The sequence below is a fragment of the Pseudomonas wayambapalatensis genome, from assembly GCF_049942315.1.
Lineage (GTDB): Bacteria > Pseudomonadota > Gammaproteobacteria > Pseudomonadales > Pseudomonadaceae > Aquipseudomonas > Aquipseudomonas wayambapalatensis.
In genome coordinates, this window is record NZ_JBNFMU010000191.1 from 1 (window position 1) to 55,698 (window position 55,698).

52 protein-coding genes, 2 tRNA genes and 1 pseudogene are annotated in these 55,698 nt (G+C 63.7%); 11 read left to right on the plus strand and 44 right to left on the minus strand.

Features of this window, described 5'->3' with window-relative positions; translation table 11 throughout:
• Positions 1-54: 54 nt before the first annotated feature.
• The 7 genes from dnaB to rnr form a co-directional block, all read right to left on the minus strand.
• A complete protein-coding gene (gene dnaB / locus ACPZMI_RS15095) occupies positions 55-1,452 on the minus strand; it encodes a replicative DNA helicase (protein ID WP_054894540.1) in 1,398 nt (465 codons plus the stop codon).
• Between the two features lie 112 nt (positions 1,453-1,564).
• Positions 1,565-2,011, minus strand: a complete 447-nt coding sequence (gene rplI / locus ACPZMI_RS15100) for a 50S ribosomal protein L9 (protein ID WP_003249568.1) — start codon at positions 2,009-2,011, stop codon at positions 1,565-1,567.
• A gap of 20 nt (positions 2,012-2,031) precedes the next feature.
• Positions 2,032-2,922 (minus strand): YybS family protein, encoded by an 891-nt coding sequence (locus ACPZMI_RS15105; RefSeq protein WP_186665938.1) that lies wholly within the window; start codon positions 2,920-2,922, stop codon positions 2,032-2,034.
• 33 nt (positions 2,923-2,955) lie between these two features.
• The gene (gene rpsR, locus ACPZMI_RS15110; protein ID WP_003249563.1) at positions 2,956-3,186 is read right to left on the minus strand and encodes a 30S ribosomal protein S18; all 231 of its coding nucleotides are present in this window, start codon (positions 3,184-3,186) and stop codon (positions 2,956-2,958) included.
• A 28-nt stretch (positions 3,187-3,214) separates the two neighbouring features.
• Positions 3,215-3,640 carry a 30S ribosomal protein S6 gene (rpsF, locus tag ACPZMI_RS15115; protein ID WP_029612766.1) on the minus strand — a complete coding sequence of 142 codons (426 nt, stop codon included), beginning with the start codon at positions 3,638-3,640 and terminating at the stop codon, positions 3,215-3,217.
• 316 nt (positions 3,641-3,956) lie between these two features.
• Positions 3,957-4,703, minus strand: a complete 747-nt coding sequence (gene rlmB, locus ACPZMI_RS15120) for a 23S rRNA (guanosine(2251)-2'-O)-methyltransferase RlmB (protein WP_186665937.1) — start codon at positions 4,701-4,703, stop codon at positions 3,957-3,959.
• Positions 4,700-7,300, minus strand: a complete 2,601-nt coding sequence (gene rnr / locus ACPZMI_RS15125; protein WP_288374147.1) for a ribonuclease R — start codon at positions 7,298-7,300, stop codon at positions 4,700-4,702. The genes rlmB and rnr overlap by 4 nt, the downstream gene beginning before the upstream one ends.
• A gap of 273 nt (positions 7,301-7,573) precedes the next feature.
• Between rnr and ACPZMI_RS15130 the strand changes: the two genes are divergently transcribed.
• From ACPZMI_RS15130 to ACPZMI_RS15145, 4 genes are all read left to right on the plus strand, one after another.
• A tRNA-Leu gene (locus ACPZMI_RS15130) sits at positions 7,574-7,660 on the plus strand.
• 81 nt (positions 7,661-7,741) lie between these two features.
• A tRNA-Leu gene (locus ACPZMI_RS15135) sits at positions 7,742-7,828 on the plus strand.
• A gap of 170 nt (positions 7,829-7,998) precedes the next feature.
• Positions 7,999-9,012 (plus strand): extracellular solute-binding protein, encoded by a 1,014-nt coding sequence (locus ACPZMI_RS15140; RefSeq protein ID WP_186665935.1) that lies wholly within the window; start codon positions 7,999-8,001, stop codon positions 9,010-9,012.
• Positions 9,012-10,577, plus strand: a complete 1,566-nt coding sequence (locus tag ACPZMI_RS15145) for an ABC transporter permease (RefSeq protein ID WP_186665934.1) — start codon at positions 9,012-9,014, stop codon at positions 10,575-10,577. Before ACPZMI_RS15140 ends, ACPZMI_RS15145 begins: the two co-directional genes overlap by 1 nt.
• Before the next feature lie 38 nt (positions 10,578-10,615).
• Here ACPZMI_RS15145 and ACPZMI_RS15150 read toward each other — a convergent pair whose 3' ends face one another.
• The 22 genes and pseudogenes from ACPZMI_RS15150 to ACPZMI_RS15255 all read right to left on the minus strand — a co-directional run bounded on the left by ACPZMI_RS15150 (position 10,616) and on the right by ACPZMI_RS15255 (position 32,251).
• Positions 10,616-11,047, minus strand: coding sequence for a hypothetical protein (locus ACPZMI_RS15150; RefSeq protein ID WP_186665932.1), 432 nt, complete (start codon positions 11,045-11,047; stop codon positions 10,616-10,618).
• Entirely contained in the window at positions 11,044-11,826 is a 783-nt protein-coding gene (locus tag ACPZMI_RS15155) for an SDR family NAD(P)-dependent oxidoreductase (RefSeq protein ID WP_426352569.1), read from the minus strand. The genes ACPZMI_RS15150 and ACPZMI_RS15155 overlap by 4 nt, the downstream gene beginning before the upstream one ends.
• Positions 11,795-12,568, minus strand: coding sequence for an SDR family NAD(P)-dependent oxidoreductase (locus ACPZMI_RS15160; RefSeq protein WP_186665930.1), 774 nt, complete (start codon positions 12,566-12,568; stop codon positions 11,795-11,797). The genes ACPZMI_RS15155 and ACPZMI_RS15160 overlap by 32 nt, the downstream gene beginning before the upstream one ends.
• A gap of 11 nt (positions 12,569-12,579) precedes the next feature.
• Complete coding sequence (locus ACPZMI_RS15165; protein ID WP_186665929.1) at positions 12,580-13,719, minus strand: NADH:flavin oxidoreductase; 1,140 nt, start codon at positions 13,717-13,719, stop codon at positions 12,580-12,582.
• A gap of 5 nt (positions 13,720-13,724) precedes the next feature.
• Positions 13,725-14,939 (minus strand): AfsA-related hotdog domain-containing protein, encoded by a 1,215-nt coding sequence (locus ACPZMI_RS15170; RefSeq protein WP_426352570.1) that lies wholly within the window; start codon positions 14,937-14,939, stop codon positions 13,725-13,727.
• A 9-nt stretch (positions 14,940-14,948) separates the two neighbouring features.
• On the minus strand, positions 14,949-15,470 hold the full coding sequence (locus ACPZMI_RS15175; protein WP_186666122.1) for a DUF2867 domain-containing protein: 522 nt from the start codon (positions 15,468-15,470) through the stop codon (positions 14,949-14,951).
• 16 nt (positions 15,471-15,486) lie between these two features.
• Complete coding sequence (locus tag ACPZMI_RS15180) at positions 15,487-16,083, minus strand: NAD(P)H-dependent oxidoreductase (protein ID WP_054893190.1); 597 nt, start codon at positions 16,081-16,083, stop codon at positions 15,487-15,489.
• A 47-nt stretch (positions 16,084-16,130) separates the two neighbouring features.
• A complete protein-coding gene (locus tag ACPZMI_RS15185) occupies positions 16,131-16,751 on the minus strand; it encodes an acyl-homoserine-lactone synthase (RefSeq protein WP_186709702.1) in 621 nt (206 codons plus the stop codon).
• Between the two features lie 112 nt (positions 16,752-16,863).
• Complete coding sequence (locus tag ACPZMI_RS15190; RefSeq protein WP_186665926.1) at positions 16,864-17,574, minus strand: autoinducer binding domain-containing protein; 711 nt, start codon at positions 17,572-17,574, stop codon at positions 16,864-16,866.
• Positions 17,575-17,830: 256 nt separating this feature from the next.
• Positions 17,831-18,715 (minus strand): methyl-accepting chemotaxis protein, encoded by an 885-nt coding sequence (locus tag ACPZMI_RS15195; RefSeq protein WP_411384506.1) that lies wholly within the window; start codon positions 18,713-18,715, stop codon positions 17,831-17,833.
• 21 nt (positions 18,716-18,736) lie between these two features.
• A pseudogene (locus tag ACPZMI_RS15200) lies at positions 18,737-19,429 on the minus strand (methyl-accepting chemotaxis protein); the annotation flags it as partial.
• A gap of 552 nt (positions 19,430-19,981) precedes the next feature.
• Positions 19,982-21,274: an adenylosuccinate synthase gene (locus ACPZMI_RS15205; RefSeq protein WP_028688256.1), complete on the minus strand. Its 1,293-nt coding sequence runs from the start codon at positions 21,272-21,274 to the stop codon at positions 19,982-19,984.
• A gap of 55 nt (positions 21,275-21,329) precedes the next feature.
• Complete coding sequence (locus tag ACPZMI_RS15210) at positions 21,330-22,517, minus strand: ATP phosphoribosyltransferase regulatory subunit (RefSeq protein WP_426352571.1); 1,188 nt, start codon at positions 22,515-22,517, stop codon at positions 21,330-21,332.
• Between the two features lie 280 nt (positions 22,518-22,797).
• Entirely contained in the window at positions 22,798-23,667 is an 870-nt protein-coding gene (gene hflC / locus ACPZMI_RS15215) for a protease modulator HflC (protein WP_054893186.1), read from the minus strand.
• Positions 23,667-24,848 (minus strand): FtsH protease activity modulator HflK, encoded by a 1,182-nt coding sequence (gene hflK, locus ACPZMI_RS15220; RefSeq protein WP_063546405.1) that lies wholly within the window; start codon positions 24,846-24,848, stop codon positions 23,667-23,669. The genes hflC and hflK overlap by 1 nt, the downstream gene beginning before the upstream one ends.
• A gap of 96 nt (positions 24,849-24,944) precedes the next feature.
• Positions 24,945-26,246 carry a ribosome rescue GTPase HflX gene (gene hflX / locus ACPZMI_RS15225; RefSeq protein WP_151926062.1) on the minus strand — a complete coding sequence of 434 codons (1,302 nt, stop codon included), beginning with the start codon at positions 26,244-26,246 and terminating at the stop codon, positions 24,945-24,947.
• A 12-nt stretch (positions 26,247-26,258) separates the two neighbouring features.
• Entirely contained in the window at positions 26,259-26,519 is a 261-nt protein-coding gene (gene hfq, locus ACPZMI_RS15230) for an RNA chaperone Hfq (RefSeq protein WP_023533024.1), read from the minus strand.
• Between the two features lie 93 nt (positions 26,520-26,612).
• Positions 26,613-27,584, minus strand: coding sequence for a tRNA (adenosine(37)-N6)-dimethylallyltransferase MiaA (miaA, locus tag ACPZMI_RS15235; protein ID WP_186665923.1), 972 nt, complete (start codon positions 27,582-27,584; stop codon positions 26,613-26,615).
• Between the two features lies 1 nt (position 27,585).
• Positions 27,586-29,487 (minus strand): DNA mismatch repair endonuclease MutL, encoded by a 1,902-nt coding sequence (gene mutL, locus ACPZMI_RS15240; RefSeq protein ID WP_186709706.1) that lies wholly within the window; start codon positions 29,485-29,487, stop codon positions 27,586-27,588.
• Positions 29,484-30,929 (minus strand): N-acetylmuramoyl-L-alanine amidase, encoded by a 1,446-nt coding sequence (locus ACPZMI_RS15245; protein WP_288374136.1) that lies wholly within the window; start codon positions 30,927-30,929, stop codon positions 29,484-29,486. The genes mutL and ACPZMI_RS15245 overlap by 4 nt, the downstream gene beginning before the upstream one ends.
• Before the next feature lie 3 nt (positions 30,930-30,932).
• Complete coding sequence (gene tsaE / locus ACPZMI_RS15250; RefSeq protein ID WP_186665919.1) at positions 30,933-31,403, minus strand: tRNA (adenosine(37)-N6)-threonylcarbamoyltransferase complex ATPase subunit type 1 TsaE; 471 nt, start codon at positions 31,401-31,403, stop codon at positions 30,933-30,935.
• Entirely contained in the window at positions 31,391-32,251 is an 861-nt protein-coding gene (locus ACPZMI_RS15255; protein ID WP_186709715.1) for an NAD(P)H-hydrate dehydratase, read from the minus strand. Before ACPZMI_RS15255 ends, tsaE begins: the two co-directional genes overlap by 13 nt.
• Positions 32,252-32,316: 65 nt before the next feature.
• Between ACPZMI_RS15255 and queG the strand changes: the two genes are divergently transcribed.
• Positions 32,317-33,384: a tRNA epoxyqueuosine(34) reductase QueG gene (gene queG / locus ACPZMI_RS15260; protein ID WP_426352572.1), complete on the plus strand. Its 1,068-nt coding sequence runs from the start codon at positions 32,317-32,319 to the stop codon at positions 33,382-33,384.
• Between the two features lie 127 nt (positions 33,385-33,511).
• Here queG and ACPZMI_RS15265 read toward each other — a convergent pair whose 3' ends face one another.
• Together ACPZMI_RS15265 and orn are read right to left on the minus strand one after the other, a co-directional pair.
• Positions 33,512-34,123 (minus strand): trimeric intracellular cation channel family protein, encoded by a 612-nt coding sequence (locus ACPZMI_RS15265; RefSeq protein WP_054893179.1) that lies wholly within the window; start codon positions 34,121-34,123, stop codon positions 33,512-33,514.
• A gap of 85 nt (positions 34,124-34,208) precedes the next feature.
• A complete protein-coding gene (orn, locus tag ACPZMI_RS15270; protein ID WP_054893178.1) occupies positions 34,209-34,751 on the minus strand; it encodes an oligoribonuclease in 543 nt (180 codons plus the stop codon).
• 92 nt (positions 34,752-34,843) lie between these two features.
• Here orn and rsgA point away from each other — a divergent pair, with 92 nt between their 5' ends.
• Positions 34,844-35,875, plus strand: coding sequence for a small ribosomal subunit biogenesis GTPase RsgA (rsgA, locus tag ACPZMI_RS15275; protein WP_186665913.1), 1,032 nt, complete (start codon positions 34,844-34,846; stop codon positions 35,873-35,875).
• Positions 35,876-35,917: 42 nt separating this feature from the next.
• Here rsgA and motB read toward each other — a convergent pair whose 3' ends face one another.
• Both motB and motA read right to left on the minus strand, forming a co-directional pair.
• Positions 35,918-36,943, minus strand: coding sequence for a flagellar motor protein MotB (motB, locus tag ACPZMI_RS15280; protein WP_186665912.1), 1,026 nt, complete (start codon positions 36,941-36,943; stop codon positions 35,918-35,920).
• 3 nt (positions 36,944-36,946) lie between these two features.
• Positions 36,947-37,798 (minus strand): flagellar motor stator protein MotA, encoded by an 852-nt coding sequence (gene motA / locus ACPZMI_RS15285; protein WP_151926055.1) that lies wholly within the window; start codon positions 37,796-37,798, stop codon positions 36,947-36,949.
• Positions 37,799-37,928: 130 nt separating this feature from the next.
• On the opposite strand from motA, the gene ACPZMI_RS15290 reads away from it, so the two are divergent.
• From ACPZMI_RS15290 to asd, 3 genes are read left to right on the plus strand one after another with little or no spacing between them, the layout of a single operon-like run.
• Positions 37,929-39,464, plus strand: a complete 1,536-nt coding sequence (locus ACPZMI_RS15290; RefSeq protein ID WP_186709716.1) for an HDOD domain-containing protein — start codon at positions 37,929-37,931, stop codon at positions 39,462-39,464.
• Positions 39,465-39,509: 45 nt separating this feature from the next.
• Positions 39,510-40,319 (plus strand): rhodanese-like domain-containing protein, encoded by an 810-nt coding sequence (locus tag ACPZMI_RS15295; protein ID WP_186709718.1) that lies wholly within the window; start codon positions 39,510-39,512, stop codon positions 40,317-40,319.
• A 9-nt stretch (positions 40,320-40,328) separates the two neighbouring features.
• The gene (asd, locus tag ACPZMI_RS15300) at positions 40,329-41,192 is read left to right on the plus strand and encodes an archaetidylserine decarboxylase (RefSeq protein WP_186709720.1); all 864 of its coding nucleotides are present in this window, start codon (positions 40,329-40,331) and stop codon (positions 41,190-41,192) included.
• Positions 41,193-41,237: 45 nt separating this feature from the next.
• Here the strand turns inward: asd and serB are convergent, their stop codons facing one another.
• Complete coding sequence (serB, locus tag ACPZMI_RS15305) at positions 41,238-42,452, minus strand: phosphoserine phosphatase SerB (RefSeq protein WP_186711413.1); 1,215 nt, start codon at positions 42,450-42,452, stop codon at positions 41,238-41,240.
• A gap of 135 nt (positions 42,453-42,587) precedes the next feature.
• Here serB and ACPZMI_RS15310 point away from each other — a divergent pair, with 135 nt between their 5' ends.
• The gene (locus tag ACPZMI_RS15310) at positions 42,588-44,060 is read left to right on the plus strand and encodes a histidine kinase (protein WP_186711414.1); all 1,473 of its coding nucleotides are present in this window, start codon (positions 42,588-42,590) and stop codon (positions 44,058-44,060) included.
• A gap of 111 nt (positions 44,061-44,171) precedes the next feature.
• Here ACPZMI_RS15310 and ACPZMI_RS15315 read toward each other — a convergent pair whose 3' ends face one another.
• From ACPZMI_RS15315 to ACPZMI_RS15355, 9 genes are all read right to left on the minus strand, one after another.
• Positions 44,172-44,882 carry a PqiC family protein gene (locus ACPZMI_RS15315; RefSeq protein WP_186665908.1) on the minus strand — a complete coding sequence of 237 codons (711 nt, stop codon included), beginning with the start codon at positions 44,880-44,882 and terminating at the stop codon, positions 44,172-44,174.
• Positions 44,883-45,055: 173 nt separating this feature from the next.
• Complete coding sequence (parC, locus tag ACPZMI_RS15320) at positions 45,056-47,311, minus strand: DNA topoisomerase IV subunit A (RefSeq protein ID WP_186711415.1); 2,256 nt, start codon at positions 47,309-47,311, stop codon at positions 45,056-45,058.
• A gap of 10 nt (positions 47,312-47,321) precedes the next feature.
• The gene (locus ACPZMI_RS15325; protein WP_426352573.1) at positions 47,322-47,840 is read right to left on the minus strand and encodes a retropepsin-like aspartic protease family protein; all 519 of its coding nucleotides are present in this window, start codon (positions 47,838-47,840) and stop codon (positions 47,322-47,324) included.
• Positions 47,837-48,820, minus strand: a complete 984-nt coding sequence (locus ACPZMI_RS15330) for an esterase-like activity of phytase family protein (RefSeq protein ID WP_483407402.1) — start codon at positions 48,818-48,820, stop codon at positions 47,837-47,839. Before ACPZMI_RS15330 ends, ACPZMI_RS15325 begins: the two co-directional genes overlap by 4 nt.
• Positions 48,820-50,724 (minus strand): DNA topoisomerase IV subunit B, encoded by a 1,905-nt coding sequence (parE, locus tag ACPZMI_RS15335; RefSeq protein ID WP_054893165.1) that lies wholly within the window; start codon positions 50,722-50,724, stop codon positions 48,820-48,822. The genes ACPZMI_RS15330 and parE overlap by 1 nt, the downstream gene beginning before the upstream one ends.
• 36 nt (positions 50,725-50,760) lie before the next feature.
• Positions 50,761-51,369: a YqiA/YcfP family alpha/beta fold hydrolase gene (locus tag ACPZMI_RS15340; RefSeq protein WP_426352574.1), complete on the minus strand. Its 609-nt coding sequence runs from the start codon at positions 51,367-51,369 to the stop codon at positions 50,761-50,763.
• 154 nt (positions 51,370-51,523) lie between these two features.
• Complete coding sequence (gene cpdA / locus ACPZMI_RS15345; RefSeq protein WP_426352575.1) at positions 51,524-52,333, minus strand: 3',5'-cyclic-AMP phosphodiesterase; 810 nt, start codon at positions 52,331-52,333, stop codon at positions 51,524-51,526.
• Positions 52,334-52,417: 84 nt separating this feature from the next.
• Entirely contained in the window at positions 52,418-52,870 is a 453-nt protein-coding gene (locus ACPZMI_RS15350; protein WP_186665899.1) for a DUF1249 domain-containing protein, read from the minus strand.
• On the minus strand, positions 52,861-53,478 hold the full coding sequence (locus ACPZMI_RS15355; protein ID WP_186665897.1) for an NUDIX domain-containing protein: 618 nt from the start codon (positions 53,476-53,478) through the stop codon (positions 52,861-52,863). Before ACPZMI_RS15355 ends, ACPZMI_RS15350 begins: the two co-directional genes overlap by 10 nt.
• A 172-nt stretch (positions 53,479-53,650) precedes the next feature.
• On the opposite strand from ACPZMI_RS15355, the gene ACPZMI_RS15360 reads away from it, so the two are divergent.
• Entirely contained in the window at positions 53,651-54,397 is a 747-nt protein-coding gene (locus tag ACPZMI_RS15360) for an RsiV family protein (RefSeq protein ID WP_426352576.1), read from the plus strand.
• Here the strand turns inward: ACPZMI_RS15360 and cytX are convergent.
• A complete protein-coding gene (gene cytX / locus ACPZMI_RS15365; RefSeq protein ID WP_186665895.1) occupies positions 54,366-55,649 on the minus strand; it encodes a putative hydroxymethylpyrimidine transporter CytX in 1,284 nt (427 codons plus the stop codon). The two genes, ACPZMI_RS15360 and cytX, sit on opposite strands and share 32 nt — an antisense overlap.
• Between the last annotated feature and the right edge of the window lie 49 nt (positions 55,650-55,698).

The window sequence follows — 55,698 nt, forward strand, 5'->3', positions numbered from 1 at the left end:
TCGCATTCGCGGGTAAACCCGCTCCCACAGGGGGGCCGATTCAGTTCCGGGTGGTTATTCGTCGTCGTCGAAGTTGTACATGCCCGGCGCGAGGTTCTCGAAGCGGGTGTACTTGCCGATGAAGGCCAGGCGTACAAAACCGATCGGGCCGTTACGCTGCTTGCCGATGATGATTTCCGCCACGCCCTTGTGCTCGGTCTCTGGGTGATACACCTCGTCACGGTAGACGAACATAATCACGTCGGCGTCCTGCTCGATTGCACCGGATTCACGCAAGTCGGAGTTCACCGGGCGTTTGTTCGGACGCTGCTCCAGGGAGCGGTTGAGCTGGGACAGGGCGATGACCGGGCAGTTGAATTCCTTGGCCAGGGCCTTGAGCGAGCGCGAGATCTCGGAAATTTCGTTGGTCCGGTTGTCACCAGCCGAGCCCGGGATCTGCATCAGCTGCAGGTAGTCGACCATGATCAGCGCGATCTCGCCGTGCTCGCGCGCCAGGCGGCGGGTACGAGCACGCATCTCCGAGGGGCTGATCCCGGCGGTGTCGTCGATGAACAGCTTGCGGTCATTGAGCAGATTGACCGCCGAGGTCAGGCGCGGCCAGTCGTCGTCGTCGAGCTGGCCGGAACGGACCTTGGTCTGGTCGATGCGCCCCAGCGACGAGAGCATACGCATGATCAGTGATTCGCCAGGCATCTCGAGGGAGAACACCAGCACGGCCTTGTCGCTGCGCAGTACCGCGTTCTCGACCAGGTTCATGGCGAAGGTGGTCTTGCCCATCGACGGACGGCCGGCAACGATGACCAGGTCGGCGGGCTGCAGGCCGCTGGTCTTCTCGTCCAGGTCGGTGAAGCCGGTGGACACACCGGTGATGTCGCTGTCGGAGTTGAACAAGGTGTCGATGCGGTCGATGGCCATGGTCAACAGCTCGTTGACCCCCACCGGGCCACCGGTCTTGGGCCGCGCCTCGGCGATCTGAAAGATCTGCCGCTCGGCGTCGTCGAGAATCTCTTCGGCGTTGCGCCCTTGCGGGTTGAAGGCGTTGTCGGCGATGTCGGTACTGATGCTGATCAATTGGCGCAGCGTCGCCCGCTCGCGGATGATCGCGGCGTAGGCCTTGATGTTGGCCACCGACGGGGTGTTCTTGGCCAGCTCGGCCAGGTACGCCAGGCCACCGACCTGGGTCGATAGGCCTTCCTTGTCCAGTTGCTCGTGCAGGGTGACAACGTCGAACGGCTGGTTGGCATCGGCCAGCTTGTGCACGGCACGGAAGATCAGGCGGTGGTCATGCCGGTAGAAATCGCCATCGGACACCTGGTCCAGCACTCGCTCCCAGGCGTTGTTATCCAGCATCAAGCCACCGAGCACAGCCTGTTCGGCCTCGATGGAATGCGGCGGCACCTTCAGGGCAGCGGTTTGCAGGTCGAGCTGTTCGGGATTGGTAATCTCGTTCATGGCCACGCAAGAATTCTGGGGGGTTCAAAAAGACAAAGGGCACGGCCTGAAAAACAGGACCGTGCCCGATGTTAACCGGCTGGCCCGCGAGGGGCCAGTCAGTCAGCGCAGCTTAGGCAGCTACGACGACCACACGTACGGTGGCTTCAACGTCGCTGTGCAGGTGCACGGCTACGTCGTATTCGCCAACCTGACGGATGGTGCCGTTCGGCAGACGAACTTCAGCCTTGGCCACTTCAACGCCGGAGGCGGTCAGGGCATCAGCGATGTCGTGGGTGCCGATCGAACCGAACAGCTTGCCTTCGTCGCCAGCGGTGGCAGTGATGGTCACTTCCAGCTCGGCCAGTTGGGCAGCGCGGCTTTCAGCCGAAGCTTTCTTGTCGGCAGCGGCTTTTTCCAGCTCTGCGCGACGCTCTTCGAATGCAGCCAGGTTAGCGGCGTTGGCAACGGTGGCCTTGCCGAATGGCAGCAGGAAGTTACGGCCGTAACCAGCCTTAACTTTTACTTTGTCGCCCAGGTTGCCCAGGTTGGCGACTTTTTCCAGCAGGATCAGTTCCATTTGGTAAAACCTCTTAACTTTTAACCTTCACCGTTCGCGGAATCATTCCCCTTGGGGGAGTGGCGACCGCGAAAATCAATCAGGCTGTCGACAATGGCCAAGACCACGAGCAACGGATAGGTCAGCTGCATGAACAGCACCAGCGTGACGTACAACCCCACCAGCCAGAACCTGGCCAGGCGTTTCTGGGCCACCAGCCCATGCAGCAGGGCGATGCCCGCGAACATGAGCGGCACACTGCACAGCGGCGTAAGCAAGGCGACGGCGGAACCGAAGTTCGGTCCGAACACCATGCACGCCAGCAGCACCAGTGCCGGCACCAGGGGAATCCGCACCGCTTGAAACTCGCGGCCGAAACCTCCCGGGTTGTACAACGCGGCCTGCCAGTACCGGCCCAACATCAGGGCCAGAACGCTGACGACCTGCAGCAAAGCTGCAATCAGGCCGTTGAGCACCGGTACGATGAGTGCCCCCAGGTGTGCCTGCTCCTCTACCGTCAACTGCTGGTAGAGACCGTCGAGCATCTGCGGCAGGGCTTTTTCAAGCGCTCGCGCCAGAGCTTCGATCGGTTCGCGGAACACTGAACCGAGGATGACACCGTACAACAGGCCCAAGGCGATGCTGGACAACAGCACCCGGTTCCAGGAATGCCCGGCGCGCAACAGCGCAGCCAGCCCCAGCGTCCCCAGCAGCACCATCAAGGTGCGCGGCTCGCCGAAGACCCACCAGGCCAGCGCGGGCAAGATGCCCCACACGATGACCGAGGATGCGTCCTTGAAACCACGCCGCAGGAACACCAGGCTCCCGGCGGCGGCACTCAACCAGAACAACAGCGGCAATGCCGCACAACCAGCCACCACGACAGTGGCCTGCACACGACCGCGCATGATGAAATCAGCCAACGCTCGCATGCCTATCCCTTACTGCTTGTCGACGACCCGGTCTCAGCGGCCGTGGCTGTCGGTGTAGGGCAGCAGGGCCAGGAAGCGGGCGCGCTTGATAGCGGTAGCCAGCTGACGCTGATAACGAGCTTTGGTACCAGTGATACGGCTTGGAACGATCTTGCCGGTTTCGGATACGTAAGCTTTCAGGGTGTTGAGATCTTTGAAGTCGATCTCTTTCACGTCTTCAGCAGTGAAGCGGCAGAATTTACGACGACGGAAGAAACGTGCCATTTAATAGGCTCCTCTAAAGGTCCGTGGATTACTCGTCAGCGTTATCGCTGGAGTCGCTGTCATTGCTGTCGTCGCCATCGGCGGAGTCAGCATGCTCAGGACGCTCGCGACGCTCACGGCGCTCGCTGCGGTTCTCTTCAGCCTTCAGCATCTCGGACTGGCCGGTAACGGCTTCGTCGCGACGGATGACCAGGTTACGGATCACGGCATCGTTGTAGCGGAAGTTGTCTTCCAGCTCGGCCAGGGCCTTGCCGGTGCACTCAACGTTCAGCATCACGTAGTGAGCCTTGTGAACATTGTTGATTGCGTAGGCCAGTTGACGACGGCCCCAGTCTTCCAGGCGGTGGATCTTGCCACCATCTTCTTCGATCAGCTTGGTGTAACGCTCGACCATGCCGCCGACTTGCTCGCTCTGGTCCGGGTGAACCAGGAAGATGATTTCGTAATGACGCATGAATGCTCCTTACGGGTTAGTAGTCTGCCAGCGAATCTGGTCAGACAAGGAGTGAATGACACTGTATGTCTTGCTTGAGGGAAGGCGCATGCGCACCTGCCAGCACGGCAAGGGGCGCAATTGTAGAGAAGGCGGGTTGGACAAGCAAGGTGATTGGCGATTATTTGAACAGTCGGAAACATATTGGCGGGGTATGTGAGAGCGGCGGTGACTCTTTCGCGGGCAAGCCCGCTCCTACAGACCTGCACAGGCCCCGTGGGAGCGGCGGTTCGGCGGTCCGACTTGCCCGCGAAAGGAACGCCGCCGCTTCAGGCTCTCAACGCTTGGCCTGACGCTGCCTCACCGCCTCGAACAGACACACCCCGGTCGCCACCGAGACGTTCAGGCTGCTGACACTGCCGGCCATCGGCAGCTTCACCAGGAAGTCGCAATGCTCGCGGGTCAGGCGGCGCATGCCCTTGCCTTCGGCGCCCATGATCATCACCAGGGGCCCGGTGAGGTCCTGCTGATAGATCTCCTGCTCCGCTTCGCCAGCAGTGCCGACCACCCAAAGGCCACGCTGCTGGAGTTTCTCCAGGGTACGCGCCAGGTTCGTCACGGCCACCAGCGGGATCACCTCGGCAGCGCCACAGGCGACCTTGCGCACCACGCCGGTGAGCGTGGCCGACTTGTCCTTGGGAATCACCACGGCCGTCGCGCCCGCAGCATCGGCGGTGCGCAGGCAGGCGCCGAGGTTGTGCGGGTCGGTGACACCGTCGAGCACCAGGATCAGCGGCGGCGTCTCGGTGCGCTCGAGCAACTCCTCGAGCATCGCCTCGCCCCACACTTGGCTGGGGCTCACCTCGGCGACCACACCCTGGTGCACGCCCTCGACCCAGGCGTCCAGCTCACGGCGCTCGGCCTGGCCGACCGCAACGCGGTTTTCTGCAGCCAGCGCCAGCAGCGTCTGAAGACGTGGCTCGCTACGCCCTTCCGACAACCAGATCTGCTTGACCCGCTTGGGATGGTGCTGCAACAACGCCTGCACGGCATGCACGCCGTAGATTTTTTCCAGCTGACTCATGACTTGCCGCTCTTGCCCTTACGTGGCGCGCCGGATTTCGACGGGCCTTTGCGATGCTTGGTCTTGCCGGACGCCTTGGTGCCCTTCTCGGCCTTGGCACTGGTGTGCTGCCGCGCATCCCCCATCAGCGCCTTCTTCATTTCGCGGCTCTTGCGCACCTCGGCATTACGCTGCACGGCATCTTTCGGGAAGTAGGCCTCGGAAGCTTCGCTCTTGCGGCTGCGCGGCTTGGGCGAAATCTTCGCCTCGGTAGCCGGTGCAGGCTCGGACTTGACCGAACCTTTGGTGCCCGCAGGCTTGCCGGTGTCAGCCGATTCGCTACGCGGCTTGCGGCCGCCCGGCGCCTTGATCGCGGCCTCGGAAAGCTCGAAGTCGATCTTGCGCTGCTCGAGGTCGACGCGCATCACCTTGACTTCGATGGTGTCGCCCAGGCGGAAGCTGCGGCCAGTACGCTCACCGGCCAGGCGGTGGTGCACAGGATCGAAGTGGTAGTAATCGCCCGGCAGCGCACTGACGTGCACCAGGCCTTCGACATAGATGTCGGTCAACTCGATGAACAGGCCGAAACCGGTCACTGCGGTGATCACGCCTGGGAAAGTCTCACCCACGCGGTCGCGCATGTATTCGCACTTGAGCCAGTTGACCACGTCGCGGGTGGCTTCATCGGCGCGGCGCTCGGTCATCGAGCACTGCTCGCCCATCTGCTCGAGGCTGTTCTCGTCGTACGGGTAGATCCGCGCCTTGGGAATGCTCATCGCACCGGCGCGCTTGACGTGCGGGGTATCGATCTTCGAGCGGATCACGCTGCGGATGGCGCGGTGCACCAGCAGGTCAGGGTAACGGCGGATCGGCGAGGTGAAGTGGGTGTAAGCCTCGTAGTTCAGGCCGAAGTGGCCGTTGTTCTCGGTGCTGTACACCGCCTGGCTCAGCGAGCGCAGCATGACGGTCTGGATCAGGTGGAAGTCCGGGCGCCCGGCGATGCTCGCCAGCAGGGCCTGGTAGTCCTTCGGCGATGGATCCTTGCCCTTGTGCAGCGACAGCCCCAGCTCACCGAGGAAGGCGCGCAGTTTTTCCAGGCGCTCCGGTGGCGGACCATCGTGCACGCGGTACAGCGACGGCACGTTGTGCTTCTGCAGGAACTCGGCGGTGGCGACGTTGGCCGCCAGCATGCATTCCTCGATCAGCTTGTGGGCGTCGTTGCGCACGGTCGGACGAATTTCGTCGATCTTGCGGTCTTCGCCGAAGATGATCCGGGTTTCCTGGGTTTCAAAGTCGATTGCACCACGGGTATGGCGGGCATCGACCAGCACCTTGTACAGCGCGTAGAGGTGCTTGAGGTCCGGCAGGACTGCGCTGTACTCCTCACGCAGCGCCTTGCCTTCGCGAGTGCGGGAGTGCTCGAGCATGCTGCTGACCTTGTTGTAGGTCAGACGCGCATGGGAGTGGATCACGCCTTCATAGAACTGGTAGTCGACCATCTGGCCGGCCTTGTTGATGGTCATCTCGCAGACCATGGCCAGGCGATCGACATGCGGATTCAGCGAGCAAAGGCCGTTGGAGAGTTCCTCGGGCAGCATCGGAATCACACGCTCGGGGAAGTACACCGAGTTGCCGCGCTGCTGGGCCTCGACGTCCAGGGCCGAGCCCAGGCGCACGTAGCTGGAAACGTCGGCGATCGCCACGTACAGGCGCCAGCCACCGGAGAACAGGCGCAGCTTGCCCAAAGGCTCGCAATAGACGGCATCGTCGAAGTCGCGGGCGTCCTCGCCGTCGATGGTGACGAACGGCAGGTGACGCAGGTCGATGCGTTTTTCCTTGTCCTTCTCTTCGACTTCGGAGCGGAACTTGCGCGCTTCCTTGATCACGTCCTTGGGCCAGACGTGCGGAATGTCGTAGCTGCGCAGGGCGACATCGATCTCCATGCCCGGCGCCATGTAGTTGCCGATCACCTCGACCACGTCACCTTGCGGCTGGAACCGCGGGGTCGGCCAGTGAGTGATCTTGATCTCGACGAACTGGCCGATCTTGGCGCCGCCGTTGCGCCCCGCAGTCACCAGCACTTCCTGCTGGATCTTCGGGTTGTCGGGGGTCACATAGCCGATGCCGCCTTCTTCGAAGTAGCGGCCAACCACGCTTTCATGGGCGCGGGAGATGATCTCGACCAGCACGCCTTCGCGGCGACCACGGCGATCGACACCGGACACGCGGGCAAGGCCACGGTCGCCGTCGAACACCAGGCGCATCTGCGCAGGGCTGAGGAACAGGTCTTCGCTGCCGTCGTCGGGGATCAGGAAGCCGAAGCCATCGCGGTGGCCGGAGACACGGCCGCAGATCAGGTCGAGCTTGTCTACCGGGGCATAGGTGCCGCGCCGGGTATAGATAAGCTGACCATCACGCTCCATTGCGCGCAGACGGCGGCGCAGGGCCTCGATCTGGTCTTCTTCGTACAGACCGAACTCTGCCGCCAGCTCCTCGCGCGCGGCGGGTTCGCCACGGTCGGCAAGGCGCTGCAGGATCAGCTCACGGCTGGGGATGGGATTCTCGTATTTTTCCGCTTCGCGAGCGGCCTCGGGATCGAGGGATTGCCAATCGGCCATCAGAAGGGGTTCACCTTGGGGTATATAGATAGGGATTCTGGCATACGCGTATTGAAACCGGAAATCTTTGCCTTGGACAGCCCCTGCCGGGCGCCCCGGCAGCGGCAATAGGTCACTGGAATCAACAACTTGAATTTTTTGAAATTTTTTTCGATCCGGGGCTTTACAGCCCTCAGGGGCATCCGTATAGTGCGCACCACAACGACGGACAGCCGACGTTGTAGTTGAGATGAAACCTGATGTAAAGCATCATGTGACCTCGACAAAATGTGTGCCCAGGTGGCGGAATTGGTAGACGCGCTGGTTTCAGGTATCAGTGACTTAACGGTCGTGGAAGTTCGAGTCTTCTCCTGGGCACCAAATATTTCGAATGATAGATAGCAGGTTTTTCTGTCATTCAGCAACACGATTCAAGTTTCATGCTGTAGATGTAAAAGCTTTGCCCAGGTGGCGGAATTGGTAGACGCGCTGGTTTCAGGTATCAGTGACTTAACGGTCGTGGAAGTTCGAGTCTTCTCCTGGGCACCATATAAAAACCCACTAGCTTGCTAGTGGGTTTTTTCTTGCCTGCGTTTTTTGCCCTCCCGCCGCGCCAGCATCCGCCTCCTCCCGACTATTTGCCCTCATACGGCCACATGAGAAACGATTTCGTTTACCATTGTTTCGAAATATGTAGCCGTAAGCGAGGAAGTACCCGCATGACGATCCGCCCGAAACCGCTGATGCGCACCTTGGCCGCCGCTGTCCTGGGCCTGGTGATTGGCGCGCCGGCCGCCCTGGCAGACGAACCGGTCAGCCTGACCCTGTACAACGGCCAGCACAAGGAAATCGGCGAAGCCATCGCCAAGGCCTACGAGGCCAAGACCGGTATCCACATCAATATCCGCAAGGGCAGCAGCAACCAGCTGGCCAGCCAGATCATCGAGGAAGGCACACGCTCGCCTGCCGACGTCATCTACACCGAAGAATCCCCACCCCTGAACAACCTGGGCGAACTGGGCCTGCTGGCGAAAATCGACGACGCCACCCTGGACATGCTGCCCAAGGAATACGTGGGCGCCAACGGCACCTGGATGGGCGTGACCGCGCGCACCCGCGTGGTGGTCTACAACCCGAAGAAGATCGACGAGAAAGACCTACCCACCACCGTGATGGACTTTGCCGATCCTGAGTGGGACGGCCGCGTCGGTTACGTACCGACCAGCGGCGCCTTCCAGGAACAGGCCGTGGCCATCCTCAAGATGCACGGCCGCGAGGCCACCGAAGAATGGCTCACCGGCCTGAAGGCGTTCGGCAAGACCTACACCAACAACATGGTCGCCCTGAAAGCGGTGGAAAAAGGCGAAGTCGCTGCCGTGCTGGTGAACAACTATTACTGGTACGCCCTGGAGCGCGAGCGCGGCAAGCTCGACTCCAAGCTGTACTACCTGGCCGATGGCGATGCCGGCAACCTGGTCACCATTTCCGGCGCCGCAGCGGTCAAGGCCAGCAAGCATCCCAAGGAAGCCCAAGCGCTGCTCAACTGGATGGCCAGCGAAGAAGGCCAGCGCGTGATCACCCAGACCACCGCCGAATATCCACTGCACAAAGGCATGGTGTCTGACCGCGGTCTGAAGCCGTTCGAAGAGCTGCGCCCACCGAAGATCAGCCCGGCAGACCTCGGCAATGCCGAAGAAGCCATCGAGCTCGAACGCGAGGTCGGTCTGCTCTGATGACTGCCGCCGCGCCCGACCCGGCCCTGGTACGCTTCGTGCCACGCCGCAAGCGCCCCTCCGTGTGGGTGGTGCTGCCTGTGCTGTTCCTGGTGGCGATGAGCCTGTTGCCATTGCTGTATGTCGCCATCAAAGCCTGGGAAGCCGGCTGGCATGAAGCCCTGCGCCTGCTCTGGCGCCCCTTCGTCTGGGGGTTGCTGCGCAACACCTTGCTGCTGATGGTCGGTGTCACCCTGGTGTGCATGGTGGTCGGCCTGGCGCTGGCCTGGCTGCTCGAACGCAGCGACCTGCGCGGGCGCCGCCTGTGGGGCGTGGTGTTGTGCCTGCCGTTTGCCGTACCGTCGTTCGTCAGCAGCTTCACCTGGGTGTCGCTGAGCTCGGACTTCGAAGGGCTCGGCGGGGCGATCCTGGTGATGGCGCTGTCAAAGTATCCACTGGTGTTCCTGCCGGTGGCGGCAACCTTGCGCAATCTGGACACCTCGCTGGAGGAGTCGGCCCGCACCCTCGGCTGCAGCCGCTGGGACGTGTTCCTCAAGGTCACCCTGCCGTTGCTGTGGCCAGCCATGCTCGGCGGTGCGTTGCTGATCGCCCTGCACATGCTGGTGGAGTTCGGCGCACTGTCGATCCTCGGCCTGCAGACCTTCACCACGGCGATCTACCAGCAGTTCGAACTGGAGTTCAGCAACGCTAACGCGGCAATGCTCTCGGCTGTGCTGCTGGCACTGTGCCTGGTGATGCTTTGGCTGGAACTGCGCGTTCGCGGCAAGGCCCGCCACGTGCGCATCGGCCAGGGCGTGGCGCGTCGTGCACAGCCATTGCGACTCAAAGGCTGGAGCCTGCCGGCACAACTGTTCTGCCTTGGACTGGCGGTGTTGGGCAGCGGGATTCCGCTGGCCATGCTCGGCTACTGGCTGAGTGTCGGCTCATCGGCAGCCTTCCCGGTCGCGGCAATCGGCAAGGCCTTGCTCACCTCCCTGTCGGTATCGCTTGGCGGTGCTGGCTTCTGCGTAGTGCTGGCATTGCCGATCAGCTTCCTGGTGGTGCGCTACAAAGGCCGTCTGGCGATCTGGGCCGAACGCCTGCCCTACCTGCTGCATGCTCTGCCGGGCCTGGTGATCGCATTGACCCTGGTGTTCTTCGCCCTGCACTACGTGCCAGCGCTCTACCAGACCACTGCACTGCTGATCCTGGCCTACGCCCTGCTCTTCCTGCCCCTGGCCCAGGCGCCAGTGCGCACAGCGCTGAACAAGGCCTCGCCGACACTCGAGGAAGCCGCCCGCACCCTGGGCGCCAGCAGCTTCGCGGCGTTCTGCCGGGTCACCCTGCCGATCATCTTCCCGGCACTGGCGGCGGCCTTCGCCCTGGTGTTCCTGGATGCCATGAAGGAGCTGACCGCGACCCTGCTGCTCAGCCCCACGGGCATGACCACCCTGGCCACGGAAGTCTGGGCGCACACGGCCAACGTCGAGTTCGCAGCGGCAGCGCCCTATGCGGCGTTGCTGATCCTGGTATCGGGATTGCCGGTATACCTGCTGACCACGCGGATGTACCTGAACAAGGCGTAGCATCGAGGCCCGGGCGCAGGCGGCCCGGGCACAGCCATTCAATAGCCCAGCGCGCGTTTTTCCGCTGCGGCACTAACGGCATGGTTCGGTCTGCGCAGCTGCAATACCGCGAAAATCGACAGAACCACCGCCAGCCCCCAAAGGATCGGCGTCGCTCCCTGGCTCAGAGCCACCATCTGCAGACCGACGACCAACAGACGCAGCAACGCATCGAGTCGACCATTGGCCACCGAAGGTTCGCGCAGGCGCGCCACACCCCAGATGACATAAGCCAGGGCACCTAGATTGATGAAGAACATCGAGGTGGGGTCGAGCACGCTGAAGGACGTACCCAGGCCAAGCCAGGCATCGAGCCCTGCAAAAAGCTGGAATGCCCAGGCACTCAGCAATGGAACGGCAAATGGCAGGGTGGCGACGATGTCATAGATCGCGCCGATCCGGACGATGTTGGCGTAACGGGATTGATTCATTGGCAAACCTCCATGTGCATGCGTTCGAGAAGCTCTCTGACTTCGTAGAATTGTCCTGATTGCAGCGCGATTGCGTGACGTCGGCCAAGCAGGTCGACGATTTGCGCGGCGCGTTGTTGTGCGCTGACGATGTACCCCGGCTGCGTCGAGCGCTCTCGCAAGGCCACCAGTTCGGGAAAGCGCTCGTCGGCCTGCAGGATGGTTTGCGCCACGGTGGTGGCGACATTGCATAACCCCAGCACCGCAAAGAACACCTGCGGATTCTCCAACTGGTAGACCTTGGCCAGGGCGTTGAGGGCGGCTTTGGAGACGCTGTAGGAAAGCATGCCTGCGCGCTGACGGATGCCTGAAACCGAGGCCGAGAACACCACCTGGCTAACCTTGGCCTGTCGGCACAACAGCAGGTCAAGCACCCATTTCACCGCCACCAGGTTGAGCTCCAGCACCGAGCGGAAGGATTCCACTGGCGTATTGCTCGCAAGCTCCGGCGCGCTACCGAATGTTCCGGCGTTAAGGTAGGCCGTTTCGAATGTCGTCTCACCGATGAAGGCCTGCAGAACAGGCTGGACAGCCTCGCCCGCACAAAGATCCAGCGCCCGGAAATGCATGCGCGGATGCTCCAGCAGCGCCGTTGGTATCCGTCGCGAAATCCCCCAGACCTCATCGCCCCGCTCAAGGTGCAACCTGGCCAGTGCCAGCCCGATGCCCGAACTGACGCCCGTAATGAATATGTGAGCCATCAGCGCCTCACTCGAACTTGCCGATGTGATAACCGCCATCGACGCTCAACACGCTGCCAGTCATGTAGCTGGCGCCGTCGCCAAGCAGGAACAGCACTGCAGCAGCCACCTCGCTTGCCTCGCCGAAGCGCTTCATGACAGTGGCGTTGATCTTGCGCTCGGTGCCCGCAGGATTGGCCGCCAGCCGTTCCGGAGAATTCATCCCGCCAAGAATCGGCCCTGGCGCTACCGCATTGACACGCACCGCGTGGCGTCCATCGCGGTCGCAGGCATTCTCCATCGCCACCACTTGGGTCAGGGCGTTGAGCCCTGCCTTGCTCGCCACATAAGCAGCCTGGTTGGGCATGGCCATCACCCCCGCGCAGGAGGACAGATTGACGATCGAGCCACCTGGCTTCCTGGCGATCAACCGCAACTCATGTTGCAGGCAATACAACGGGCCGTTCAGATTGATACGCACGACCCGCTCCCAGTCCTGTACCTGAAGGTCGGCGACCTGTGCATACGGTGCTGTGATACCCGCGGCATTGACGGCATGGTCGAGTCCGCCGAAACGCGCCTCGATCTCGGCGAAGGCATCGCGCACCGCGCCAGGCTCAGCGACATCGCACGGGATGAAACTGGCCTGCGCGCCCAGTTGCTCAAGCGCCGAACGCCCCTTCTCCAGGCTGCGCCCAAGCACGACGACGCGCGCCCCCTCCTCGCTCAGCCGCCGGGCAATGCTCAGGCCGATACCACTGCTGCCACCGGTGACAACGATGGTCTTTCCCTGGAACTGCATCTGGACTCTCCTTAGTCATATCGAATAGAGGCTGGCCGCTTGTACCGCTCATTGACGCAGCAGTACACGCGATCCAGCTGGGGATTGCTCTTGTCACGGAAACAGTTGCCCTCGAATCGACAGGCCTGAACGCTTCCCGGCTTGCCCTGCAACGACTTGTTCACCAGATCGTTGTCAGCGAACAGGGCACGACTCATGCCCACCAGGTCAGTGACGCCCAGCTCGAGCAAGGCCTCGGCCTGGGCCAGCGAGCCTGTGAAGCCGGCAAAGCCGACCGGGAGCGACGTCAGTTCACGGATGTGCTTCACGCCATGCACCAGCATGGCGTGAACACGCGGATCGGCACGCAGCATGTAGTGGAACGTTTCCTTGATTGCCGCCGAACACATCAAGGCCGCCACACCTGCACGCTCCAGCGCAGGGACCACCTGCTCGAGCAGTGCCGGTTGCTGCCCCTTGTCACCCAGGCAATCATCGATACCCAGACGCACGGAGATGTCGATTCCGCCCTGGGTTGCCTCCACGATCGCGTCCATGACCTCCAGCAGCAGACGGGCCCGGCGCAACGGCGAGCCGCCGTAGCGATCCGTTCGTCGGTTGCTGTAGGGCGAGAGGAAGCTGCTCAACAGGTAGCCATTGGAGGCCTGCAATTGCACCATGCGCGCACCGGCTTGCTGCGCCAGACGTGCGGCATTGGCGAACTGGGCACAGACGCTGCGGGCGTCCTCGTGAGTCATGACCCTCGTACCGCGACGGCTTCGACTACCCACCGCCCGGCTGGGCGTCAGCAGAACACCGCCACTGCGCGCCAGATCGCCTTGGCTGCCGTAGTGCTGCAATTGCACGACCACAGGGCAGGCATTTTCCCGCCCGTAGTCGATCAGCGGCGCCAAGTGCTCGACGTGACGCTGCTCGTACAGGCACAACCCTCCCTCGTGCAGCCGCGTGGATGCATCGACTGCTGAGTTGGCCAACACCACCATGGCGCAGCCTCCGTCGATGATGCCCTTGTAGAAGGTCAGCATCTGCGGCGTCAGGCAACCTTCACGACCCAGATCGATACCCATGGGTGCGAAGTACACACGGTTCTTCAGGTTCAGGTGTCGTCCGAGGGTGATCGACTGGCGTGTCAACGGGTATCCCGAGGCCACGCCAGTTACCCGCTCTGCCGATCATTGCAAGGCGTGCCCTGGGCATCATTGCTCGCCTGGGCAGCCACCGACAGCTCCTGCAAGGGCTCGTGGAAGCAATGGCACTTGATGACTTCCTTGAGCGTCGACAGGGTGGCGCGATCGAGCTTGGCGAATACGGCCAGTTGCACCGAGGGCTGTTGCGAAGGTCGGCATTCTGCGATCGGGAAGCTCAGGAAACCCATGTCCCGTACATAGATGGACAGTTGCACCACCTCAGGTGCCTGCGCGTTTTCCTCCATGCGAAACCTCACCGCCCGCAATGAAACATGCTCGAGCAACCCTTCGACTGCCGTGCCTTGCGCCGTGTGCAACAAGACCTGCGGCAACACCCGGTCGGAGGGGGCGAACCAGTGGTTCTCCGGAAAGTTGACCGTGCGCATGCGCTTGAACAGCGGCATCTTGATCGCACTGCCACGCAGGCGCAGCGTGGTGACCAGATTACCGTTCTGGAAGAACATCGCGGTCTTGTCCACCGTCCGGGGCTGGGCGCGCTTCTCGCCAGCGCTGTGCTGGACCACAACCTCCACCGCATAGGTGGACTCGGTGTAGTTATTGAAGGAGACGGACAAGTCTTCGATCGAGATCGAGATTTCACCGCGCCGGTAACCCGAATGGCTGTAGAAATAGTGGTACATCGCCTGACGAGCCACTTCGATCAGCATCAGGCCAGGCACGTGCTCATGGGGCTTGTTGTAGAAAAAGTAGTTGTTGGTGTCGTTCATCAGGCCGTACGACGACAGGTTGGCACGTGTCCAGCCCGGCAGCGCGTGCAGCGTGTCGGCCAATTGAGTGACCAACGCCGGATCTGCTACCGGCAACCCGAAACGCCTCTGCAGGTAGCACTCGACCTGGCGAGGCAGCCAGGCGGCGGACAGTCGATAGCCGCCCTCGTGCAACGCATAGTAGCCCTGGGCATTCATTTCGAAACTGTCGAGGGAATCGAAGTCTTCCTGCCCGAGTGTGGCGGGGACGCTGGCAAGCACCCGGCCACCTTGATCGTCGTCGCGATACAGGGCGCCCAACGCAGCACAACCGCGCTCATCGAGATGTTCGAGCAGGAAGTCGGTCTCTTCGAGGGTCAGACGAGCCGGCAGAAGATCCTGAAATCCGGAGAGCAGTACGTCGTCCACAGTGCCCTTGTGCAAGACCTGTGGGGTCAGGGGTAACTGACGTTCCATGTTGATTACCTAATAGGGTTCGACGGGGAAGGCGAGCACAGCGTTCTTCAGCATGCGCTTGACGATGGGGCCGTGCGCAGGGCCGACCGGGATCATGTAGAGCCTTCCAAAGGCGTTGTATCGCTGGACGGAGGTCGTCACGCTCAAGCGCTGCACCCCCTCGCCCGCAGGTGTGAGATCGAGGCAGACCATGACCGCCAGATGCGTATCGCGGGAGGTGAGGACCAGCCGATGCGCATCGATCGCCTCCACCGTGAAGAAGTCGAGGCGCTCGCCCACCGCAGGTTCCCGCTCGGCCGTTCGGGGTGTAAAACCATGGATGTCGGCCACCCGAAACCGGCGGGAAACGAAGTCACGAAGGCGAAAAGCCGCAGACAGCCACGCCGGGATATGCGCAGTCATCGCGCAGTAAGCCTGCAGGGCCGTGATGCGCCCACCGACGCGCACCGCAGCGCAGTGCAGGAAATCCAGCTGCGCAAGCTCGGCGACCAGACGAACATCCTTGGGGGCGCAAATCAGGGCCGCTGGCATCATCTGCACGCCCCAGTCATTGCTGCAGCAGGGCGATGGCAGCCAATTCGGCCTTGAGCAGGAGCTTCTCGTAGGCCTCGTCGGGCGACTCCTGGCGGCTGGTGATCAAGCCCGCGATTTCACGCGCCGACTCGTCCAGCGGCTCATCGGCGATGAACACCGACTCGAACAACGGAATCGGCGGCAGGTAATGACCTTTCACGTAGGCGACAGTCTGCTGCAGCGGTCGCAGAAGCTCATCCAGCGTGAACCGGTTGAACCCGCCCGCGCGGTAGCCGGACGCTGGCGCCCCGACGGTGGTGACGATCAGAAACTCCTTGTCCTGCAGCTTGTCGCCACCGCGTGCATAGGCAAAACCGGGCGTGAAGACATCGTCGATCCAGCGCTTCATCAATGCCGGGCACGAGTACCAGTACAGCGGGAACAGCAGCACGATACGCTCATGGGCGCACAGCAGCTTCTGCTCGGCGGCAATGTCGAAGCCATTGCTGCCCAATGCCGCCGACAGGGGGTGCAGTGTGACATTGCTGCCTTGCAGGGCTTCGACGATGGCGGCATTGGCCCGCGAGCTGCTCAAGTCAGGATGACCGATTACGACCAGAATGTTATCCATGGAGAAGTCCTTTCAAGTGATGGTGTCCAGGCCGCAGCCAGGGGCTTCTATGCGGCGCGGTGGATTGAACGATAGTCCGCGGCATCTGTAACCTCCCCAATTGTGCAGGCCTGGGTCGGGACGTCGATCCAGCAGGCGAACAGCCAATGATCGCCCACGCGCATCGGTGCCGCGGCTCGACGGGCGCGATAGCCTGCACGGCGCAGCAACCGCTCGATGCCCAGTGGTGACACGGTGATCAACTGCCGCACGCCCCGAGCGGCCGCGCAGCGCAACACGGCATCCAGCAACTGTGTGGCAACGACGGAGGAAAATTGGCCGCCAGAGCTCGTCCCGGCCAGGCCAAAGTCCATGGCGGAGAAGCGCGACAGCTCCCAGATACGCGAATCACATGGCAGTGTCTGATCGCCCATCAACTGCGGGAACACCTCTGCAAGCAGGTAGCGTTGGCTGGTTGGCAGCAAGCGCGCGGTGCCTATGACCTGCTCCTGATCGTTGCAGGCAAGCACATAGAGCGTCTCGTCATGGTCAAACTGATCACGCTCGCGACCTGGATCACAAGCCAGCTCCCAACCCAGGGTGTCAACGAATACCCGATAACGATAACGGTCCATCTGCTGCAAGCGCGTCTGCCCTAGCTCCTGCTGTGTTCCAACGACGATCTCCATCTCGCGTCCTCCGGCCAATGTGGAAAGGACGCGTATTCGACTCGAAGTAGGGTGATAGCAAAACTGCACTATTTGGCAGGGTACTTCTGCACATAAGCGCAGGGCGTTCGCGCTAGGCCAGCAACCCCAGAAGCGCCGCCCGCGCTACCGCTGCCGTACGATTCGCAGCGCCCAGTTTGGCGCCGGCATTGCGGGTGTGGAATTTCACCGTTTCAATCGACAAGGTGAGGATGTCGGCAACCTCGTTGAGCGTCTTGCCATCGGCAGCCCAACGCAGCACTTCGCGCTCCCGTTCGGAAAGCGGGGACTGCGGCTGCGGTTGCCAGGAATCCGACAGCAGCCGCGAGAAGCCTTGGTGGGCGACATTCGCCAGCCAGCGCATCCGCGTCTCATGGGCACGCAGCTCACCTTCGCCGATGCCTTCACCGGAGCGCGCCAGGGTCAGCATCCCCCCGCCCTTGCTCCCCTCCAGACACGATTGCGCCCACCCGTGGCGAAGACCGGCCTGCCGCGCCTCATCCCACAATTGCGGAGCGTCGGCAAATATTTCGTCGCCCCAGACCACTGGCTGCATCGAGCGCTGACAGTGGCGGACCGTCGGATCAAGAAGCAGGTACCCATTGGCATGGTAATGATCACACCATGGCCGGCTGTAGTTGCTGAGCATGAAGATCCGTGGCTTGGTGACTGGCAGCGGCGTGCGCAGGCCATAGGCACAGTAATCGAAGCCCAGATGGCGTGCGGCTGCCTTGACCTCTTCCAACAACGTTTGCGTATCGCGCGCGTCATAAACCGCCGACAGCATGTCGCCCATCCATTGCATTAATTATTCTCTCCATGAGTGTGAAGCCGCCCCAGCCGCACCCAGAAAGGTGCGAGCCTAGCGAAGCTACAACAACCGGGCATTGAGCGATATCAATTTGCCACAACGTTGACGAATGCTGTCGCGCGATATTTATCGCGCGGCCAGCCCGTCGGTTCGGCACCGTACCGCTGACGCTACAAGCACAGCATTACGAGAATGCTGCCGCCGCTGCGCAACTCAACGATATCTCGTGCCTGTCTGGATCGACACCTGCTCAAGCCCTGAACTGCCCCAGGCTCGCCCTTAACTGCGCAGCCAGATCATCCAGCACCTTGCTGCTGGCAGTGGTCTGCATCACCACTTCGGCCGAGCGCTCTGCCTGCGCGTGGATATTCTCGACCCGCCCCCGCACCGCCTGGGCGCCGCTGGCTTGCTGTTCGGCGGCGCGAGTCGCCAGGCCGATTGCGGCATGCACCTGCTCCACCGCCGCCTGCACCGACTGCTGGCGACGTTCGTTATCGCGCAGCACCAACAGCCCTTCGCTGGCCTGACGCCCGGCTTGGCCGATGGTGGCCACAGCCTCTTTCGCCCCCTGCTGCAAGGCAACGATATGCGCCTGGATATCGCCGGTGGAGCTCTGCGTCTTGCTCGCCAGGGCCCGCACTTCATCGGCCACCACTGCAAAACCACGCCCTGTCTCGCCGGCCCGCGCTGCCTCGATCGCCGCATTGAGTGCCAGCAGGTTGGTCTGCTCGGCGATACCATGAATCACGGTCAGCACTACTTCGATCTGCTCGCTCTGCTTGGCAAGGCGCTCGATGACCTGCGAGCCGCTTTCCACTTCTCCCGCCAGCTTCTCGATCAGCTTGGCCAGTTGGGTCGAGGCACGGCTGTTCTCGTCGGTAGCCTGGCGGATATCCACGACCTGCTGCAGCGCCGCCTGCATGGCGTGGCTCTCGGCCTGGGCCTCGTCGGCCATGCTCGACAGGTCGCGCAGACTCGCCGCCACCTCGTCGCGCTGCAACGCTGCCGCTGCATCGGCCCCCGCATTACGCTCGGCCATGGTGCCGATCTCCACCCCGGTACGCTGGGCCACTTCACCGGCTTCGCGGACGATCGGCTGAAGCTTGTCGACGAAGCGGTTGACTGCCGACGCCATGTCGCCGATCTCGTCACGGCTGTCGAGCGCCACCCGCTTGGTCAGGTCGCCCTCCCCGGCCGCCAGGTCGTCGAGGGCAGCGATCAACAGGCGCAGCTTGCTGACCACCCGCCGCCCCAGCACCACGGCAACCACCAACAGCACGCCAAGCCCGACCAGCACCAGGCCGACCCCGATGCGCCAACGCAGCTCGCCGGCCGCGTCGCGAACCGTCTGCGCGGTATTGGCCTGCATGGCAGTGGCGCTGTTCTGCGCCGTCTCAAGACGAGCCTGCAGGGTCTTGCCGCTATCCGCTGCGGCAGCGCCGAGGCTCTCGCCGACCAGTTGTTCGCTACTGGCGATCAGGGCGGCAAAGCGCTGGTCGAGCGCCTTGAGCTCTTGATCGACGGCGGCGGTGGAGACCCCCATGAGTACCTTGCCGATCTGGGCGCCATTGGGGCTGATCGAAGCCTCGACGAAGTACACCGATGGATCCCGGCGCGCAGCGTCGAGCACCTTGTCCAGCGCCCGCTCGCCCTGGCCCTTTTCCATCAGTGCCTGATTGATCGGGTTCTGCCGGTTGAGGTAACGGGTAAGGTGCTCGCCCTCGGCGTTGTCGTAGATCACGAACAGCACGTTGGGATTGCGCTGCGCGCGACGAGCGAAGTCAGATAGCGTGGGGACGTCATTGTCCCAGATCGCCCTCGGTGCCACCGAGGCCAGCAACTCGGCCATGTCGTTGGCCGACTCCTTGAGGCTTTGCTCCAGCGTGGTGCGTAGCTGTTGCTGTTCGCTCTGTAATCGCGTGGAAAGCCCCGCGCTCAGGCGTTGCCGGGTACTGGCCGAGAGGCTGTCGAGACCGGAGCGCACATCTTGCCCCGCCTGCTCCAGCTCACCTGCCAGCTTGCGACTGTCAGCGCCCAGGCGTTCGCCCAAATCCGCCTCCAGTGCAGTGACGGTGCTGCGGGTCAGCACGACGGCGACCACGACTTGCACCAGAAGAGCGATACCAAGTGCAACAAAAACAGGCCGCAGGAGGCGGCTTCGTAACAGAGAGAGGATGGCAGACACGTTTGAACCCCCGTGTTTCTGGCGCCATTACTTTGATGGCATCTACAGAATCTTCTTACAGCAAGGGTCATGCCTGAAGCAGGAGGGAAATACGCCAAGGTCTAGCAGCCCGATGAACCGTGGTAGCGGGCTTACCCGCGAAAGACCACTGCGGCGAGGAACAAAAACGCCGCAACCCCTTGCAGGGCTGCGGCGCTGGATCAGCCAGAAGGCAGATCAGGCGAACGGATGACGCAGCACGATGGTCTCGTTGCGGTCCGGGCCGGTGGAGATGATGTCGATCGGAGCGCCGACCAGCTCCTCGATGCGCTTGATGTAGTTGCGCGCGGCCTGCGGCAGCTCTTCCAGGGTTTTCACGCCCAGGGTCGATTCGCTCCAGCCTGGCATCTCTTCGTACACCGGCTCCAGGCCGATGTAGCTGTCGGCATCGGAAGGCGCGTCGATCACCGCACCGTTCTCGTTCTTGTAGCCTACGCAGATGTTGATGGTTTCCAGACCGTCCAGCACGTCCAGCTTGGTCAGGCAGATGCCCGAGATGCTGTTGACGTCGATGGCACGACGCAGGATCACGGCATCGAACCAGCCGCAACGACGGGCACGACCGGTGGTGGAGCCGAACTCATGGCCACGCTTGGCCAGGGTAGCACCGGTTTCGTCGAACAGTTCGGTCGGGAACGGACCGGAACCCACGCGGGTGGTGTAGGCCTTGGTGATACCGAGGATGTAGTCCAGGTACATCGGGCCAACGCCGGAACCGGTGGAGATGCCGCCGGCAGTGGTGTTCGAGCTGGTGACGTACGGGTAGGTGCCGTGGTCGATGTCCAGCAGCGAGCCCTGGGCGCCTTCGAACATGATGTCCTTGCCGGCACGGCGCAGGTTGTGCAGTTCGGCGGTGACGTCGAGCATCATAGGCTTGAGCTGCTCGGCATAGGCCATGCACTCGTCGAGGGTCTGCTGGAAGTCGATGGCCGGCTCTTTGTAGTAATTGACCAGCTGGAAGTTGTGGTAGTCCAGCAGCTCACCGAGCTTGGCGGCGAAACGCTCGCGGTGGAACAGGTCACCCACGCGCAGGCCGCGACGGGCGACCTTGTCTTCGTAGGCTGGGCCGATACCACGGCCGGTGGTGCCGATCTTGGCTTCGCCACGGGCCTTTTCACGGGCCTGGTCCAGCGCCACGTGGTACGACAGGATCAGCGGAGCAGCCGGGCTGATGCGCAGACGCTCGCGAACTGGTACGCCCTTCTCTTCCAGCTTGGTGATTTCGCGCATCAGGGCGTCCGGCGCGACGACGACGCCGTTGCCGATCAGGCACTGTACGCCTTCACGCAGGATACCCGACGGGATCAGGTGCAGAACGGTCTTCTCACCGTTGATCACCAGGGTGTGGCCCGCGTTGTGGCCGCCCTGGTAACGCACGACGGCGGCAGCATGTTCGGTCAGCAGATCGACGATCTTGCCTTTGCCCTCATCACCCCATTGGGTGCCCAGGACGACGACATTCTTACCCATAACACTTGTCCTCATTCACGCAACTTGGTTGCCGGCCCATTGCCGGCGAAGAATCTCAATGGGTCAGCGGCAGAACCTGCCAGCGCCCGTCTTGCTGAATCAATTGCCGATCACAATCCGCCTCGAGAGCAGCACTCAGCGGCTGGCCAGGCAGTGCCTGGACCACGCGCTGGCCCTCGTTGCGCAACTGGCAGACCTGCTGCCAGAGGGCCGCGTCGCCACTGTCCGGCATCCAGATGCCGCCAGAAGGCAATACGACCTCCGCTCGCCCCAGTGTGACCAGGGTCTTCAAATCCGTTGAGAAACCGGTGGCCGGACGTGCCCGGCCAAAGTCGGCGCCGATGTCATCGTAGCGCCCGCCCTGGGCGATCGACTGGCCGACCCCGGGTACGAACACCGCGAACACCACGCCGGTGTGATAGTTGTAGCCGCGCAGCTCGCCCAGGTCGAAGTACAGCGGCAGGTCCGGATAACGCGCTGCCAGGCGATCGGCGATCGCCAGCAAGTCGTCCAGGGCCGCCAGCACGCTGGCCGGGGCTCGGCCCAGACGCACACGGGCGTCGGCCAGCACTTCGCGACCACCGCACAGTTCGACCAGGGCACGCAGCATGTTGCCCAGGTCTTTCGGCAGGTCGGCGGTCAGCTCGTGAACTTCATCGACAGCCTTGCGCTGCAGCGCATCGAACAACTGCTGCTCGACCGCGCCCGACAGGCCGGCGGCATGGGCCAGGCCACGGTAGATACCGACGTGCCCCAGGTCCATGTGCACATCGGCAACGTCAGTCAGTTGCAAGGTGGTCAGCATCAGGCTGATCACTTCGACGTCGCTGGTCGGACTGGCGTCGCCATACAGCTCGGCGCCCAACTGGATCGGGCTGCGCGAGGTCGACAGCGCACGCGGCTCGGCGTGCAGCACACTGCCGGCATAGCACAGGCGGCTCGGGCCTTCGCGGCGCAGGGTGTGGGCGTCGATGCGTGCCACCTGCGGCGTGAAGTCGGCACGGAAACCCATCAGGCGACCGGACTGCGGGTCGACCACCTTGAAGGTACGCTGATCCAGGTCCTGGCCGGCGCCGGTGAGCAGCGACTCCAGGTACTCGATATGTGGGGTGACGACCAGTTCATAACCCCAACTCTGGAACAGGTCCAACACCTGGCGACGCGCAATCTCGATGCGCGCCGCTTCAGGTGGCAGTACTTCCTCGATGCCATCTGGCAGAAGCCAGCGGTCTACCGTTGCCATTACGCCATTTCCCCTCTGGTCCGGGCGGCTGCCCAACAGGTTAGCCGTCTGTGAAGCAGGCATTGGCGCACAACAGCAGGCAGCACCGATCCCAGCGCCGCCGCCGTGCCAACACCCTCGAAAAACCGCGCGTCCTGTCCAAGTCGTCAAAAAGCCTGGGGCCAATCAACCTTGCAGACGCAAAAAAGCCGGGAATTTCCCGGCTGACTCATCATACACCCCTTTTGATTCGGGATGCACCCCACCGGGCGTTTTAGCTGCCCGGTGGGGGTCTTTCCTGTTACGGCTTGCTCTTGTCCAGGAAGCGGAAGAACTCGTTCTTCGGATCCAGGACCAGCACGTCGCTCTTGCTGGCGAAGCTCTCGCGATAAGCCTGCAGGCTGCGGTAGAACACGTAGAAGTCAGCGTCCTGGCCGTAGGCCTTGGCATAGATGGCAGCCGATTGGGCATCGCCATCACCACGGGTTTCTTCAGCTTCACGGTAGGCTTCAGCCAGCAGCACACGGCGCTGACGGTCGGCATCTGCACGAATACCTTCAGCCAGCTCGTTACCCTTGGCACGGTGCTCGCGCGCTTCACGCTCACGCTCGGTGCTCATACGGTCGAACACGCTGCGGTTGACTTCCTTCGGCAGGTCGATGGCCTTGACGCGAACGTCGATGACCTCGATCCCCAGCTCCTTGTTGGCCATGCGGTTCAGCGAAGCGGTGATGTCGGCCATCAGCGCGTCACGTTCACCGGAAACCACCTCATGCAGGGTGCGCTTACCGAACTGGTCACGCAGGCCGCTTTCCAGACGACGCGACAGGCGCTCGTCGGCGATCTGTTTCATGCCCGAGGTCGCGGTGTAGAAACGCTCGGCGTCCTTCACGCGCCATTTGGCGTAGGCATCGACCATCACAGCTTTCTTCTCCAGCGTGAGGAAACGCTGGGTCGGGGCGTCGAGGGTCATCAGACGGGCGTCGAACTTGCGCACCTGGTTGACGTACGGAACCTTCACATGCAGGCCCGGCTGGACATCCGCCTGGACCACACGGCCGAACTGCAGCAATACCGCCCGCTCGGTCTGCGACACGATGTAGAAGCAGTTCCAGGCGACGATCGCCAGCACCACGGCGGCAATCAGGGCGAACAGCGATTTATTGCTCATCAGCGGCTCTCCCTAGTGCGCAGCGGCTGTTGTTGCTGTTGCAGGTCCTGTACAGCGCGGGTGGCAGCGTCGTTGACCGACGGCGACACGCTGCTGGACGGCGCTGCAGTGTTGCGGCTGCCTTCGACCATCTTGTCCAGTGGCAGGTAGAGCAGGTTGTTCTGCCCGTCCTTGGTGGCCACCATGACCTTGCTGGTGTTGCTGTACACCTCCTGCATGGTCTCCAGGTACAGACGCTGACGAGTGACGTCCGGCGCCTTGCGGTACTCGGCGACCAGCTTGGTGAAGCGATCCGCCTCACCCTTGGCGCGGGCGATCACTTCATCGCGGTAGCCGTTGGCATCCTCGATGATGCGCTGCGCCTGACCACGGGCCTCAGGCACCACGCCATTGGCGTAGGACTCGGCCTGGTTGCGCGCACGCTGCTCGTCCTCACGGGCGCGGATCACGTCGTCGAAGGCTTCCTGCACTTCACGCGGGGCTGCCGCGCTCTGTACGTTGACCTGGGTGACGGTGATACCGGTGCGGTAGGTGTCGAGGAAGCGCTGCAGGCGTTCGCGGATATCCACGGCCATCTGCTCACGGCCTTCGGTCAGCACCTGGTCCATCGAAGTGGAACCCACGACGTGGCGCAGGGCGCTGTCGGTGGCATGCTGCAGGCTGACTTCCGGCTGGTCGACGTTGAGCACGAAGTCCTGCAGGTTGCTGATCTTGTACTGCACGGTCAGCGGCACCTCGACGATGTTCTCGTCTTCAGTGAGCATCTGGCCCTGCTTGGTGTACGCACGCTCACGCGTGACGTTTTCCATGTACTTGCGGTCGATCGGCGGGAAGTAGATGTTCAGGCCCGGCCCCACGGTCTCGTAGTACTTGCCGAAGCGCAGCACCACGGCCTGCTCCTGCTCGTCGACCACGTAGACGGCGCTGTACAGCCAGATGGCCGCCAGTACTGCCAGGCCAATGCCCAGCAAGCCGTAGCCGCCACCCTTGCCGATGTTGCGGTCACCACCGCCACCGCGTTTCTTGCTGCCGCCGAACATGCCGTTCAGGCTGTCCTGCAGCTTGCGGAAGGCCTCGTCGAGATCCGGTGGTCCCTTCTTGTCGCCACCACCACCGCCACCACGGCGGCCGCCCCAGGGATCCTGATTGTTCGAGTTGCCACCCGGCTCGTTCCAAGCCATAGCGCTCTCCATCTGATAAAGCAAAGACGCGCCCACGGCGCGCCGTCCAATGCTACAGAATGCCTGTCACGGCTGCCCGGCGACCTCGACGGGCATTTATTGCAAAGTGTGTTGCTCGATGAACACCTCAGGCTCCAGGCCTGCGCGGCTGACCAGGCGATTGAGCTCTACCCGGGGCAGACGCACGCTCAGCAAGCTGCTGCCCTGTTCATCATGTTCTTCGCCTTGCACTGCCCCCAGTTCGAAGAATTGCGCGCGCAAGCGTGCAAGTCGCTGTTCCAGGCGCAGGGTTCCGACAAACAGATCATCCCCCAGCAATTCGGCTATCGCCTGCCCCACAAGCTCAAGACCGCGCCCGTCGCGGGCCGAAACCCATACCCGCTCCGGCTTGCCGTCGGCATCGCGCTGGATCTGCGGCTCGACATCTTCGAGCAGGTCGAGTTTGTTATAGACCTCGAGGATCGGCAAGCCTTCGGCACCGATCTCGCCCAGCACGGCGAGCACCTGCTCGATCTGCTCCATGCGCTCGGGTTCGTGCGCATCGATCACATGCAGCAGCAGGTCGGAGTTGCTCGACTCTTCGAGCGTAGCCCGAAAAGCCTCGACCAGCTTGTGCGGCAGGTGGCGAATGAAACCCACGGTGTCGGCCAGCACGATCGGCCCCAGGTCATCCAGTTCGAGCCTGCGCAATGTAGGGTCGAGTGTGGCGAACAACTGGTCGGCCGCGTAGACCTCCGATTGCGTCAGGGCGTTGAACAGCGTGGACTTGCCGGCGTTGGTATAGCCCACCAGCGACACCGAGGGGATGTCCGCGCGCTTGCGCCCGCGTCGGGCCTGCTCGCGCTGGCTGCGCACCTTCTCCAGACGCGCCTTGATCTGACGCAGGCGCACCCGCAGCAGGCGGCGGTCGGTTTCAAGCTGGGTTTCACCCGGGCCGCGCAGGCCGATACCACCCTTCTGCCGCTCAAGGTGGGTCCAGCCACGCACCAGCCGCGTGCTCATGTGCTCGAGCTGGGCCAATTCGACCTGCAGCTTGCCTTCGTGAGTACGTGCTCGTTGGGCGAAGATATCGAGAATCAGGCCGGTACGGTCAAGCACGCGGCACTCGAAGACGCGTTCGAGGTTGCGCTCCTGACTGGGCGTGAGGGTGTGATTGAAAATCACCAGGTCGGCTTCTTCGGCCTTGACCAGGTCGCGCAGTTCCTCGACCTTGCCGCTGCCGATCAGAAACTTGGCTGTGGGCTGGTGCCGGGCAACCGTAGCCAGGTGGACGATGTCCGCTCCGGCCGACAGTGCCAGCTCCTGAAACTCCTGCGGGTCTTCGCGCGCCTCAGGGTTCTGACCTTCCAAGTGAACGAGCAACGCCCGTTCACCACCACCGTGGCGCTCAAAGAACAATGCAGGCTCCTATCAGGCGTTGCCTGGCTCGCTGTCGCCGTGGTCGGAATCGGAAGGGCTTGGCAGACGAACCGGACGGGCAGGTACGACAGTGGAAATCGCGTGCTTGTAGACCATCTGGCTGACGGTGTTCTTCAGCAGCACGACGAACTGGTCGAAGGACTCGATCTGGCCTTGCAGCTTGATGCCGTTGACCAGGTAGATCGAAACCGGGACCTTTTCTTTTCTCAAGGTGTTCAAGTAAGGGTCTTGTAGCGAATGCCCTTTTGACATATGCCGCACTCCTGTAAGGATCAATAGTAAAAAACTGAAAAAATTCGTTCATTAAGGCCGTCAGTCGCAAGAATAGACGGCAATTGCAGGGACTCAGCTCAATATGGAGACCGATTCCAGGTATTTCAAGGTGCGGGACAGATTGTCGCAGGCCAGACTGTCCAGCCAATGTACGTCGGACCAGCTACGCAACCAGGTGAACTGCCGCTTGGCCAGCTGGCGGGTGGCGATGATACCGCGTTCGCGCATCTGCTCGGCTGTCAGTTTGCTGTCCAGATAGTCCCATACCTGCCTGTACCCCACTGCCCGTATAGACGGCAGCCCGACATGCAAGTCACTTCTGGCCCGCAGCTCTCGGACCTCGTCGACGAAGCCCTGTTCCAGCATCTGCGAAAATCGTAGCGCAATTCGCTCATGCAAAATGTGACGATCTGTAGGCGCAATCGCCAGACTGGCGACAGTATAGGGCAAATGCCCGCCCGCGCCTGCGTCTGAACCGCGGCTTTCGGCTGATTGACGCTCGCGGTGGGCAGTCATGTTCTGGCCGCTCACCCGGTACACCTCCAGCGCACGGATCAGCCGCTGCGGATCGTTCGGATGAATGCGCGCCGCCGATACCGGGTCGATCTCGGCCAACTGCCGGTGCAGTTCACCCAGGCCCAGCTCGCGGGCCTGGGCCTCGAGTTCGGCACGAACCTCGGCATCAGCGGGCGGCATGTCGGCCAGGCCGTCCACCAGCGCCTTGTAGTACAGCATGGTGCCGCCGACCAGCAGCGGGATCTTGCCGCGCGCAGTGATCTCGGTCATGGCCTGCAGCGCATCGCTGCAGAACTGCGCCGCCGAATAGCTCTCGGCCGGATCGAGGATGTCTACCAGACGGTGCGGATGGGCAGCCAGCACCTCTGGCGAGGGCTTGGCGGTGCCGATGTCCATACCGCGGTAGACCATGGCCGAGTCGACGCTGATCAGCTCGCACGGCAGGCTCTGGGTGAGGGCGATGGCCAGGTCGGTCTTGCCGGCAGCCGTCGGGCCCATGAGAAAAATCGCTGGGGGCTTGCCGCTCATGTCATCGACCGCGCAGGAAAAGTTTGTCCAGATCATCCAGGCCCATCTGGGTCCAGGTCGGTCGGCCATGGTTGCACTGGCCGCTGCGCTCGGTGTTTTCCATGTCACGCAGCAAGGCGTTCATCTCGGGGATCGCCAGGCGTCGGTTGGCGCGCACCGCACCGTGGCAGGCCATGGTGCCGAGCAGCTCGTTGATGTGCGCCTGTATGCGGTCGCTGGTGCCGTACTCCATGAGATCGGCGAGCACATCCTGCACCAGGCGGTTGGCCTCGGCCTGCTTGAGCAGCGCGGGAATCTGGCGGATCGCCAGGGTTTCCGGGCCCAGGCGCTGCAGCTCGAAGCCCAGGCGCTGGAAGGTCTGGGCATGCTCCTCGGCGCAGTCAGCCTCACGCTGGCTCACCGCCAGCGATTCGGGCACCAGCAACGGCTGGCCGCTCAACCCTTCGCTGGCCATCGCCAGCTTCAGGCGCTCGTACATGATCCGTTCGTGGGCGGCATGCATGTCTACCAGCACCAGGCCCACGGCGTTCTCGGCGAGGATGTAGATGCCCTTGAGCTGAGCCAGGGCATAGCCCAGCGGCGGAATGTCACCCTGGCTTTGCGGCAGCGCCACAGCTGGCTGGGCGCTGTTCTCCAGCGGGGCGAAGTACTCGCGATAGACCGCTTGCGCCTCGGCTGCCGGCACCGGCTGCGACGGGCGCGGCGTGTATTGGTACTGGTAGCCTGCACCGGCGCCACCGCTGGAGAACGACGGCTGCGGTTGCGCCTGGGGCTGCTCGAGCACCGAGGCGGCCAGGCGCATCTCGCCCTGGGGGCCGAACTCGCCGGCCTGCAGGCCGCTGGGACGCACGATTTCAGTGGTCGCCGCCGGCGCCGCGAGCTGGTCCTCAGGGCGCACATCGGCCAGTGCACGGTGCAAGGTGCCGTACAGGAAGTCGTGGACCATGCGCCCTTCACGAAAGCGCACTTCGTGCTTGGTCGGGTGCACGTTGACATCGACACCGGTGGGGTCGAGTTCCAGGAACAGCACGAAGGTCGGATGCCGCCCGTTGAACAGCACGTCGCGGTAGGCCTGGCGCACCGCGTGGGCGACCAGCTTGTCGCGCACCGCGCGGCCATTGACGAAGAAGTACTGCAGGTCCGCCTGGCTACGCGAGAAGGTCGGCAAACCGACCCAGCCCCACAGGCGCAGGCCATTGCGCTCGACCTCGATCGGCAGCGCCTGCTCGAGGAAGCCGGGCCCGCAGATCGCCCCGACCCGCCGCGCACGCGACAGTTCGTCGGGCGCCTCGTGCAGGCTGAGGATGCTCTTGCCGTTGTGACGCAGGTGGAAGCCGACATCGAAACGCGCCAGCGCCAGGCGCCTGATCACTTCCTGCAGATGATCGAATTCGGTTTTTTCGGCCTTGAGGAACTTGCGCCGGGCCGGAGTGTTGAAGAACAGGTCGCGCACTTCGACGGAAGTGCCGACCGGGTGCGCCGCCGGCTGCACCCGCGGGAGCATGTCACGGCCCTCGGTCTCGACCTGCCAGGCTTCGCTGGCATTGGCGGTACGCGAGGTCAGGGTCAGGCGTGCTACCGAACTGATCGAAGCCAGCGCCTCGCCGCGAAAGCCCAGGCTGAGCACGCCCTCAAGGTCTTCCAGCTCGCGGATCTTGCTGGTCGCGTGGCGCGCCAGCGCCAGAGGCAGGTCGTCCGGGGCGATGCCACTACCATCGTCACGTACGCGCAGCAGCTTCACGCCGCCCTGTTCGACATCCACGTCGATGCGCCGGGCACCGGAATCCAGGCTGTTCTCCAGCAGCTCCTTGGCCACCGACGCAGGGCGTTCGACCACCTCGCCGGCGGCGATCTGGTTGGCCAGCCGCGGGCTGAGCAGCTGGATTCGCGAACCACCACTCATTGCTGGGACGCCAGGGTAGTGGCCGGGATGTCGAGGTGCTGACCCACCTTGAGCTCATCGCTCTTGAGGTTGTTGGTGCTGCGCAGGCTGGCCACGCTGACCTGGTAACGCACGGCGATCATCGCCAGCGTCTCGCCCGGGCGCACGCTGTGTTCACGTGGGCCTTGGGCGATCTTGCCGGAATCGCGCAACCAGGCGATGTAGGTGCCTGGTGGCGGGTTCTGCTGGAAGAACTGGCGCACACCGGTATGAATCGAGCGGGCCAGCGCCTGCTGGTGGCTCTTGGTTGCCAGCTTGTTGGCTTCGTTGGCGTTGGAGATGAACCCGGTTTCGACCAGGATCGACGGGATGTCCGGCGACTTCAACACCATGAACCCGGCCTGTTCCACGCGCTGCTTGTGCAGCGGCGTGATGCGGCCCATGTTGCCCAGCACTTTCTGGCCCACGTTGAGGCTGGAGCTGAGCGTGGCCGTCATCGACAGGTCGAGCAGCACGCCGGCGAGCATGCGGTCCTTGTCATCGAGGCTGACGTTGCCGGCGCCGCCGATAAGGTCGGAGCGGTTCTCGCTGTCGGCCAGCCAGCGCGCGGTCTCGGAGGTGGCGCCACGGTCGGACAGGGCAAACACCGACGCACCAAAGGCCGCTTTCGACGGCGCGGCGTCGGCGTGGATGGAGATGAACAGGTCAGCGCCCTTCTTGCGGGCAATCTCGGTGCGCTTGCGCAGCGGAATGAAGTAATCGCCGGTACGGGTCAGCTCGGCACGATAACCTTTCTCGGTGTTGATCTGGCGCTGAAGCTCGCGGGCGATGTCGAGCACGATGTCTTTCTCGTGCTGGCCGCGCGAGCCGGAAGCGCCGGGGTCTTCCCCGCCGTGGCCAGCATCGATGGCGACCACGATGTCACGCTTGCCGTTGGGCACCGGCGGCAGCTTGATCGCCGGTTGCGCCGGTGTCACTGGCACCGCAGGCGTGGTGGCCGGTGCCTGGGTGACCGGCGGCGGCGTGGGATTGCTGGCGGCAACCGCATCGGCTTCCTGGTCGTACAGGTCGACCACCAGGCGATTGCCGTACTGGGCGTTGGGCGCAAGCGTGAAGCTTTTGGGCGTGACCGCCTTTTTCAGGTCGACCACCACGCGCAGGTCGGTGGCGGTACGCTGGGCCGAGCGCACGCTGGTGATAGGCGTGTTCGAGGTGGAGACATTCAATGGCGAGGCGAGCGTCGCACCATTGATGTCGATGACCAGGCGATCAGGCGCGCTGAGCGTGAAGACGCTGTGCTGCACGGGGCCGGACAGGTCGAAGACCAGGCGCGTGTTGTCCGGCGCGCGCCACAGGCGCATGCTCTTGACTTGTGTGACGGCCAGAGCGTCAACGGTCACCGCTGTCAGCAGCAGTCCAACGACGGCGACCAGTGCGCGAATGCGCAGCATACCTTTCCCCACTTACTATTTGTTTTCGGCAGCCAGAGCGGCACACCAGGCTTCGCCGCGAGCCCCCTGCGGCGACAGGTTCAGCGAGCGGCCGCCCGCCTGGGGGCTTATGGTAATGGTCAGGTCGGGCTTTGGCAAAACGCCCTCGCCCTTCTGCGGCCATTCGAAAAGACACAGCGGATCGCCTTCGAAATAGTCGCGAATCCCCATGAACTCTAGCTCTTCCGGGTCGACCAGGCGGTAAAGATCGAAATGGAAGGCGCGGATGTCGCCTATTTCATAAGGTTCCACCACAGTGAAGGTCGGACTTTTCACTGCGCCAGTGTGACCCAATCCACGAATCAGACCACGCGACAAGGTGGTCTTGCCGGCGCCCAGGTCGCCTTCCAGAAAGATCACGCCATGGCCGCCGGTGACCTTGGCGAGTGTCGCGCCGAACGCGACGGTGGCCGGCTCGTCGGCCAGAAACAGGGTTATGCCTGACACGCTGAATGCTCCTCCAACAATTCTCGAATGACCGGAACCAGATCGCTGGCCGCCAGACCTCTGCCCTGCGCGCCCAGACGTTCGCCAGCGCAGGCGTGCAACCACACGCCCAGGCCCGCCGCCTGCCAGGCGTCCAGGCCCTGGGCCAGCAACGCGGCCAGCACGCCGGTCAGCACATCGCCCAGGCCGGCACCGGCCATGGCCGGGTGCCCTCGCTCGCACAGCCGCAACTGGCCGTCCGGGTTGGCGACCAGGGTCCCGGCGCCCTTGAGCACGCAGACACTGTCATAGCGACGCGCCAGTTTACGCGCAGCCCCAGGCCGATCGGCCTGTACGGCCTCGGTGGAAACGCCCAGCAAACGCGCAGCCTCTCCAGGATGCGGGGTCAGGATGCTGCCGCTCGGCAAGGCCAGGGGCGTGCGCGCCAGCAGGTTGAGCGCATCGGCGTCCCAGACCTGCGGCAGGTGCGCATTGGCAACAGCCGAAAGCAGGCTGCGGCCCCAGGCAGCCTGGCCAAGACCAGGCCCCACCACCAGCACCGAGGCGCGCTCCAGCACCGCCATCAACTGGTTGGCCGAACTGACGCCCAGGCACATGGTTTCCGGCAGGCGGCTGAGGCTCGCGGACACATGTTCGGGGCGTGTCGCCAGGCTGACCAGCCCCGCGCCACAGCGCAGGGCGGCTTCGGCACTGAGCAGCACGGCGCCGCCGGTCCCCAGGTCGCCGCCGACCACCAGCACATGGCCAAAATCGCCCTTGTGGGCAGTCGCCGGCCGCGCAGGCAGGTGCGCGACGGTCACGCTGCTGAGCGTTTGCGGGGTGTTGGTGGGGTGTTTGGTCTGAGGCATGGGGTCAAAGGCTCCGATGTCTGGCAGAATTATACGCACCTGAGCCTGCAATGCCTTGTCCATCCATGTCCGCCTCCTCTCTAGACCTTCAAGCACTGGCCCAATCGATCAAGGATTGGGGCCGCAAACTCGGTTTTGCCCACGTGGGCATCGCCGATGTAGAGCTTGGCGAGCATGAACAGCACCTGCAGCGCTGGCTGGAGGCCGGCCATCACGGCGAGATGGACTATATGGCAGCGCACGGCACGAAACGTTCGCGCCCCGCCGAACTGATTCCCGGCACCTTGCGGGTGGTTTCGCTGCGCATGGACTACCTGCCCGGCGATACGCTGATGGCCCAACGCCTGGCTCAGCCGGAAAAAGCCTACATCTCCCGCTACGCGCTGGGCCGCGACTATCACAAGCTGGTGCGCAAGCGCGTGCAGCACCTGGCTGACCGCATCCACGAAGCCATCGGCCCCTTCGGCTACCGTGCCTTCGTCGACAGCGCCCCGGTACTGGAAAAAGCCATCGCCCAACAGGCCGGGCTCGGCTGGATCGGCAAGAACACCCTGTTGCTCAACCGTAAAGCGGGCAGCTACTTCTTCCTGGCCGAGCTGTTCGTCGATCTGCCTGTGCCCGCCGACGAAGCCCAGACCAGCGAGCACTGCGGACGCTGCCAGGCGTGCCTGGACATCTGCCCCACCGCAGCCTTCGTCGGCCCCTACCAGCTCGATGCGCGGCGCTGCATCTCGTACCTGACCATCGAGCTCAAGGACGCGATCCCCGTGGAGCTGCGTCCATTGATCGGCAACCGGGTGTTCGGTTGCGACGATTGCCAGATCGTCTGCCCCTGGAACCGCTTCGCCAAATCGACTGGCGAGGACGACTTCAAGCCGCGTCACGGACTGGACAATGTCGAGTTGGCGGCACTGTTCCTGTGGGACGAAAAGACCTTTCTCAGCCGCACCGAAGGCTCGCCGCTGCGTCGTGCCGGTTACGAGCGCTGGCTGCGCAACCTGGCGGTTGGGCTGGGCAATGCACCTTCGACGATTGCCGTGCTCGAGGCGCTGAAAGCGCGGCGCGAGCATCCTTCGGCATTGGTCAGGGAGCATGTGGAGTGGGCGTTGGCGCGGCACGAGGCGGCGAGCTGACAGGCACAGTGCGACCTTTTCGCGGGCGGCACCTCTTGCAGGAGACTGTCTTGCTCAAATCTAAAGGCCAGCCAGTCCCTGGGGGAGCGGGCTTGCCCGCGAAAAGGCCGCAGTCGATCCCGAAGATTCAATGCTCGTCGTTGTAGTGGAACTTGGGCATTTCCCAGTGGAAGCGGATCGCCAGCAACCGCAGCAGGAAGCCGCCAAACAGGGTCAACAGCATCGCCTGCTCGGCTGGCACCTTGAAGTACACGCAGCCCAGATAGAACCAGGCCGCTGCGAACGACACGCTGGCATACAGCTCGCGCCGGAACACCAAGGGAATATCGTTGCAGAAGATGTCGCGCAGGATCCCGCCGAACACGCCAGTGATCACGCCGCTGATCGACGCCACCAGCATCCCCTGCCCCATTTCCAGCGCCGTCATGCAGCCGATCAAGGTGAAGGCCACCAACCCAAGGGCGTCAAGCACCAGGAACAACGAGCGCAGGTGACGCATCAGCGGCGCGATGAAGATCGTCAGCAATGCGGCGAAACTGGTCAGCACCAGGTATTCGGGGTGCTTCACCCAGGTCAGCGGGTAGTGCCCAAGCAGAACGTCGCGCACTGAGCCGCCACCCAGGGCGGTGATGCAGGCGATCAGTACCACGCCGAACCAGTCCATGCCGCGCCGACCGGCGGACAAGGCGCCTGTCATGGCTTCGGCGGTGATGGCGATGAGGTAGAGCATCAACAGCATGGCGCAGATCCGTGCGAGAAAAGGCGCGCAGTCTACTCACTCGCGCGGGGCACCAAAAGGGGGCGCATGTACGCCCCTTGATTCATCAGACCTTGATGAAATGTTCGCGGTAGTGACGCAGCTCGGCGATCGACTCGCGGATGTCATCCAGTGCCAGGTGCGTGCTGCCTTTCTTGAAGCTGTCGCGCACGTCGGGTGCCCAGCGTGCAGCGAGCTCCTTGAGGGTGGAGACATCGAGGTTGCGGTAGTGGAAGTAGCCTTCCAGCGCGCGCATGTGGCGGTAGAGGAAGCGGCGATCCTGGCAGATGCTGTTGCCGCAGATCGGTGACTTGCCCTTGGGTACCCACTGCTCGAGGAAGGCGATGGTCTGTGCTTCGGCTTCGGCCATGTCGATACGGCTTTCGCGCACGCGCTGGGTCAGGCCCGAGGCGCCATGGGTGCGGGTGTTCCACTCGTCCATGCGCGCCAGTACTTCGTCACTGTGGTGAATGGCGATAACCGGGCCCTCGGCCAGGGTGTTCAGTTCACTGTCGGTGACGATGGTGGCCATCTCGATGATGACGTCGTTGTCCGGATCCAGGCCGGTCATCTCCAGATCGATCCAGATCAGGTTCTGTGGGTTGTGCATGAATGAGCTCCTCGAATAGGCCGACATATTAGCCTAGTGGAGCGTGCTAAACTGCCTGCCGTTTTCTTTTGCCCCGCCAACACGGAACCTTCATGGCCAAACGCCAGCTCAACCGCCGCCAGAACTGGCGCATCGAAAAGATCCAGGGTGAACGCGCCGCCCGCGCCGCCAAACGCGAGCAGCACGCCCTGCAGGAGCTCGAAGGCGGCGACCTGGGGCCTGAACAACTGGGCCTGGTGATCGCCCACTTCGGCGTCACGGTCGAGGTCGAGGCCCAGGACGGCGACGTCGCAGGCCAGGTGTTCCGCTGCCACTTGCGCGCCAACCTGCCAGCGTTGGTCACAGGTGACAAGGTGGTCTGGCGGGCCGGCAACCAGGGCAACGGCGTGATCGTCGCGCAGATGCCGCGCAGCACCGAGCTGTGTCGGCCGAACAACCACGGGCAACTCAAGCCGGTGGCGGCCAACGTCGACCTGATCGTGATCGTCTTCGCCCCGGCACCCGAGCCCCAGGCCAATCTCATCGACCGCTACCTGGTCGCCGCCGAGCACGCCGGCATCCGCCCGCTGCTGCTGCTGAACAAGGCCGACCTGATCAACGACGACAACGCAGCGACGCTCAATGCGTTGCTGGCAGTGTACCGCGATCTCGGTTACCCGCTGCTCGAAGTGTCCGCACACCACGGCGATGGCATGCAGCGCCTGCAGCAGACGCTGGACGAGCACATCAGCGTGTTCGTCGGGCAATCGGGCGTGGGCAAGTCGTCGCTGGTCAACAGCCTGCTGCCGCAGGCACAGACGCGGGTTGGCGATCTGTCGGAGTGGTCGGGCCAGGGCACCCACACCACCACTACCGCACGGCTCTACCACTTCCCCAACGGGGGCGACCTGATCGACTCACCCGGTATCCGCGAGTTTGGTTTGGCGCATGTCAGCCGGGACGATGTGGAAGCAGGCTTCATCGAATTCCGCGAACTGCTCGGCAACTGCCGCTTCCGCGACTGCAAGCACGACCGCGAGCCGGGGTGTGCGCTGCTCAAAGGGCTGGAGGAAGGGCGTATCTCGGCGCAGCGGATGCACAGCTACCGCTCGATCGTGGCTAGCCTGACGCAAGACACCTACTGAAGATGCAGGAGCGGCATTGCGCCGCTCTTGCCGATTACGTGCTCAGTTTTCCTTGGGCTCGTCCATCTTCAGCACGCCATCCTCGAAGATGTTCAGCTTCTGACGCAATTCACGCGGCTGCATCGGCGCCGCGCCATCGGCCGGCGCGGCGGAGGCACCAGGTGCTCCTGGCGCCGCATCGGCAGGCGGGGTCGGATTGGCCGGTGCTTCAGGTGCGCCCTGCTCGCCCTCGATATCCCGCTGGGCTTTCTTGGTCAGCACGATGATGTCGATCCGGCGGTTGACCGGATTGAACGGGTTCTCGCGGTCGAACAGCGACGAGGAGGCGTAACCCACCACCCTTGCGACCTGCCCATCCGGATAACCACCCGCCACCAGCGCACGTCGCGCGGCGTTGGCACGGTTGGCCGACAGCTCCCAGTTGCCGAAATCACCGGTGCCGGCATAAGGCTTGGCATCGGTATGGCCGCTGACGCTGATCTTGTTCGGCACAGCCTTGATGGTGTCGGCCATCGCCAGCAGGATGTCTTCGAAGTAGGGCTTCAGGCGCGCACTGCCGAGGTCGAACATCGGTCGGTTCTCGGCGTCCATGATCTGGATGCGCAGGCCGTCCTGGGTGATCTCGAACAGGATCTGGTCCTTGAACTTCTGCAGTTGCGGATTTTCCTCGACCTTGTTCTGCAGCTCCTGCAGCAGCAGTTGCAGACGCTCCTGCTCGACCTGCTCGGCCATGGTCTCGATCCGGTCTTTGTCCATCTGCACGCTGGTGTCAGGCGTCGGCTCGGACTTCTCTTCCGGGTTGATGGTCTTTTCCGGTGCCAGCTGCGGCGAGCCGCCCAGGTCGATGACGTAGGGCGTACCGCTTTCGGAGAAGCCGATCGGGTCCTTGAAGTAGCCGGCGATGGCGATCTTCTGCTCCGGAGTAGCCGTGGACAGCAACCACAGCACCAGGAAGAACGCCATCATCGCCGTGGCGAAGTCGGCGAAGGCGATCTTCCAGGAACCGCCATGGTGGCCGTCGCCGTAGCGCTTGACGCGCTTGACGATGATGGGCTGATTGTTCTCCATGACTTAGCGACCGCGAACCGCTTGTTCCAGTTCGGCAAAGCTCGGTCGGTGCGCCGGGTACAGCACCTTGCGCCCGAACTCGACAGCCAGCGACGGCGGCATGCCGGACGCCGAGGCCACCAGCGAAGCCTTGATCGCCTCGTAGACGTTCAGTTCTTCCTTGGCATCGTGGCGCAGGCAGTTGGCCAGCGGGCCGAAGAAGCCGTAGGCGGCGAGAATACCGAAGAAGGTGCCGACCAGCGCTGCACCGACGTGCAGGCCGATGGACTTCTGGTCGCCATCGCCCAGCGAGGCCATGGTCACCACGATACCCAGTACCGCAGCGACGATACCGAAGCCGGGCATGGCGTCGGCGACACTGGTCACTGCATGGGACGGGTGCTCGAGGTCTTCCTTCATGCTCAGCAGCTCCATGTCGAACAGGCCTTCGAGCTCATGGGGCGCCATGTTGCCGGTCGACATGATGCGCAGGTAGTCGCAGACGAACGCGGTCATCCGCGCATCGCCCATGACCGCAGGGTACTTGGCGAAGATCGGGCTGGCCGCGGGATCCTCGATGTCACCCTCGATGGCCATCATGCCCTCGCGGCGACTCTTGTTGAGAATCTCGTAGATCAGGCCCAGCACTTCCAGGTAGAACGTATGGGTGAAGCGGCTGCCGAACATCTTCAGCGACTTCTTCATGACGTGCATGGTCATGTAGCCAGGGTTGGCCTGGAGAAACGCGCCAAAAGCCGCACCGCCGATGATCAGCACTTCGAACGGCTGGATCAGCGCCGCGATCTTGCCGTGGGAGAGCACGTATCCGCCGAGCACACTCGCGAATACGACGATGATGCCGATAATTTTAGCCATAGATTGAAAGCACTTGCTGTCGTGGTCAGGGTCAGGGGCGGAAGCTTGGAAACTCTTCTTCTCCTTATCGGCAGAACTGCGCCAGACTATAGCCACTCAATGCGAAAAGCCAGTTTGGACTGATGTCAAAATGCCAATCGAAACCAAGGTGCCAGCGCAGATCCCCTCCTCTCTAGATGCCTGGGTAAGGCTGCTCGACGGCATCCGCGTGCCGGTGCCCAAAGAGAGTCACGACCGCGTTCTGGCGGCCATCAACGACAACCGTCGCTCGCTGCGCGACATCGCCGAACTGATGCAGGACAGCCCGTCGCTGGTGCTGTGCGTGATGCGCGAAGCCAATCACCCGACCCACGCCAGCCAGGCCGAGCCCGCCGAGAGCCTGGAAGTCGCCCTGAATCGCCTGGGCCTGAGCCGCACCCTGCAACTGATGGGGCGCCTGCCATCGATACCGGGCGACGACATCCCCCCAGTACTGCGCCAGTTCCTGCTGATCAGCCAGCACGCCACCCAGCAGGCCAACGGCCTGTTCGCCAGCCGCCTGGCACGCCTGTGGCAGGAAATCCACTGGGGCAGCCTGCTGTTCCTCTCGCCACTGTGGGCGCTGGCCCTGGCCTACCCCAAGCTGCTCGACACCTGGGAACTGCGGGTCATTCACAAGGGCGAAGAAGCTTCAGAGGTGGAACATGCACTGTTTGGTGTGCGCATCATGGAGTTGTGCCGCGCCGTCGCCACACACTGGCGCCTGCCGGAATGGGTCACCCAGGGTTATCGCCTGCTGCTCGAAGAACGCGAGCAACTGGCCCAGGTGTTGAACATCGCCCGCGAGCCCGACGATCTGAGCAAGCAGCATCGACTGGACGAAGAGCCCGGGCTGCGCCGCTGGTTCAACCAACCGGCCAACACCGTGCTGTTGGCCAACGGCCTCGCGCTGTCGGCCCAGGTCGGCTGGGACAACCCGCACCTGCTGCGCTGGCAACTGCTCACAGCCATGTACCTGCAAACCACGCTGGACGATGTGCAGCAGCAAGTGCACCAGCAAGCGGCGGCCAGCGCCCGTCACCACGCCCGGCATGCGCTGTTCCACCCGGCCGAGGCGCTGATCTGGCCCTGGCAGCAGCGCCGTCCGCACCCGGACATGCTCACCCCGCCACCGCCACCCGCCCAAGACCTGGCGCGCTGGCGCACGCTGTGCGGCGACCTTCTTGCACAGCCCAGCCCCTTCACCAACACCGTGCACCTGGCCACCCAGGCACGCGAGGCGCTGCTGGCTTGCGGCATGCAGCGGGTGCTGTTGTTGTTGCTCGACAAACCCAACGACTGCCTGCGCGTCCAGCAAAGCGCCGGCCTGCCGCGCGAAGCCTCAGGGCTGACGTTGGCACTGGGCCAGAGCAAGCTGCTGCAAAAACTGCTGAGCAAAGCCGCGCAACTGCGCCTGACACCCGACAACCATGCCCAGTTTTCCGCCCTGCTGCCCGCACCGCTGCGTGCGCTGTTCCCCAGCGAACACCTGCTGTTGCGCTCGCTGGCCGTGAACGACCAGGTGCTGATGCTGGCGATCGCCGACCAGGGCGGCAAGCCGCTTGCCGACGTGAGCGTGCAGGCCTTCGGGAAAACCGCACAGTGTATCGAGCGCGCGCTGGCCAGCTTCGCCAACCGCAATGCCTGAGCCTTGCGCTACAATCGCACCTCCCTTGCTCCCCGGAGACCGTGGATGACTGATTTTTCCGGCTTGCCCCTGGTGATCGAAGCCGCCGACCTGCTGCCACGCCTGGATTCGCCTGAGCTGATCCTGGTCGACCTGAGCAGCGCCAACCGCTATGTCAGCGGCCATATTCCCGGCGCGCGGTTCGTCGAGGGCAAGCGCACCCAACTGGGCCAGCCCCCGGCCCCCGGCCTGCTGCCGACCCAGGCCGACCTGGAAAAGCTGTTCAGCGAGCTTGGCCATCGGGACGACGCGGTGTACGTGGTATACGACGACGAAGGCGGCGGCTGGGCCGGGCGCTTCATCTGGCTGCTCGACGTGATCGGCCACACGCGCTACCACTACCTCAACGGCGGCATCCAGGCCTGGCCCGCGGACAAGCTCGTCACTGAAGTGCCGCCAGCCGCCAGCACGCCTGTACGCCTGCGCTTGCGCGCCGAACCCACCGCCACTCGCGAATACCTGCAAAGCCGCCTGGGCGCAGACGACCTGGTGGTCTGGGACGCCCGCGGCCCGCAGGAATTCAATGGCGAGAAAGTCCTGGCAGCCAAGGGCGGCCATATCCCCGGCGCGGTCAACTTCGAGTGGACTGCCGGCATGGACCTCAACGACCACCTGCGCATTCGCAAGGACATCGCCGAAGTACTGCAGCAGTTGGGCATCACCCCTGACAAGGAAGTGATCACCCACTGCCAGACCCACCGTCGCTCCGGATTCACCTACCTGGTGGCCAAGTCACTCGGCTATCCACGGGTCAAGGCCTACGCCGGCTCGTGGAGCGAGTGGGGCAATCACCCGGACACGCCTGTAGAAGTTTAAGGAACCTGCATGAAATCCCGTCTGTTCATCATCAGCCAGCACCTGCTGCCGCATCACCTGCTGTCGCGCCTGGCCGGCTGCGTCGCCGAGTGCCGCGCGCGCTGGTTCAAGAATGCCTTCACCGCCTGGTTCGCCAAACGCTACCAGGTGAACATGTCCGAGGCGCTGGTCGAAGACCTGACCGCCTACGAGCACTTCAACGCGTTCTTCACCCGCGCCCTCAAGCCCGGCGCGCGCCCCCTGGATGAAACCCCGGGCGCGATCCTGTGCCCGGCCGACGGCGCGGTCAGCCAGCTCGGCCCGATCGAGCACGGTCGCATCTTCCAGGCCAAGGGCCACAGCTTCAGCGCCCTCGAGCTGCTCGGTGGCGATCCGGCACTGGCCGCGCCATTCATGGGCGGCGAGTTCGCCACCATCTACCTGTCGCCGAAGGACTACCACCGCGTGCACATGCCGCTGGCCGGCACCCTGCGTGAAATGGTCTACGTACCGGGCCGCCTGTTCTCGGTCAACCAGACCACGGCAGAAAACGTCCCGGAACTGTTCGCCCGCAACGAGCGCGTGGTTTGCCTGTTCGACACCGAACGCGGGCCGATGGCCGTAGTGCTGGTGGGGGCGATGATCGTTGCCTCGATCGAGACGGTCTGGGCCGGGCTGGTCACGCCGCCCAAGCGCGAGCTGAAGACCTTCCGCTACGACGAAGCCAGCCGCGCGCCGATCCATCTGGAAAAAGGCGCGGAACTGGGGCGTTTCAAGTTGGGATCGACCGCGATCGTGCTGTTCGGACCAGAGCAGGTGAAATGGGCCGAAGCCCTGGGCGCCGGGTCTGCCGTACGCATGGGTGAGCAACTGGCGCTGCCGGCACAGGGCTGACTCAGGATTGGCGGGGCTGCTTTGCAGCCCCGCTGTTTCAGGGCCTTACGCGCGACCGTCGCGGTCACGCCAGCCGAGCAGGTACAGCACGCCATCGAGGCCCAGCGTGGAAATCGCCTGTTTGGCCGACTGACGCACCAGCGGCTTGGCGCGGAAGGCCACGCCCAGGCCGGCCAGCGACAGCATCGGCAGGTCGTTGGCGCCATCGCCCACGGCGATGGTCTGCTCCAGTTGCAATCCTTCCTTGTGCGCCAGCTCCTTCAGCAGGTCGGCCTTGCGCTGGGCATCGACAATCGGCTCGACCGCCACGCCCGTCACCTTGCCATCCACCACTTCCAGCTCATTGGCGAACACATAGTCGATGCCAAGGCGTGCCTGCACCTGCTTGGCGAAGTAGGAAAAACCGCCGGAGAGGATCGCGGTCTTGTAACCCAGGCGCTTGAGCTCGGCAAACAGGTGTTCGGCCCCTTCGGTCAGGCGTAGCGACGCGCCGATTTCGTCCAGCACGCCGACGTCCAGGCCCTTGAGCAGCGCCATGCGCTCCTTGAAGCTGGCACGGAAATCCAACTCGCCACGCATGGCGCGCTCAGTGATCGCCGACACCTGCTCGCCGACACCGGCAGCCTTGGCCAGCTCGTCGATCACCTCGGCCTCGATCAGCGTCGAATCCATGTCGAACACCGCCAGGCGGCGATTGCGACGGAACAGGTCATCCTGCTGGAAGGCGATGTCGACACCCAGCTCGGCCGACAATGCGAAGAAATCGGTGCGCAGGGCCTGGGCGTCGGTCGGTTCACCACGCACCGAGATTTCCAGGCAGGCGCGACTCTTGTCGGTGGCGGCGTCGAGCGCCACACGTGCCGACAGGCGCTCGATACGTTCGATGGTCAGGCCATATCGGCTGATGACCGCACTCACCCGCTGCAGTTGCTCAGGCGTGACCTTGCGGCTGAGCAGCGTGACGATGTGGCGATTATCGCCATGGCCGTCCACCCATTGCTGGTAGTCTGCCTCGGAGATCGGCGTGTAGCGCGCCTGCAGGTTCAGCTCATGGGCCTTGGACTGCACCCCCTGCAGCAAGCCGGTGGCGACTTCGTTGTCGGGAATATCGACCAGAATGCCGAACGACAGCGTGCCATGCATGACCGCAAGACCGATGTCGAGGATGTTCACACCGCCCTGGAGCAGGACGCCGGTGATGGCCGCAGTGAGACCCGGACGGTCTTCACCAGTGATGTTGATCAGGACGATTTCGCGCAAGACCGGGCTCCAACTCGATGAAAAATGCGCATTCTACCCACTTTCCATGACCATCGGGCGCCATCGATACTTTGCCGACAAAACGCGGGTCGCTATACTGCCCAGCATCTATTCCGCCATAAAGAGCCGCGCTCTGTGAACCGGCCCACGCCTGTCAAAACCGACAACTTCTTTCTGATGATCTTCCGAGCCCTGCGCCAGCGTCGTATTCCCCTGGCATTGCGCATCGCCAGCCACAACATCTTCCTGGTGGCGCTGGCTCTGGTGATCTATGCCTGCGTGATGGGCCTGCAGTTCAAGCAGGCCATGCACGAGCAGGCCGATGCCGTCGGCCAGAGCCTGACCGTGCAGACCGCGACCTCGGCTACCGAGCTGCTGGTGTCCAACGACATCCTCAGCCTCAACGTGCTGCTGGGCAACCTGGTGAAGAACCCGCTGGTGGCCCACGCGGCGATCTACAGCGTCGACAACCGCATCCTCGCCGAGGCCGGGCAACGGCCGAAGAACAGCCTGCTGGGCGAGGCCGAAGGGGTCTACCAGACCAAGATCACCTTCCAGGACGTGACCGCCGGGCAACTGCGCATCAGCCTGGACATGAGCCAGTTCCAGCAACCCATGCTGATCAGCCTGCAGAGCATGGGTATTCTCGCGGCCATCCTGCTGGCGTTGGCGCTCACCCTCAGCCTGCGCCTGGGTCGCTTCATCTCGACGCCGCTGCTGCAACTGCGTGTCTGGCTGCGTGACCCGCACCCCTATACCCCGGCCATCGAGCGCCAGGACGAAATCGGCGATCTCGCTCGTCAGCTCCACGCCCGTCTGGCCCCGCCGCCACCGCCGGAGCCGGAAGAAGAGGAAGACGACGAGGATGATTTCGCCGACCTGCATGTCGAGGAGCCGCCACGCAAGGCCGCACCCAAGCCCGTAGCGGCCAGGGTGGCCGCCCAGGACGACGACGCAGACGACGACGCCTTTGCCGACCTGCTCGACGACACCGAGCACAGCCCCAAGGCGCTGGCCGCACCGGAATCTGACGAGCCGAACACCAGCGCCGTGCTCGCCGTGCAACTCGGCTCCCAGGAGCAACTGCGCCGTCTGCCACGCACGCGCCTGACCGAATTGCTGGAGCGCTATCGCGACTGCCTCGACCAGGCCGCGTCGCTGTACGAAGGTGAAGTGCACACCCTCGACGATGGCAGCACACTGCTGCTGTTCCACAGCCGTGACAGCGGCGAGGACTACCTCACCAATGCCATCTGCTGTGGCGAATTGCTGCGCGCCCTGGGCCACGCCCTGCAGATCGAGGTCGCCGACAGCGGTATCACCCTGCAGTTGCAGCTGGGCCTGGCGCTGGGTGAAGACCTGCTGGGCATGGATCAGGTCGAACTGCTGATGACCGAGAAGGCCCAGGATGCCCTGGCCCTGTCGCAACACAGCCGCAACCTGCTGCTGGTCGAGCGCCAGGTCAGCGACGACGCCCTGATCCGCCAGCGCGCGCGCATTCGCCCGATCGCCAGCCCTGAAGGCGCCTGCTGTGTCGAGCGACTGATGGAGCCCTACCCGTCGATGCTCGAGCGCCAGTTGGCGCGGATGCATGAGCGTCGGGCCTGAATGGCCTGATCCGCGGTGCGGTTGTCGAAGCGGCCCTGTGTCGCGAAAGGCCTGCAATCCGGCACCCACAAAAAAGCCCGCATCGCTGCGGGCTTTTTCGTGTCTGCTGAATCAGAACCGATAGACTTCCATATCGGTGCGGATCGGCGAAGCCATCGGAATCCTCGATTTCTCCGGCTCCTTCTTGACCTGAACTGGAGCCGCCGGCTTTTTCGGCGTCTCTTCAGCGACCGCTGGCTGGTTCGCCAGTGGCTTGACGGCAACGCTCAACTGCTCGACCAGCTTCTGCAGCAACTGCCCCTGGGCCTGGACCTGCGAGGCCTCGCTGCCCTCATGCTGTTGCTCGAGGTGGACGATACGGTTGTCGCGCACATGGCCACGACGGTCCAGCACGCGCCACTGGGCATCGAGGATCGCCGGCTGGTTGGCGCCCGAGTCCAGGCGGGTGATCGACAGCAGTACCTGCACATCCGGCGTGAAGCCGGCGCTGGCAGGTGCAAGCACGACACGCTGGCTGTCCAGGCGCCAGGCGAGCTGGCGCACCAGCAACTGGTCGATATCCGACGAAAGGCTGCCGGCCCAGCGACCGTCGGTCGCCGCAGTCAGGCTGCCATCGGCTTGGCGTTGCAGAAAGGTTTCACGTTGCAGGTAGTCGGCTACCGATACCGGACCTAGCACGACCGCCATGCCGGCAGCCTGCGAAGGCTGGCCGGGGTCGCCGCTGTCGAGTTGGTACAGGGCCACCGGCTGGTGCATGCTGCACCCGCTCAGACCCAGCAACCCCGTCATCAGCAGCGCAAATGGAAGGCGCAGAAATTTCATCATCCCATCCAAGCGGCCGCCGCCCGGCAACCGCAGTGATACTCGTGTGGATTCCCGCGGGCACACGGCCACGCCGGCCCCGCAAGGGGTGTATCATCCGCGAAATAGTCGCCAGACTCCAGCATTTCCGCCCGGAACGACGCTGAAAACGCCGTTCCAGGCGAACCACCGGTTTACTCCGGGCGCTCTACCGCCATGCCGTCGACCCGCTGGAAACCACGTGGCAATTTGCTACCACGACGTCCGCGTTCGCCTTTGTAATGTTCAAGGTCATCCGGCTTCAGTGACAGGGTACGCTTGCCAGCCTGCAATACAAGCGTCGATCCCTCGGCGATCACCGCCAGATCGGTGACGAATTCTTCACGACTGGCCACGCGATCACCCGGTACGCCAATGATCTTGTTGCCCTTGCCTTTGCCCAGTTGCGGCAGGTCGGCAACCTTGAACACCAGCAGGCGACCTTCGGTGGTGACCGCCGCCAGCCAGTCCTGCTCACGATCGGCGACGGGCCGCGGCGTCATCACCTTGGCGCCATTGGGCAGGCTGAGCAGCCCTTTGCCCGCCTTGTTCTTGGCCTGCAGATCCTCGCCCTTGACCACGAAACCGTAGCCAGCATCGGATGCCACCACATACAGCGCATCATCGTCCGGCAGCAGCACGCACTCGAACGTGGCGCCCGGCGGCGGCGTCAGACGCCCGGTCAGCGGCTCGCCCTGGCCACGGGCCGATGGCAGGCTGTGGGCTGCCAGCGAATAGCTGCGCCCGGTGGAGTCGATAAGCACCGCGAATTGGTTGGAACGCCCCGCCGCTGCAGCCTTGAAGCCATCGCCGGCCTTGTACGAAAGGCCTGTGGCATCGATATCGTGGCCCTTGGCACAACGTACCCAGCCTTTTTCCGACAGCACAACGGTGACCGGCTCGGTCGGCATCAGCTCGTTTTCCGACAGAGCCTTGGCCTCGGCGCGCTCGACGATTGGCGAGCGGCGATCGTCGCCGTAAGTTTCGGCGTCCTTGATCAGTTCGCTGCGTACCAGCTTGCGCAGCTTCGTCTCGCTGCCCAGCAGGGCCTGCAGCTTGGCCTGCTCCTTGAGCAACTCGTCCTGCTCGCCACGGATCTTCATCTCTTCCAGGCGCGCCAGCTGACGCAGGCGGGTCTCGAGGATGTAGTCGGCCTGAATCTCGGTCAGCTCGAAGCGCTCGATCAGCGCCTGCTTGGGATGATCCTCGGTGCGGATGATGTGAATCACTTCATCCAGGTTGAGGAATGCTGTGAGCAAGCCATCGAGCAGGTGCAGGCGCTTCTCGACCTTGTCGAGGCGGAACTGCAGGCGGCGGCGTACGGTGCCGATGCGGAACTGCAGCCACTCCTGCAACAGCGTGCGCAGGTTCTTCAACTGAGGACGGCCATCGAGGCCGATGATGTTGACGTTGACCCGGTAGCTGTTTTCAAGATCGGTGGTGGCGAACAGATGCTGCATCAGTTCGTCGGCGTCCACACGGTTGGAGCGCGGAATGATGACGATGCGGCACGGGTTCTCGTGGTCCGACTCGTCACGCAGGTCGGCGACCATCGGCAGCTTCTTGTTCTGCATCTGCGCGGCGATCTGCTCCAGCACCTTGGCACCGGACACCTGATGCGGCAGAGCAGTGACCACGATGTCGCCGTCCTCGACACGGTACACCGCGCGCATGCGAATCGAGCCCTTGCCGGTTTCGTAGATCTTCTGGATCTCGGCCCGTGGCGTGACGATCTCGGCTTCGGTTGGGTAGTCAGGGCCCTGGATGTGCTCGCACAGCTGCTCGATGGTTGCCTTCGGCTCGTCGAGCAGGCGCACGCAGGCGCTGGCGACTTCACGCAGGTTGTGCGGCGGCACGTCGGTGGCCATGCCCACGGCGATGCCGGTGGTGCCGTTGAGCAGGATGTTCGGCAGGCGCGCTGGCAATACCTGCGGCTCCTGCAGGGTGCCGTCGAAGTTCGGCACCCAGTCGACTGTGCCCTGGCCCAGTTCGCTGAGCAGCACCTCGGAGTAGCGCGACAGCCGCGCCTCGGTGTAACGCATGGCAGCGAACGACTTCGGATCGTCCGGCGCACCCCAGTTGCCCTGGCCGTCGACCAGCGTGTAGCGGTAGCTGAACGGCTGCGCCATCAGCACCATGGCTTCATAGCACGCCGAATCGCCGTGGGGGTGGAACTTGCCGAGCACGTCGCCGACGGTACGCGCCGACTTCTTGTGCTTGGAATCGGCATCCAGCCCCAGTTCGCTCATGGCATAGACGATACGTCGCTGCACCGGCTTGAGGCCGTCGCCGATGTGCGGCAGGGCGCGATCCATGATCACGTACATGGAGTAGTTGAGGTAGGCCTGTTCGGTGAAGTCGGCCAGGGAACGGCGTTCGACGCCTTCGAGACTGTCCAGTAAGTCGCTCATGCGAGCCTCGTCATTTCAGGTTCTGGCGCAGCAGCATGGTGCCGCCGCGCTGAGTAAATTCAAGTTGTTTCAAAGCACTCATGCCGAGCAGCACCGTCTGTCCGTCCAGCCCGGGCACCACCAGGGCACGCACATCGCGCAGGCGGATATCGCCCAACTGCAGGCTGTCGAGCCGTGTGCGGTAGCCCTCGGTGCGGCCATTGGCGGTGCTGAGCATCACCGACGCGCCGCGCTGCAGCGCCAGATCACGGGCAAGTGCCTCGGGGATCGCCACATCGGTGGCACCGGTATCGAGCATGAAATGCACGACCTTGCCGTTGATCGCGCCATCGGCGACGAAGTGGCCCTGGCCATTGCCCAGCAGGCGCACCTCGACAAAGCCTTCGCCGCGCTCGGACTGCACGACACTGTTGGGGTTCTGCTGGCGATCCTCCCACTGCCCGAAAAAGCGCGTGGCAAGAAACATCGCCGCCGCCCAGGCGAGGACCATCAGGACCCGGCCCGCCCGCTTGCCCGCTGGCTGGCTCAAGGCTCCGCGCTCCAGCCGCCCGCTGGCGCGGCAAAGCGCCAGACGATAGGGCGGGTTTCACCATCGGCACGGGTGCCGTTGTTGTTGTCCAGGCCGATCCAGGCGCCGTCCTTGTCGATCACCAGCGCTTCGGCCAGGCCGAACGGCTGGTCGTAGCGACGCGTGTCGACCAGGGCATCGGCGGCGAACGACCAGCAGCGCTCGACCGCTCCGGTGTCGGCATCACGCCGGCAAATGCGGAAGGCATTGCGCTCCAGGGTGAACAGCTTGCCGTCGAACAGTGCAAGGTCGGCGAAGTCCCGCGACAGTGCCCGCGAGCCGGGCATCTGTGACGGTTGCATCTCCACTCCGGCCTCGCTGAGCAGCACACAACTACGTCCGCAGGTCCATACCGCTTGCTGGCGCTGCACGGCAATCAGCCCCCGACGCTCGCGCTCGGCAGCCAACCACAGGCGGTCACCGGCCGGATTGATGGCCAGGCCTTCGAACAAGGCATTGAAGTGCAGCAGCATGCCACTGGCACGGGCCTGGCGAACCATGGCCGGATCGATCCTCAGCCAGTTCGGCTCGCCCTCGACGGGCAATTGCAGCACCGCCGCATGTGCCTCGCTGACCACATAGAAGTTGCCCGCGCTGTCACAGGTGATGCCTTCGAAATCCAGCTCGCCGCCACGAATGAACGATACCGCCCAGTTGCGTGACTTCAGCCCCCAGGGCAGCCCGCTCTCCGGCACTGGTGGCGGGGTGAAGGCCAGGGCCTCTGCCCGCCACACACCTTCCTGTTGCTCCAGTCGGTAGATACGATCGTCGTCGCGGTCCGAGACACCCCACAGGGCGCCACGGCACAGGGCCAGGCCCGACAGGTTGCCGCCGCGCATGCCCTCGATCGGGTGCTCGGCGGTGAGCTTGAGCTCCGGCCAGTCGCTGGCGAAACTCGCCAAACTGGCCAGCGCGAGCAAGGCTGCGACAAGCAGACGAATCAAACCAGGACCTCGGCCAGGTTGCCTTTGGTCTCCAGCCAGTTCTTGCGATCGCCCGCACGCTTCTTGGCGAGCAGCATGTCCATGATCTCGGTGGTGCCGGCCAGGTCATCCAAGGTGAGCTGCACCAGGCGCCGAGTGTTCGGATCCATGGTCGTTTCGCGCAATTGTGGCGGATTCATTTCGCCCAGGCCCTTGAATCGGGTGACCTGGGGCTTGCCGCGCTTCTTCTCGGCGACCAGACGGTCGAGAATGCCGTCGCGCTCGGCTTCGTCGAGGGCGTAGTAGATCTCCTTGCCCAGGTCGATACGGTACAGCGGCGGCATGGCCACATAGACGTGCCCGGCCTCGACCAGCGGACGGAAGTGCTGGACGAACAGCGCGCACAGCAGCGTGGCGATGTGCAAGCCGTCGGAGTCGGCGTCGGCGAGGATGCAGATCTTGCCGTAGCGCAGTTGCGACAGGTCGGTGGCACCTGGGTCTACGCCGATGGCCACGGCGATGTTGTGCACCTCCTGACTGGCGAGCACTTCGCCGCCATCGACTTCCCAGGTGTTGAGGATCTTCCCGCGCAGGGGCAGGATCGCCTGGAACTCCTTGTCACGCGCTTGCTTGGCCGAACCACCTGCCGAGTCGCCCTCGACCAGGAACAGTTCGGCACGCATCGGGTCCTGCCCGGCGCAATCGGCCAGTTTGCCGGGCAATGCCGGCCCCTGGGTGATGCGCTTGCGCTCGACCTTCTTGCTCGCCTTGAGGCGACGGCCGGCGTTGCTGATCGCCAGCTCCGCCAGTTGCATGCCCAGCTCCGGGTGGGCGTTGAGCCACAGGCTGAAGGCATCCTTGACTACGCCAGAAACGAACGCCGCGGCCTCGCGAGACGACAGGCGCTCCTTGGTCTGGCCGGAGAACTGCGGCTCCTGCATTTTCATCGAGAGCACGAAGGTGATGCGCTCCCACACGTCCTCAGGCGCCAGCTTGACCCCACGCGGCAGCAAGTTGCGGAACTCGCAGAACTCGCGCATGGCATCGAGCAGGCCCTGGCGCAGGCCATTGACGTGGGTGCCACCCTGGGCGGTGGGGATCAGGTTGACGTAGCTTTCCTGAACGCTGTCGCCGCCCTCGGGCAGCCACAGCAGCGCCCAGTCAACAGCTTCTTTATTACCGGCCAGGCTGCCGCAGAACGGCTCGTCGGGCAGACGCTGGAATTCGCTGACCGAGTCGACCAGGTACGAGCGCAGCCCATCCTCGTAGTGCCACTCGACCTTCTCGCCGGTGCCCTTGTCCTCGAAGCTGATCGACAACCCCGGGCACAGCACGGCCTTGGCCTTGAGCACGTGCTTGAGACGGCTGATGGAAAATTTGGCCGAATCGAAATACTTGGGATCGGGCGCGAAGTAGACGCTGGTACCGGTGTTGCGCTTGCCGACCGTGCCGATTACTTCCAGCTCGGTGGCCTTGAAACCATCGGCGAAGGTCATCTGGTATTCATTGCCGTCGCGCTTGACCCGCACGCGGACCTGGGTCGACAGGGCGTTGACCACCGAAATGCCCACGCCGTGCAGGCCGCCGGAGAACTGGTAGTTCTTGTTGGAAAACTTGCCGCCGGCGTGCAGCTTGGTAAGGATCAGCTCGACACCCGAGACGCCTTCTTCAGGGTGGATATCCACCGGCATGCCGCGACCATCGTCGCTGACTTCCAGCGAATGGTCGGCATGCAGCACGACCTGGATCGACCGGGCATGACCGGCGAGGGCTTCGTCGACGCTGTTGTCGATGACTTCCTGGGCCAGGTGGTTGGGCCGGCTGGTGTCGGTATACATGCCCGGCCGCTTGCGGACCGGGTCAAGGCCGGAGAGGACTTCGATGGCGTCTGCGTTATAGGCGCTAGCGCTGGGATTGGCCATGGGTTCTCGTCGTCAGTCTGGTGAGTGCAAAAAAGGTCAAAATACAGAAAAATCAAGCGCCGCATACTGCGCGCGGGCAATGCCGGCGAAGGCCAGCAGGGCCGGCAGGCGCTCGGCGAAACCCTGGAAACTGTGATCACCGCCCGCCTCGATACGCAGGGCGCAGGCCCGGTAATAACGTTCGGCATGGCGATAGTCCAGCGTTTCATCAGCAGTCTGCAACCACACCTGATAACGCGAGGCGTCCTGGGGCGGCGGCACCTCCAGTTCGGCCAGGGCCTGAACGTGGTCGAGGGTCAGTTCCCAGGTTTCCTCGCTGTAGTGATTGCGCTGCGTGCCGAGGTAGCCGTCGAAATGCTTGTGCGGGGTCACTGCCGGGTTGACCAGCAGGGCCTTGAGGTCATGGCGCTCGGCCAGGTGCGTGGCATAGTAGCCGCCGAGGGAGCTGCCGACCAGCAGCGGAGCACCGAGCTCGGCGATAGCCGTCTCGAGCTGGGCCATGGCCTGGCGCGGATGGTGATGCAGGGCCGGGACGCGCAGGTGGTCGCCCAGACCCAACTGCTGCATCACCGCTTCGAGCTGGCGCGCCTTGGCGGACAACGGCGAGCTGTTGAAGCCATGGATATAGAGGATGGAACCCGACATGCTGCCCCCGGAATCTGTGGCTTCGCGCCCGACGATGCGGGCACAGGGACGCGCAGTGTAGCGCGTTCGCCGGGTTTTGGCGCAAGGGTGGGATTTTCGCAACACAATCTTCAAATCCCACGGCTGCCGCGGTCTTTGCAAGAGCGGTAGCCTGTCAGTAACCCGGACTGTTGAAATCCAGGGTCACCACGAAATCCTTCGCCCGCTCGACGCCGGTTTCGAGCCGCCCGTCGGCATGCAGCCGCAGCCAGCGATACCCCGGCTGTTCTTCGCTGACCTTGAAGTCTTCGCTGTGCGCGGCGAACTGGATGCAGGTCGAGGGCGTGGCCAGCAAGCGAATACCGTCGCGGACCTCGTCCCACTCCTGATGGATGTGCCCCCACAGCAACGCCTTCACCTGTGGATAAGTCCGCAGACGCTGCAGCAGCTCATCGGCATTGCGCAAGCCGATCGGCGCAATCCAGGCGCAGCCGATATCCACCGGCTGGTGGTGGCAGCACACCAGGCAGTGGCGCTCACCCGCCGACGCCAAAGCCGCATCGAGGGCCGCCAGCTGGTCTTGTTCAAGAAGCCCGTGGGTGGCCCCCAGTACCGCCGAGTTGAGCATCACCACGCGCCAGGCGCCAATGTCGGTAACGGCATGGACCAGATCGGGCGCCACACGCGCCATGACCTCGGCCTCGTCATGGTTGCCCGGCAACCAACGGGTCGGCACGGCAAAACCGTCGGTCAGCTCGCGGAACGCCGCGTATGAGTTCACGCTGGCGTCCTGGGACAGGTCACCGGTGCACAGCAACAGGTCGATGCGCGGCTGCTCGCGCCGCACCTGGCTCACCACGTGGCGCAGGCTGTCACGGGTGTTGAGGCCCAGCAAGGTGCCAGCCGGATCGGCGAACAGGTGGGCGTCGGTGAGCTGCACCACATGCACCGGAGCCTGCGCGGGAGGGGTTGGTGAATGCGACAACGGCCGTCTCCTTGATCGGATTCGGCACGATTATGGCCGCAGAAAGAGTTGGAGCAAATACTCGAAACCAACCGGCGTCACATTTCAACGCACGGTTTCGAACTCGTGGCCGCAGGCCAGGCAATGGCTCAGCCACTCACCGAGGAACAGGTTGAGCTGGGCCTTCTCGTCGGGCTGGTGCATGGCCGCGTTGGGATACGGGTAGATGCTGCGCAGACGCCGGGTGTGCTCGGCACTCACCACTTCGGCCATGCGTGCATCGTGATAGACCTGCACTTCGAGTTGCGGCACCGGCAGCCACGGCAGGCTGTGCTCCTGGCATACCCGCAGCGTGGTGGTGTAGGGGCAGGCCAGCACCACGTCGAGCACCAGCACGCCGAGCATCTGGTCGCCCTGGGTCATGCCGATGCGTCGCGAGCTTTGCGTGGTACGCATGTCCGGCAGCAGGCGCATCAGCCGCGCGTAGTTGGCCTCGCAGGCTGCCTGCAGGCCGACGAGATCGACCCGGTAGCGTTCGCGCAGCAGGTTCACTTCCACATCCCCCGGACTTCGTCACGGTTCAGCGCCAGCCACTGCAGGGCGATGATGCTTGCCGCGTTGGCGATGCGTCCGTCACGTACTGCCTGCAACGCATCCTCGAACGACCAGACACGCACGCGGATGTCCTCGCCCTCTTCCTCCAGCCCGTGCAGGCCACCGGCACCCTCGCTGCTGCAACGCCCGAGAAACAGATGAACAAACTCGTCACTGCCACCAGGCGACGGGAAGTAACGGGTCATCGGCCACAGCGCGCAGAAGCTCAAGCCTGCCTCTTCTTCGGCTTCGCGGTGGGCGACTTCCTCAGGTTGCTCATCCTTGTCGATCAGCCCGGCGACCAGTTCGATCAGCCAGGGATTGTCGGTCTTGTCCAGCGCACCGACGCGGAACTGCTCGATCAGCACCACTTCATCACGCAGCGGATCGTAGGGCAGCACGCAGACGGCGTCGTGGCGCACGAACAGCTCGCGGCTGATCTCGCGCCCCATGCCACCGGCGAACAGTTCGTGGCGCAGGCGCACCTTGTCGAGCTTGTAGAAGCCCTGGAAGCAATTGGCCCGCTCGACGATCTCGACCGCCCTGGGCACCGAATTCAAGGTGTCTGACATGGAATTCCTCGTTACATCAACGACTGCGTCGCGCCATCCTACTCTGCGTGCCGCCAGCTTTCATCCCTTTCCGGCGACCGGGACAGGCTGTTCTCACTCTGTTAGCTTAGTGGCGAACCGAAGGCCCTGCCGACGGTCCAAGGCCGATCATCCATGTTCTGCAAGGATCACCATGACGCTCGTCAAACTGACTGCCGTCGCCCTGCTGGCGTTGACCCTCGGCGCCTGCCAGAGCTTGTTCACGCCCAACTATCGCGCACCGCTCGAGGTCAAGCGCGAAGCCTGGGAGCACGTCAAACCCGGTTGCAGCGAGCGCGATTGCCCGCTGGTAAACATCGACACCGTGCACTTCCCGGCGCTGCCCAAGCTCGATGCCATCGTCGAGCGTCGCTTGCTGCAACTGACCGAAGACAACCAGCGCAGCACCGCACCCACCACGCTGCAGCAGTACGAGCAGCAATACCTGGCCAGCGCGCAAGCGCGCAACAGCAGCTACCTGCAGGCCAAGGTACGCGAGCAGCATGACGGACTGGTGATCGTCGAGCTGTCCAGTTACCTGGACAGCGGCGGCGCCCACGGCATGCCAGGGCGGGCCTTCATCAACTATTCACGCAAGCAGGACAAGGTCCTCACGCTGCAGGACATGCTGGTGCCTGGCCAGGAGGAGACCTTCTGGAAGACCGTCGAGGAGTCGCACCGCGCCTGGCTGATCAGCACCGGCATGGACAAGGACGCCGAGTTCGTGAAGACCTGGCCATTCAAGCGCTCGCCGCACATCGCCCTGACGTACGGCGCGGTGGTGGTGAAGTATGAGGTCTACGCGATCGCGCCCTATTCCATGGGCCACGTCGAACTGAAGATCCCTTATCCGCGCCTGAACGGCGTCATCAAGCCCGAACTGTTTCCCGGCCGCGGATAGCACGCAGCACCCCATATAGGCCACCTGCCAGCAGCAAGGCTGGCAGGGTCGCGCCCAGCTCCGGCGCCTTGTTCGCCAGCAGGTGGTAGACCATCACCCCCGCCAGCCAGGCCAGCAGCGCCGGCCAATGCAGCCCCGGCACCTGCTGCGGCATGCGGCGACGGCGGATCACGAAGTGATCCATCAGCACCACGCCGAACAGCGGCGCGAACACCGAACCGATCAGCAGCAGGAAGTTCTGGTACTGGGCCAGCGGCGCCAGCAACGCGATCAGGGTGCACAGCAGGCCGATCGCCAGCGCCAGGTGCTCGACCTTGAGCTTTACCAACAAGCCTGTGGACACTGCCGCCGAATGAATGTCGGCGAAGGCGTTTTCCGACTCGTCCAGCAGGATCAGCAACAGCGGGATACCAAGCCCGGCGCCAGCCAGGGCCAACAGCAGGGCATTCACCTCACCGCTCGGGGCGAACGCCAGGGTGTAGGCCACGCCCAGGCTCATCAGCCAGGCGTTGCCGATGAAAAAGCCCAGTGCGGTGCCACCGAAGACTCGGCTGGCACGCTTGCCGAAACGCGAGTAGTCGGCGATCAGCGGCAGCCACGACAGCGGCATGGCGATGACGATATCGAAGCCCACCGCCAGTGACAGCGAGCCATCGCCGGGGCGACGCCAGAGGTCGGCAAGATCGGCCTTGGCGAACAGGTTCCAGGTCAGCCACAGGCAGGCACCGAGCAACAGCCAGATCCCCCACTTGCGCAGCACCTTGCGCACGAAGGCCAGCGGCCCGCTGACGGCGAGCAGGGTTGCCAGTGCGCCGAAGCACAGGGTCCAGAGCAGCGGGCTGTTCCAGGCACTGCCTTCGCCGAAGGTGCGTGCGCCCAGCAGGCTGGCGGCGTCACGCATGACAATGATCTCGAACGATCCCCACCCGACCAGCTGCAGCAGGTTGAGCAGTGCCGGCAGGCGCGCGCCATGACGCCCCAGCGACAGGCGCAGACCGGCCATCGCAGAGAGGCCGGTATCACTGCCGGTCACCCCGACCGCTGCCAGCAACAGCACCCCGACCGCAGTCCCGAGCACGATCGCCAGCACCGAGCCCGCCAGGCCCAGGCCCGGCGCCAGCAAGGCGCCGACCTGCAGCACCATCAGGCCGATGCCGAGGGAAAACCACAGCGAGAACAGGTCGCGGGCGCCGAACAGGCGCTGGCTGGAAGGGACCGGGTGATCGGGGGAGAAATGGCTGGGGGTGGTCATTGGAAGGGTCGCCAAAGGAGTTGGGGTCTGTGGTGAAGTCTCCGGCCCT

Bases quoted from the DNA above. Each gene is read 5' to 3' on its own strand.
- rlmB (WP_186665937.1), bottom strand. From the start codon at position 4,703: ATGAGTCAGCTGGAAAAAATCTACGGCGTGCATGCCGTGCAGGCGTTG.
- ACPZMI_RS15360 (WP_426352576.1), top strand. From the start codon at position 53,651: ATGACGCTCGTCAAACTGACTGCCGTCGCCCTGCTGGCGTTGACCCTC.
- rnr (WP_288374147.1), bottom strand. From the start codon at position 7,300: ATGGCCGATTGGCAATCCCTCGATCCCGAGGCCGCTCGCGAAGCGGAA.
- parE (WP_054893165.1), bottom strand. From the start codon at position 50,724: ATGGCCAATCCCAGCGCTAGCGCCTATAACGCAGACGCCATCGAAGTC.
- motB (WP_186665912.1), bottom strand. From the start codon at position 36,943: ATGGAGAACAATCAGCCCATCATCGTCAAGCGCGTCAAGCGCTACGGC.
- miaA (WP_186665923.1), bottom strand. From the start codon at position 27,584: ATGAGCGGCAAGCCCCCAGCGATTTTTCTCATGGGCCCGACGGCTGCC.
- ACPZMI_RS15210 (WP_426352571.1), bottom strand. From the start codon at position 22,517: ATGGCAACGGTAGACCGCTGGCTTCTGCCAGATGGCATCGAGGAAGTA.
- ACPZMI_RS15155 (WP_426352569.1), bottom strand. From the start codon at position 11,826: ATGGCGGTTATCACATCGGCAAGTTCGAGTGAGGCGCTGATGGCTCAC.
- ACPZMI_RS15295 (WP_186709718.1), top strand. From the start codon at position 39,510: ATGACTGATTTTTCCGGCTTGCCCCTGGTGATCGAAGCCGCCGACCTG.
- ACPZMI_RS15150 (WP_186665932.1), bottom strand. From the start codon at position 11,047: ATGAATCAATCCCGTTACGCCAACATCGTCCGGATCGGCGCGATCTAT.
- ACPZMI_RS15340 (WP_426352574.1), bottom strand. From the start codon at position 51,369: ATGTCGGGTTCCATCCTCTATATCCATGGCTTCAACAGCTCGCCGTTG.
- ACPZMI_RS15195 (WP_411384506.1), bottom strand. From the start codon at position 18,715: ATGGCGTCGGCAGTCAACCGCTTCGTCGACAAGCTTCAGCCGATCGTC.
- ACPZMI_RS15170 (WP_426352570.1), bottom strand. From the start codon at position 14,939: ATGGAACGTCAGTTACCCCTGACCCCACAGGTCTTGCACAAGGGCACT.
- ACPZMI_RS15145 (WP_186665934.1), top strand. From the start codon at position 9,012: ATGACTGCCGCCGCGCCCGACCCGGCCCTGGTACGCTTCGTGCCACGC.
- hfq (WP_023533024.1), bottom strand. From the start codon at position 26,519: ATGTCAAAAGGGCATTCGCTACAAGACCCTTACTTGAACACCTTGAGA.
- parC (WP_186711415.1), bottom strand. From the start codon at position 47,311: ATGAGCGACTTACTGGACAGTCTCGAAGGCGTCGAACGCCGTTCCCTG.
- motA (WP_151926055.1), bottom strand. From the start codon at position 37,798: ATGGCTAAAATTATCGGCATCATCGTCGTATTCGCGAGTGTGCTCGGC.
- ACPZMI_RS15160 (WP_186665930.1), bottom strand. From the start codon at position 12,568: ATGCAGTTCCAGGGAAAGACCATCGTTGTCACCGGTGGCAGCAGTGGT.
- orn (WP_054893178.1), bottom strand. From the start codon at position 34,751: ATGCACAACCCACAGAACCTGATCTGGATCGATCTGGAGATGACCGGC.
- queG (WP_426352572.1), top strand. From the start codon at position 32,317: ATGTCCGCCTCCTCTCTAGACCTTCAAGCACTGGCCCAATCGATCAAG.
- ACPZMI_RS15265 (WP_054893179.1), bottom strand. From the start codon at position 34,123: ATGCTGTTGATGCTCTACCTCATCGCCATCACCGCCGAAGCCATGACA.
- ACPZMI_RS15315 (WP_186665908.1), bottom strand. From the start codon at position 44,882: ATGAAATTTCTGCGCCTTCCATTTGCGCTGCTGATGACGGGGTTGCTG.
- ACPZMI_RS15190 (WP_186665926.1), bottom strand. From the start codon at position 17,574: ATGCAATGGATGGGCGACATGCTGTCGGCGGTTTATGACGCGCGCGAT.
- rpsF (WP_029612766.1), bottom strand. From the start codon at position 3,640: ATGCGTCATTACGAAATCATCTTCCTGGTTCACCCGGACCAGAGCGAG.
- ACPZMI_RS15355 (WP_186665897.1), bottom strand. From the start codon at position 53,478: ATGTCAGACACCTTGAATTCGGTGCCCAGGGCGGTCGAGATCGTCGAG.
- ACPZMI_RS15290 (WP_186709716.1), top strand. From the start codon at position 37,929: ATGCCAATCGAAACCAAGGTGCCAGCGCAGATCCCCTCCTCTCTAGAT.
- ACPZMI_RS15185 (WP_186709702.1), bottom strand. From the start codon at position 16,751: ATGGAGATCGTCGTTGGAACACAGCAGGAGCTAGGGCAGACGCGCTTG.
- cytX (WP_186665895.1), bottom strand. From the start codon at position 55,649: ATGACCACCCCCAGCCATTTCTCCCCCGATCACCCGGTCCCTTCCAGC.
- ACPZMI_RS15175 (WP_186666122.1), bottom strand. From the start codon at position 15,470: ATGCCAGCGGCCCTGATTTGCGCCCCCAAGGATGTTCGTCTGGTCGCC.
- asd (WP_186709720.1), top strand. From the start codon at position 40,329: ATGAAATCCCGTCTGTTCATCATCAGCCAGCACCTGCTGCCGCATCAC.
- ACPZMI_RS15105 (WP_186665938.1), bottom strand. From the start codon at position 2,922: ATGCGAGCGTTGGCTGATTTCATCATGCGCGGTCGTGTGCAGGCCACT.
- dnaB (WP_054894540.1), bottom strand. From the start codon at position 1,452: ATGAACGAGATTACCAATCCCGAACAGCTCGACCTGCAAACCGCTGCC.
- ACPZMI_RS15255 (WP_186709715.1), bottom strand. From the start codon at position 32,251: ATGCCTCAGACCAAACACCCCACCAACACCCCGCAAACGCTCAGCAGC.
- ACPZMI_RS15140 (WP_186665935.1), top strand. From the start codon at position 7,999: ATGACGATCCGCCCGAAACCGCTGATGCGCACCTTGGCCGCCGCTGTC.
- hflC (WP_054893186.1), bottom strand. From the start codon at position 23,667: ATGAGCAATAAATCGCTGTTCGCCCTGATTGCCGCCGTGGTGCTGGCG.
- rpsR (WP_003249563.1), bottom strand. From the start codon at position 3,186: ATGGCACGTTTCTTCCGTCGTCGTAAATTCTGCCGCTTCACTGCTGAA.
- hflK (WP_063546405.1), bottom strand. From the start codon at position 24,848: ATGGCTTGGAACGAGCCGGGTGGCAACTCGAACAATCAGGATCCCTGG.
- mutL (WP_186709706.1), bottom strand. From the start codon at position 29,487: ATGAGTGGTGGTTCGCGAATCCAGCTGCTCAGCCCGCGGCTGGCCAAC.
- ACPZMI_RS15180 (WP_054893190.1), bottom strand. From the start codon at position 16,083: ATGGATAACATTCTGGTCGTAATCGGTCATCCTGACTTGAGCAGCTCG.
- rplI (WP_003249568.1), bottom strand. From the start codon at position 2,011: ATGGAACTGATCCTGCTGGAAAAAGTCGCCAACCTGGGCAACCTGGGC.
- ACPZMI_RS15205 (WP_028688256.1), bottom strand. From the start codon at position 21,274: ATGGGTAAGAATGTCGTCGTCCTGGGCACCCAATGGGGTGATGAGGGC.
- rsgA (WP_186665913.1), top strand. From the start codon at position 34,844: ATGGCCAAACGCCAGCTCAACCGCCGCCAGAACTGGCGCATCGAAAAG.